The organism is Pseudoalteromonas sp. D15MCD-2, assembly GCF_038562745.1.
In the GTDB taxonomy this organism is placed as follows: domain Bacteria; phylum Pseudomonadota; class Gammaproteobacteria; order Enterobacterales; family Alteromonadaceae; genus Pseudoalteromonas.
The window spans coordinates 519,043-575,364 of the sequence record NZ_JBCFQE010000002.1 but is presented as its reverse complement, the minus strand read 5'-3'; the positions used below and the strand labels follow the sequence as shown (position 1 = coordinate 575,364).

Annotated in this window: 66 protein-coding genes (2 of these 66 cut by a window edge); 50 read left to right on the top strand and 16 right to left on the bottom strand. The window is 39.9% G+C overall.

From position 1 onward, the window contains the following. The 4 genes from AADY36_RS19300 to AADY36_RS19285 form a co-directional block, all read left to right on the top strand. On the top strand, positions 1-278 hold the 3' portion of the coding sequence (locus AADY36_RS19300; RefSeq protein WP_342409525.1) for a hypothetical protein. The gene continues 181 nt to the left of window position 1, outside the view; only the last 278 of its 459 coding nucleotides appear in the window; its start codon lies beyond the left edge, outside the window; the stop codon is at positions 276-278. A 137-nt stretch (positions 279-415) separates the two neighbouring features. Beyond that, positions 416-832 carry a DUF805 domain-containing protein gene (locus tag AADY36_RS19295; protein WP_082401739.1) on the top strand — a complete coding sequence of 139 codons (417 nt, stop codon included), beginning with the start codon at positions 416-418 and terminating at the stop codon, positions 830-832. A gap of 49 nt (positions 833-881) precedes the next feature. Continuing rightward, positions 882-1,271 (top strand): DoxX-like family protein, encoded by a 390-nt coding sequence (locus AADY36_RS19290; RefSeq protein ID WP_342409524.1) that lies wholly within the window; start codon positions 882-884, stop codon positions 1,269-1,271. After that, positions 1,264-1,761, top strand: a complete 498-nt coding sequence (locus AADY36_RS19285; RefSeq protein WP_342409523.1) for a hypothetical protein — start codon at positions 1,264-1,266, stop codon at positions 1,759-1,761. Before AADY36_RS19290 ends, AADY36_RS19285 begins: the two co-directional genes overlap by 8 nt. Here the strand turns inward: AADY36_RS19285 and AADY36_RS19280 are convergent. Beyond that, complete coding sequence (locus AADY36_RS19280) at positions 1,739-2,635, bottom strand: LysR family transcriptional regulator (RefSeq protein WP_342409522.1); 897 nt, start codon at positions 2,633-2,635, stop codon at positions 1,739-1,741. The two genes, AADY36_RS19285 and AADY36_RS19280, sit on opposite strands and share 23 nt — an antisense overlap. Before the next feature lie 120 nt (positions 2,636-2,755). Here AADY36_RS19280 and hutH point away from each other — a divergent pair, with 120 nt between their 5' ends. From hutH to AADY36_RS19245, 7 genes are all read left to right on the top strand, one after another. Continuing rightward, positions 2,756-4,249 (top strand): histidine ammonia-lyase, encoded by a 1,494-nt coding sequence (hutH, locus tag AADY36_RS19275; protein ID WP_342409521.1) that lies wholly within the window; start codon positions 2,756-2,758, stop codon positions 4,247-4,249. 11 nt (positions 4,250-4,260) lie between these two features. Beyond that, on the top strand, positions 4,261-6,261 hold the full coding sequence (locus AADY36_RS19270; protein ID WP_055199125.1) for a urocanate hydratase: 2,001 nt from the start codon (positions 4,261-4,263) through the stop codon (positions 6,259-6,261). Positions 6,262-6,382: 121 nt separating this feature from the next. Beyond that, a complete protein-coding gene (locus tag AADY36_RS19265) occupies positions 6,383-6,793 on the top strand; it encodes a GFA family protein (RefSeq protein ID WP_342409520.1) in 411 nt (136 codons plus the stop codon). A gap of 494 nt (positions 6,794-7,287) precedes the next feature. After that, positions 7,288-7,680, top strand: coding sequence for a hypothetical protein (locus AADY36_RS19260; RefSeq protein WP_342409519.1), 393 nt, complete (start codon positions 7,288-7,290; stop codon positions 7,678-7,680). Between the two features lie 26 nt (positions 7,681-7,706). Continuing rightward, positions 7,707-8,069, top strand: a complete 363-nt coding sequence (locus AADY36_RS19255) for a hypothetical protein (protein ID WP_342409518.1) — start codon at positions 7,707-7,709, stop codon at positions 8,067-8,069. Between the two features lie 350 nt (positions 8,070-8,419). Continuing rightward, positions 8,420-9,232: a helix-turn-helix transcriptional regulator gene (locus tag AADY36_RS19250; RefSeq protein ID WP_342409517.1), complete on the top strand. Its 813-nt coding sequence runs from the start codon at positions 8,420-8,422 to the stop codon at positions 9,230-9,232. Between the two features lie 75 nt (positions 9,233-9,307). Next, positions 9,308-9,865, top strand: coding sequence for a YbhB/YbcL family Raf kinase inhibitor-like protein (locus tag AADY36_RS19245; protein ID WP_342409516.1), 558 nt, complete (start codon positions 9,308-9,310; stop codon positions 9,863-9,865). Between the two features lie 465 nt (positions 9,866-10,330). Here AADY36_RS19245 and AADY36_RS19240 read toward each other — a convergent pair whose 3' ends face one another. Further along, complete coding sequence (locus AADY36_RS19240) at positions 10,331-10,762, bottom strand: hypothetical protein (RefSeq protein ID WP_342409515.1); 432 nt, start codon at positions 10,760-10,762, stop codon at positions 10,331-10,333. Positions 10,763-10,946: 184 nt separating this feature from the next. Between AADY36_RS19240 and AADY36_RS19235 the strand changes: the two genes are divergently transcribed. Then, positions 10,947-11,402 carry a hypothetical protein gene (locus AADY36_RS19235; RefSeq protein ID WP_055199128.1) on the top strand — a complete coding sequence of 152 codons (456 nt, stop codon included), beginning with the start codon at positions 10,947-10,949 and terminating at the stop codon, positions 11,400-11,402. A gap of 105 nt (positions 11,403-11,507) precedes the next feature. On the opposite strand, the gene bfr (AADY36_RS19230) is transcribed toward AADY36_RS19235, so the two are convergent. From bfr (AADY36_RS19230) to AADY36_RS19205, 6 genes are all read right to left on the bottom strand, one after another. After that, positions 11,508-11,972, bottom strand: coding sequence for a bacterioferritin (gene bfr / locus AADY36_RS19230; protein WP_054552095.1), 465 nt, complete (start codon positions 11,970-11,972; stop codon positions 11,508-11,510). A gap of 11 nt (positions 11,973-11,983) precedes the next feature. Next, entirely contained in the window at positions 11,984-12,457 is a 474-nt protein-coding gene (gene bfr / locus AADY36_RS19225) for a bacterioferritin (RefSeq protein ID WP_063530309.1), read from the bottom strand. A 210-nt stretch (positions 12,458-12,667) separates the two neighbouring features. After that, positions 12,668-14,803, bottom strand: coding sequence for a TonB-dependent receptor (locus tag AADY36_RS19220; protein WP_342409514.1), 2,136 nt, complete (start codon positions 14,801-14,803; stop codon positions 12,668-12,670). Positions 14,804-14,993: 190 nt separating this feature from the next. After that, the gene (locus AADY36_RS19215; RefSeq protein WP_239963437.1) at positions 14,994-15,329 is read right to left on the bottom strand and encodes a DUF3703 domain-containing protein; all 336 of its coding nucleotides are present in this window, start codon (positions 15,327-15,329) and stop codon (positions 14,994-14,996) included. A gap of 27 nt (positions 15,330-15,356) precedes the next feature. Continuing rightward, positions 15,357-16,427: a PepSY-associated TM helix domain-containing protein gene (locus AADY36_RS19210; RefSeq protein WP_342409659.1), complete on the bottom strand. Its 1,071-nt coding sequence runs from the start codon at positions 16,425-16,427 to the stop codon at positions 15,357-15,359. A 64-nt stretch (positions 16,428-16,491) separates the two neighbouring features. Next, positions 16,492-17,352 (bottom strand): cation diffusion facilitator family transporter, encoded by an 861-nt coding sequence (locus AADY36_RS19205; protein ID WP_239963436.1) that lies wholly within the window; start codon positions 17,350-17,352, stop codon positions 16,492-16,494. Positions 17,353-17,521: 169 nt separating this feature from the next. On the opposite strand from AADY36_RS19205, the gene AADY36_RS19200 reads away from it, so the two are divergent. The 9 genes from AADY36_RS19200 to AADY36_RS19160 all read left to right on the top strand — a co-directional run bounded on the left by AADY36_RS19200 (position 17,522) and on the right by AADY36_RS19160 (position 26,673). Next, on the top strand, positions 17,522-17,899 hold the full coding sequence (locus tag AADY36_RS19200) for a hypothetical protein (RefSeq protein ID WP_285221224.1): 378 nt from the start codon (positions 17,522-17,524) through the stop codon (positions 17,897-17,899). 106 nt (positions 17,900-18,005) lie between these two features. Beyond that, complete coding sequence (locus AADY36_RS19195; RefSeq protein WP_342409513.1) at positions 18,006-19,085, top strand: efflux RND transporter periplasmic adaptor subunit; 1,080 nt, start codon at positions 18,006-18,008, stop codon at positions 19,083-19,085. Positions 19,086-19,094: 9 nt separating this feature from the next. Next, the gene (locus tag AADY36_RS19190) at positions 19,095-22,205 is read left to right on the top strand and encodes an efflux RND transporter permease subunit (protein ID WP_342409512.1); all 3,111 of its coding nucleotides are present in this window, start codon (positions 19,095-19,097) and stop codon (positions 22,203-22,205) included. 126 nt (positions 22,206-22,331) lie between these two features. Next, positions 22,332-22,817, top strand: a complete 486-nt coding sequence (locus AADY36_RS19185) for a GNAT family N-acetyltransferase (protein ID WP_342409511.1) — start codon at positions 22,332-22,334, stop codon at positions 22,815-22,817. A gap of 122 nt (positions 22,818-22,939) precedes the next feature. Next, a complete protein-coding gene (locus AADY36_RS19180; protein WP_342409510.1) occupies positions 22,940-23,446 on the top strand; it encodes a hypothetical protein in 507 nt (168 codons plus the stop codon). A gap of 15 nt (positions 23,447-23,461) precedes the next feature. Beyond that, positions 23,462-24,073: a superoxide dismutase gene (locus tag AADY36_RS19175; RefSeq protein WP_285221221.1), complete on the top strand. Its 612-nt coding sequence runs from the start codon at positions 23,462-23,464 to the stop codon at positions 24,071-24,073. An 87-nt stretch (positions 24,074-24,160) separates the two neighbouring features. Further along, entirely contained in the window at positions 24,161-25,510 is a 1,350-nt protein-coding gene (locus AADY36_RS19170) for a DNA-3-methyladenine glycosylase 2 family protein (RefSeq protein WP_342409509.1), read from the top strand. 2 nt (positions 25,511-25,512) lie between these two features. Continuing rightward, on the top strand, positions 25,513-25,980 hold the full coding sequence (locus tag AADY36_RS19165) for a methylated-DNA--[protein]-cysteine S-methyltransferase (protein WP_342409658.1): 468 nt from the start codon (positions 25,513-25,515) through the stop codon (positions 25,978-25,980). Positions 25,981-26,088: 108 nt separating this feature from the next. Beyond that, the gene (locus AADY36_RS19160; protein ID WP_054563844.1) at positions 26,089-26,673 is read left to right on the top strand and encodes a thymidine kinase; all 585 of its coding nucleotides are present in this window, start codon (positions 26,089-26,091) and stop codon (positions 26,671-26,673) included. Here the strand turns inward: AADY36_RS19160 and ltaE are convergent. Together ltaE and rlmF are read right to left on the bottom strand one after the other, a co-directional pair. Continuing rightward, on the bottom strand, positions 26,656-27,663 hold the full coding sequence (gene ltaE / locus AADY36_RS19155) for a low-specificity L-threonine aldolase (RefSeq protein WP_342409508.1): 1,008 nt from the start codon (positions 27,661-27,663) through the stop codon (positions 26,656-26,658). The genes AADY36_RS19160 and ltaE overlap by 18 nt on opposite strands. A 10-nt stretch (positions 27,664-27,673) precedes the next feature. Continuing rightward, positions 27,674-28,579, bottom strand: coding sequence for a 23S rRNA (adenine(1618)-N(6))-methyltransferase RlmF (gene rlmF, locus AADY36_RS19150; RefSeq protein WP_342409507.1), 906 nt, complete (start codon positions 28,577-28,579; stop codon positions 27,674-27,676). 327 nt (positions 28,580-28,906) lie between these two features. Between rlmF and AADY36_RS19145 the strand changes: the two genes are divergently transcribed. From AADY36_RS19145 to AADY36_RS19105, 9 genes are all read left to right on the top strand, one after another. Next, positions 28,907-29,365 carry a hypothetical protein gene (locus tag AADY36_RS19145; protein WP_054563847.1) on the top strand — a complete coding sequence of 153 codons (459 nt, stop codon included), beginning with the start codon at positions 28,907-28,909 and terminating at the stop codon, positions 29,363-29,365. An 85-nt stretch (positions 29,366-29,450) separates the two neighbouring features. Next, positions 29,451-29,597, top strand: a complete 147-nt coding sequence (locus AADY36_RS19140; protein WP_285221217.1) for a hypothetical protein — start codon at positions 29,451-29,453, stop codon at positions 29,595-29,597. 29 nt (positions 29,598-29,626) lie between these two features. Then, on the top strand, positions 29,627-30,001 hold the full coding sequence (locus AADY36_RS19135; protein WP_342409506.1) for a hypothetical protein: 375 nt from the start codon (positions 29,627-29,629) through the stop codon (positions 29,999-30,001). Positions 30,002-30,110: 109 nt separating this feature from the next. Beyond that, complete coding sequence (locus AADY36_RS19130; protein WP_342409505.1) at positions 30,111-30,734, top strand: hypothetical protein; 624 nt, start codon at positions 30,111-30,113, stop codon at positions 30,732-30,734. Between the two features lie 1,038 nt (positions 30,735-31,772). Further along, complete coding sequence (locus AADY36_RS19125) at positions 31,773-32,642, top strand: leucine-rich repeat domain-containing protein (protein ID WP_342409504.1); 870 nt, start codon at positions 31,773-31,775, stop codon at positions 32,640-32,642. A gap of 100 nt (positions 32,643-32,742) precedes the next feature. Beyond that, positions 32,743-33,291 carry a hypothetical protein gene (locus tag AADY36_RS19120; protein ID WP_342409503.1) on the top strand — a complete coding sequence of 183 codons (549 nt, stop codon included), beginning with the start codon at positions 32,743-32,745 and terminating at the stop codon, positions 33,289-33,291. 111 nt (positions 33,292-33,402) lie between these two features. Continuing rightward, a complete protein-coding gene (locus AADY36_RS19115; protein WP_342409502.1) occupies positions 33,403-34,065 on the top strand; it encodes a hypothetical protein in 663 nt (220 codons plus the stop codon). 54 nt (positions 34,066-34,119) lie between these two features. Continuing rightward, positions 34,120-34,452 carry a hypothetical protein gene (locus AADY36_RS19110; RefSeq protein WP_342409501.1) on the top strand — a complete coding sequence of 111 codons (333 nt, stop codon included), beginning with the start codon at positions 34,120-34,122 and terminating at the stop codon, positions 34,450-34,452. A 196-nt stretch (positions 34,453-34,648) separates the two neighbouring features. Continuing rightward, entirely contained in the window at positions 34,649-35,023 is a 375-nt protein-coding gene (locus AADY36_RS19105; protein ID WP_342409500.1) for a hypothetical protein, read from the top strand. Positions 35,024-35,345: 322 nt separating this feature from the next. Here the strand turns inward: AADY36_RS19105 and AADY36_RS19100 are convergent, their stop codons facing one another. After that, entirely contained in the window at positions 35,346-36,500 is a 1,155-nt protein-coding gene (locus tag AADY36_RS19100) for an IS110 family transposase (RefSeq protein ID WP_342409499.1), read from the bottom strand. 123 nt (positions 36,501-36,623) lie between these two features. Between AADY36_RS19100 and AADY36_RS19095 the strand changes: the two genes are divergently transcribed. From AADY36_RS19095 to AADY36_RS19015, 17 genes are all read left to right on the top strand, one after another. Next, complete coding sequence (locus tag AADY36_RS19095) at positions 36,624-36,974, top strand: hypothetical protein (RefSeq protein WP_342409498.1); 351 nt, start codon at positions 36,624-36,626, stop codon at positions 36,972-36,974. 96 nt (positions 36,975-37,070) lie between these two features. Next, positions 37,071-37,334 (top strand): cytoplasmic protein, encoded by a 264-nt coding sequence (locus AADY36_RS19090; RefSeq protein WP_342409497.1) that lies wholly within the window; start codon positions 37,071-37,073, stop codon positions 37,332-37,334. 103 nt (positions 37,335-37,437) lie between these two features. Continuing rightward, positions 37,438-37,632, top strand: coding sequence for a hypothetical protein (locus AADY36_RS19085; protein WP_058584875.1), 195 nt, complete (start codon positions 37,438-37,440; stop codon positions 37,630-37,632). Positions 37,633-37,853: 221 nt separating this feature from the next. Beyond that, the gene (locus AADY36_RS19080) at positions 37,854-38,327 is read left to right on the top strand and encodes a hypothetical protein (protein ID WP_342409496.1); all 474 of its coding nucleotides are present in this window, start codon (positions 37,854-37,856) and stop codon (positions 38,325-38,327) included. A 147-nt stretch (positions 38,328-38,474) separates the two neighbouring features. After that, a complete protein-coding gene (locus AADY36_RS19075; RefSeq protein ID WP_342409495.1) occupies positions 38,475-38,861 on the top strand; it encodes a hypothetical protein in 387 nt (128 codons plus the stop codon). Positions 38,862-39,777: 916 nt separating this feature from the next. Continuing rightward, entirely contained in the window at positions 39,778-40,158 is a 381-nt protein-coding gene (locus tag AADY36_RS19070; RefSeq protein WP_342409494.1) for a hypothetical protein, read from the top strand. Positions 40,159-40,272: 114 nt separating this feature from the next. Beyond that, positions 40,273-40,500 (top strand): hypothetical protein, encoded by a 228-nt coding sequence (locus AADY36_RS19065; RefSeq protein WP_285221199.1) that lies wholly within the window; start codon positions 40,273-40,275, stop codon positions 40,498-40,500. Positions 40,501-40,615: 115 nt separating this feature from the next. Next, on the top strand, positions 40,616-40,969 hold the full coding sequence (locus AADY36_RS19060) for a hypothetical protein (protein WP_342409493.1): 354 nt from the start codon (positions 40,616-40,618) through the stop codon (positions 40,967-40,969). A 972-nt stretch (positions 40,970-41,941) separates the two neighbouring features. Continuing rightward, on the top strand, positions 41,942-42,394 hold the full coding sequence (locus tag AADY36_RS19055) for a hypothetical protein (RefSeq protein WP_342409492.1): 453 nt from the start codon (positions 41,942-41,944) through the stop codon (positions 42,392-42,394). Between the two features lie 114 nt (positions 42,395-42,508). After that, a complete protein-coding gene (locus AADY36_RS19050) occupies positions 42,509-42,949 on the top strand; it encodes a hypothetical protein (RefSeq protein WP_342409491.1) in 441 nt (146 codons plus the stop codon). Between the two features lie 179 nt (positions 42,950-43,128). Further along, on the top strand, positions 43,129-43,536 hold the full coding sequence (locus AADY36_RS19045) for a hypothetical protein (RefSeq protein ID WP_342409490.1): 408 nt from the start codon (positions 43,129-43,131) through the stop codon (positions 43,534-43,536). 99 nt (positions 43,537-43,635) lie between these two features. Further along, positions 43,636-44,139: a hypothetical protein gene (locus AADY36_RS19040; protein WP_285221202.1), complete on the top strand. Its 504-nt coding sequence runs from the start codon at positions 43,636-43,638 to the stop codon at positions 44,137-44,139. Between the two features lie 81 nt (positions 44,140-44,220). Next, positions 44,221-44,673, top strand: a complete 453-nt coding sequence (locus tag AADY36_RS19035; protein ID WP_055021985.1) for a hypothetical protein — start codon at positions 44,221-44,223, stop codon at positions 44,671-44,673. An 84-nt stretch (positions 44,674-44,757) separates the two neighbouring features. After that, entirely contained in the window at positions 44,758-45,021 is a 264-nt protein-coding gene (locus AADY36_RS19030; RefSeq protein WP_342409489.1) for a hypothetical protein, read from the top strand. Positions 45,022-45,163: 142 nt separating this feature from the next. Continuing rightward, the gene (locus tag AADY36_RS19025; RefSeq protein WP_054563963.1) at positions 45,164-45,637 is read left to right on the top strand and encodes a hypothetical protein; all 474 of its coding nucleotides are present in this window, start codon (positions 45,164-45,166) and stop codon (positions 45,635-45,637) included. Between the two features lie 73 nt (positions 45,638-45,710). Further along, positions 45,711-45,938: a hypothetical protein gene (locus AADY36_RS19020; RefSeq protein WP_285221199.1), complete on the top strand. Its 228-nt coding sequence runs from the start codon at positions 45,711-45,713 to the stop codon at positions 45,936-45,938. 443 nt (positions 45,939-46,381) lie between these two features. Next, positions 46,382-47,284, top strand: coding sequence for an alpha/beta fold hydrolase (locus tag AADY36_RS19015; RefSeq protein ID WP_058584258.1), 903 nt, complete (start codon positions 46,382-46,384; stop codon positions 47,282-47,284). Here the strand turns inward: AADY36_RS19015 and AADY36_RS19010 are convergent. The 3 genes from AADY36_RS19010 to AADY36_RS19000 all read right to left on the bottom strand — a co-directional run bounded on the left by AADY36_RS19010 (position 47,217) and on the right by AADY36_RS19000 (position 51,882). Then, a complete protein-coding gene (locus tag AADY36_RS19010) occupies positions 47,217-48,701 on the bottom strand; it encodes a tetratricopeptide repeat-containing sulfotransferase family protein (RefSeq protein ID WP_342409488.1) in 1,485 nt (494 codons plus the stop codon). The two genes, AADY36_RS19015 and AADY36_RS19010, sit on opposite strands and share 68 nt — an antisense overlap. 145 nt (positions 48,702-48,846) lie before the next feature. Then, a complete protein-coding gene (locus AADY36_RS19005) occupies positions 48,847-51,432 on the bottom strand; it encodes a TonB-dependent receptor plug domain-containing protein (protein WP_342409487.1) in 2,586 nt (861 codons plus the stop codon). A gap of 297 nt (positions 51,433-51,729) precedes the next feature. After that, the gene (locus AADY36_RS19000; RefSeq protein ID WP_239963937.1) at positions 51,730-51,882 is read right to left on the bottom strand and encodes an oxidoreductase-like domain-containing protein; all 153 of its coding nucleotides are present in this window, start codon (positions 51,880-51,882) and stop codon (positions 51,730-51,732) included. Between the two features lie 106 nt (positions 51,883-51,988). On the opposite strand from AADY36_RS19000, the gene AADY36_RS18995 reads away from it, so the two are divergent. Further along, positions 51,989-52,399, top strand: a complete 411-nt coding sequence (locus tag AADY36_RS18995; RefSeq protein ID WP_054563995.1) for a hypothetical protein — start codon at positions 51,989-51,991, stop codon at positions 52,397-52,399. 88 nt (positions 52,400-52,487) lie between these two features. After that, entirely contained in the window at positions 52,488-53,849 is a 1,362-nt protein-coding gene (locus AADY36_RS18990) for a leucyl aminopeptidase family protein (RefSeq protein WP_342409486.1), read from the top strand. A 1-nt stretch (position 53,850) separates the two neighbouring features. On the opposite strand, the gene gloA2 is transcribed toward AADY36_RS18990, so the two are convergent. Together gloA2 and AADY36_RS18980 are read right to left on the bottom strand one after the other, a co-directional pair. Further along, positions 53,851-54,237 carry an SMU1112c/YaeR family gloxylase I-like metalloprotein gene (gene gloA2 / locus AADY36_RS18985; protein ID WP_342409485.1) on the bottom strand — a complete coding sequence of 129 codons (387 nt, stop codon included), beginning with the start codon at positions 54,235-54,237 and terminating at the stop codon, positions 53,851-53,853. 70 nt (positions 54,238-54,307) lie between these two features. After that, positions 54,308-55,381: a ketoacyl-ACP synthase III gene (locus tag AADY36_RS18980; RefSeq protein WP_054563970.1), complete on the bottom strand. Its 1,074-nt coding sequence runs from the start codon at positions 55,379-55,381 to the stop codon at positions 54,308-54,310. Between the two features lie 151 nt (positions 55,382-55,532). On the opposite strand from AADY36_RS18980, the gene AADY36_RS18975 reads away from it, so the two are divergent. Further along, positions 55,533-56,322, top strand: the 5' portion of a protein-coding gene (locus AADY36_RS18975) for a metal-dependent hydrolase family protein (protein WP_287200722.1). The gene runs 521 nt beyond the window's last position; 790 of the gene's 1,311 nt are visible here — the first part of the coding sequence; the start codon lies at positions 55,533-55,535; its stop codon lies beyond the right edge, outside the window.

The following is a 56,322-nucleotide window of genomic DNA, read 5'->3' as shown; positions in this document are numbered from 1 at the left end:
GCTCTCATCAGGCACTAAACTACTACATCATGCCTGACTACTTTAAACCAGGCGAAGATAGTATCTATGTCACAAATAAAAAACCACAAGGAAACTTGCATCGCCAAGACTTTCATGTTTTCCCAAAAAACTTTGCTTGGTCAATGGCTTTTACACATGAAGATGGTTGGCTCGGCCCAAAGTTTGTAAAATATACAAATTATCAACAGTTAAACAATTTAAATATAAAAGCGGTAAATGAAGTTGCTTCGTTAAAACAAAAATGGAGCGGTGGTTAGTTGCTTGCTTAATTTCTTAGTACCCAAATCCAATCATTTTGTGTTATCTTATTCATGCTTAATTCAGCACTATTAACAACATAAATCAGCAGACTAGATTAATTTGTTTGCTACAACACATATCAAAGGAAATGACAGTGTCAGAAAACGTATATCAAGCCCCAGAATCAAACCTTGCTACAGCATCAACAGAAACAACCACTTTAAGCATGAAAGAAATTTTGTTTTCTTTTAAAGGTCGTATTCCTCGTAAGACCTATTGGTATTCTTTCTTAGGTATTATTGTAGCTTCATTTGTTTTTATGTTCGTAGTTGCATTATTCACAGGTGGTAATGAAACAGCAATCTCTGTGATCACACTAATCTTTTATATCCCACTTATGTGGGTTTCGCTTGCGGTTCAAGTAAAGCGCTGGCATGACCGTAATAAATCAGGTTGGTGGGTATTGATTGGCTTAGTTCCAGTTATTGGTGGTATCTGGGCGTTAATCGAAAATGGCTTTTTAGCAGGTGATGAAGCTGAGAACCGTTTCGGTCAACCTACTAGCTTATAAGCTATACTGTGTGCTCTGAATATCAGAGCACACAAAGTAAATTTACCCAATGAAGCATTTAACTACGATTCAAATCGCTCGATTTATTATCAGCTTTAGTTGGCTTTATCATGGGCTGATGCCAAAACTTGTTCACATAGCCCCCCTTGAACTAAAAATGACAGCCAGTTTTGGTTTTAATGCTGAAATTTCAACACTTATTACCCGAGCAGCTGGCATTGGTGAAATTATATTTGCCGTGCTGTTTTTTATTTTCTATCGTTCAATCTTAATCAATATTCTCAATATAGCTGCTTTAGTTGGGCTAATGCTGTTTGTAGCTGTTTTACAACCTGCACTTTTAATAGAAGCGTTTAATCCTGTGACTACAAACATTGCTTTGATCGCCTTTAGCCTCGTATTAATTAAAGAACTCAAAGAACCACAGCTCAATGCTTAATACGCCGCACCAGTCACCAATAACTCAATTTACAAAAAAAGAAGAAAAAAAATTTTTATCTTCTTATTTATTTTTTATAGGGTTAGTACAGATTATTGCCGCATTCTATTTTTTGGATTTGCCTATAAAAGAACAACTAATAGATGAGCCGGGCGTAGTACAACGCTTTTATGATTCACATAGAAATTGTGGCAAATTTAAATGTAAACTCATGACAGTTGTTGGTACTGAGAAGACGACTACATTCCTTAGACCAACTAACTTACCAATTAGCTTAAATGATAACGTTCATATTTTGGCTTCGTATGATAAAAGTGCCGAAGCGTATAAAGTCCATCAATTAAAACTTAATGGTAAGATGATTCAAAGTTATGAACAGGCGCTATTTAAAAGCAACATAGCTCGTATATTGCTTGGTATTTTTGGTCTGATTTTGATTGCTTTTAGTTTAATCAACAAGTTTAAAGCTAAACCGAATAACAACGCTTAATTTCATCAATCATGGCATTTGCTAAAGGCGAGCTGGCATTTGTTTTTGAGGTGATCAATACCACTGGAATATCGTAGTGATATTTGTTTGGCTGGATAGCTTTAAAAATTCCTTTTTCGACCCAGAACTGTGCGTAGTGATCGGGTAAATAACCAATAAATTCACCCGATAAAATTAAATGTGCGATACCTTCATCGTGATAAGCAACAGCACTGTTTTGATAGTTTAAACCGTCGTTTCGGCTTTCTTTATCGCGCATGTAGTTACTGGTAATGACTTCAGCTTCTTTAATGAGCTCATTGATTTGTTTGTCATCACACTCAAATAATGGGTGACCGATTGCGCAATACAAAAAGTTAGTTTCGTTATGTAGGGCGGTGTAATTTAATCCGCGAATATGATGGCGGCTAACACCAATTCCCACCAACGAGCGGCCATTGGCTACTGAGGTTTCTACCTCTCGTGCCTCGCACACATTAATATCAAACTGAATGTTTTTACCTTTGCCTTTTAATCTTGCTATCGCGCGGGGAATGGCACAGCGTGGGTCGCTGACCATGGTATCTATCATGGCAATACTTAAACGTCCCGATAACTCGTTTTTAGAGCTGGCTACGGTATTAGCAAAGGCTTCGCATTGCTGAAGCAGTTCAATTGATGCCTGATAAGTGATGGCGCCAGCGTCTGTAATTTCAAAACCACTGCGGCCACGTTTACATAATTTAATACCAAGCCTTACTTCTAAATCAGATAAATGCGCACTGATGGTTGAGCGGCCAATATTCAAACGTGACTCTGCGGCTGAAAGCCCGCCACACTCAACAATTGCTACAAAAACGCGCAATAAGCGCAGGTCTACGTCATGAACTTGCATAGCTCTTCTTTTAGTTCGATAAATCTGGAATGAATAACGATAATTATGCATTTGTAAAACAACTAGAGCAAGCTAGACTCCATCTAAATAAAACTTAATCCTGTTCTTTAGGAGTTATAAATGACATTTAAGTATGGTGTTGACCAATTAACGTTAGACAGCGTTAATGCTATTGCAGCCGGTACGTTACAGGCAGAGCTTTGCCAAGAAGCAATTGATAAAATTAATAAAAGCCGCCAAAACGTAGACAAAATGGCTGCCTCAGATAAAGCCATTTATGGTATCAATACGGGCTTTGGTCCATTGTGTGATACACAAATTTCTCCAGAAGAAACTAACCTATTACAAAAGAACTTATTGATCACACACGCTGTTGGTGTGGGTGAGCCAATCGCTAAACCTATTTCAAAGCTGATGCTAATCACCAAAGTACACGCATTAAGCCAAGGTTTTTCAGGTATTCGTTTAACCGTTGTTGAGCGTATGCTTAAGTTTATTGAACTTGATATTATCCCTGTTGTACCAGAGCAAGGCTCAGTTGGCGCATCAGGTGACTTAGCACCGTTATCACACTTATTCTTACCTCTTTTAGGTGAAGGTGAGTTTTGGGTAAACGACACAATCAAGCCAGCAGCAGACGTATTAAAAGAGCACGGTTTAGCGCCTTTAGATTTACATGCTAAAGAAGGCCTAGCATTAATTAACGGTACTCAATTTATTTTATCGCATGCCATTACTGCGCTTACTAAAATGCGTTATTTATTAGACCTTGCAGATATCGCTGGTGCTATGAGCATTGAAGGTATGCAAGGTAGCGAATCGCCGTTCCGTGAAGAGTTACACGCAATTCGTGCTTTTAAAGGTAACGTTGAAGTTGCAGCGCGCATGCGTAGCTTTTTTGCAGGCTCTAAAAACATGGCTTCACACACTGATTGTGACCGTGTTCAAGACCCTTACTCATTGCGTTGTATTCCACAAGTTCATGGTGCATCACGTAACGCGTACTACCACTTAAAAGAGCTTGCTGAAACAGAAATGAACTCTGTAACAGATAACCCAATTGTGATCAGTGAAGAAGAAGCAATTTCGGGTGGTGGTTTCCACGGCCAACCACTTGCTATGGTATTAGATTACGCATCAATCGCAGCGGCAGAGCTTGGTAACATTGCTGATCGTCGTTGTTATTTATTGCTTGAGGGCTTACACGGCTTACCGCGTTTGTTAACGACATCGGGTGGCTTAAACTCTGGCATGATGATCCCGCAGTATGTGACTGCGGCACTGGTAACAGAAAATAAATCATTGTGTTTCCCGCCATCAGCAGACAGCGTACCAACATCAATGGGCCAAGAAGATCACGTATCTATGGGTAGTATCTCTGGTCGTAAGTTAAACCAGATTTTAGGTAACCTTGATAAAATCTTTGCTATTGAGCTGATGTATGCAGCGCAAGCAATCGAATTTAGACGTCCTAACAAGTGTTCAGACATCATTGAAGAAAACTTTGCGCTCATTCGCAGCAAAGTTACCAAACTAGAAGAAGACCGCTTACTTAAGCCAGACATTGATGCCATGGTAGAACTTGTTAAATCGCAAGCGTTTAAAGTTAACTAAGGGAGCAAATAATGACTTTTCAAGAACAAATTAAGCAAGGTATCCCAAGCGTATTACCAGAGCCAAAACCGTATCCAAGTGATGCAAACCGTGCTCCAAAACGTAAAGACATTTTATCGGCTGACGAAAAGCAATTAGCTATTCGCAACGCATTGCGTTATTTCCCTAAAGAATGGCACAAAGAATTAGCTGCTGAATTTGCCGTTGAGCTTAAGCAATTTGGCCGTATTTATATGTATCGCTTTAAGCCTAATTATGAACTTAAAGCGCGCTCAATTAGCGATTACCCGGCTAAATGCGAACAAGCTGCCGCTATCATGTTAATGATCGACAATAACCTTGATCCTGCAGTAGCACAGCATCCTGAAGAGCTAATCACTTACGGTGGTAACGGTGCGGTATTCCAAAACTGGGCGCAGTACTTATTAACTATGAAGTACTTAAGCGAAATGGAAGAAGACCAAACGCTACACATGTACTCGGGTCACCCTATGGGGTTATTTCCATCATCAGTTGAAGCACCGCGTGTGGTTGTAACAAACGGTATGATGATCCCGAACTATTCAAAGCCGGATGACTGGGAAAAATTCAATGCACTGGGTGTAACTCAATACGGTCAAATGACTGCGGGTTCATTTATGTACATTGGCCCACAAGGTATTGTTCACGGTACAACTATTACGGTAATGAATGCATTCCGTAAAGTACTGGAAAAAGGCGAATCACCAAAAGGTAAGATCTTCTTAACTGCTGGTTTAGGCGGTATGAGTGGTGCTCAGCCTAAAGCGGGTAATATTGCTAACTGTATTACCGTATGTGCCGAGGTTAACCCTAAGGCAGCTATTAAGCGTCATCAACAAGGTTGGGTTGATGAGCTAATCGATAACATGCCAGAGCTTGTTGAGCGTGTACGTACGGCTCAGCAAAATGAAGAAGTGGTTTCAATTGCCTTTATCGGTAACGTGGTTGATGTTTGGGAAAGCTTCTTAGCAGAAGATATTTTCATTCACTTAGGTTCAGACCAAACTTCACTTCATAACCCTTGGTCAGGCGGTTACTATCCGGTTGATATCAGCTATGAAGAGTCAAATCGTTTAATTCGTGAAGAGCCAGAAGTATTTAAAGAAAAAGTACAAGCGACACTTAAGCGCCACGCCGATGCTGTTAACAAGCACACGGCAAAAGGTACTTACTTCTTTGATTACGGTAATGCGTTCTTGCTAGAAGCATCACGCGCTGGTGGCGATGTAATGGCTGAAAACGGTATTGATTTTAAATACCCATCGTACGTACAAGATATTCTTGGCCCAATGTGTTTTGACTACGGTTTTGGCCCGTTCCGCTGGGTATGTACGTCAGGTAAACCAGAAGATCTTGATAAAACAGATGCGATTGCTGCAGACGTTTTAAATAAAATCATGGCGGACTCGCCTGAAGAGATCCAACAGCAAATGCAAGACAACATCACGTGGATCAAAGATGCGAAGCAAAACAAACTGGTTGTTGGTTCGCAAGCACGTATTCTTTATGCAGACGCACAAGGCCGCGCTGAAATCGCTAAAGCCTTTAATGATGCCATTAATCGTGGTGAAATTGGTCCGGTTGTACTTGGGCGTGACCACCATGACGTAAGTGGTACGGATTCACCTTTCCGTGAAACATCAAACATTTATGATGGTAGCCGCTTCACCGCAGACATGGCGATTCACAATGTAATTGGTGATGGTTTCCGTGGTGCTACTTGGGTATCTATCCACAACGGTGGCGGTGTTGGCTGGGGTGAAGTGATCAACGGTGGTTTTGGTATGCTACTAGATGGTAGTGAAGCTGCCGAGCGTCGTTTGAAATCTATGCTATTATTTGATGTAAACAACGGTATTGCTCGTCGTAGTTGGGCGCGTAACGAAGAAGCTAATTTTGCGATTAAACGTGAAATGGCTCGTACCCCTAAACTTAAAGTGACCTTGTCTAATAACGTTGATGATGAAGTTTTATCAAACTTAGATTTCTAAGTTGTGTCAATGCAAAAAGGCCATGTTGTAAACGCAACATGGCCTTTTTTATTGCCAAAAATTATTAAATAGCGCATCGTTTAGGGAATAAATTTTTAGCTTAGCGAATAAAGAGATAGATATGACTAAAACACTTACTGGTGGATGCTGCTGCGGCGAAGTGAGTTATAAAGTCGCTGATAACTTTAGGCGTTTTTTCTTCTGCCATTGCGAACAATGCCGCAAATTAACCGGCACTGCTCACGCTGCAAATTTGTTTACCTCGCCTGATGCTATCGAATGGATTAAAGGTCAACATCACATCACGCGGTTTAATTACCCTGGTCGTGCATTATCTAGGGCGTTTTGTAAAACCTGTGGCTCAGCGCTGCCATTTGAATCACAAGACAGTAAATATCTACTTGTACCTGCTGGCAGTTTAAATGAAGAGCCAAGTAAGGAATTAGACGCGCAAATTTTCTGCGAAGAGCAAACCGAATGGCATAAAAAAGGTTTAAATGGCAAAAAGCTGATTGGTTTTGGTCGCGATTAAGCCCGATTATAGGGTAAAGTTTGCGAGGTACGAGAGTAAAGGTAGCGAGATACGAGAGTAAAGTTAGCGAGTTACAAGTTTGTAGGAGGCGTTTTAACGCCGAACAAGTAGCAGCGATTTTACATCGCGTCCCATAGCCTAAACCCTAGTATCAAATGTATCCTAACGTAGGCGTGAAACTTGTTTCGCGCGTTTGTAGGTCGTGCTTTAGCGCGTTAAAAGAGAATTTAGCGAGATACGAGGGTAAAGTTAGCGAGATACAAGTTTGTAGGAGGCGTTTCAACGCCGAACAAGTAGCAGCGATTTTACATCGCGTCCCAGAGCCTGAATCCTAGCGCCTAATGTTTTCTTTCGTAGGCGTGAAACTTGTTTCGCGCGTTTGTAGGTCGTGCTTTAGCGCGTTAAAAGAGAATTTAGAGAGATACTAGAGTAAAGTTTGACCAGTTGGTCTAGTTTGATTAATCTGTAAAACACATTTTAAAAGGAGGTTTAATATGTTTAAAGTTTTAACCTTAGCTGCTTTAGTCTCGTTAGCTGTACCTACAAACGCAAATGAAATTACAGCTGAGTTTCTTAAAAAAGAGCTTGAACTTGCTCATTCTCAGTACATCAAAGGTTCGAGCGATAGTGCGCTTTATGCGTTAAATGCACTAGCAAGAATTCTTGAGCTTGATAGCGCTAAAGCGCTACATACAGAGGTAGGCCCTAACAATCTTGCTTTTACTTATCTTCGCATTGGTCTCATTTATGAGCATGAAGGTGATCAGCAGCAAGCCAACAGCTACTATGCAAAAGCGATTAATGCTCAACAAGGCGAAAAACTTCAGCTTGCAGAGCTCAAAGCGTATATAACTAAATTAGATAAATCAGATGCTCACTTAATTTAAATATAATTGGAAATACAAGGAAGACGATGATCAAATGGCACGAACTAAATAAATATCAAAAAGCCGCATTTTGGTGTTTGATAGCTATTGTTGGTTGGTTCTCACCTGAGATTGCACTGTTATTTCATTTTGGTGGAATAGAAGTTGTATTTGCTTTTTTAGCAATGTACAGCTTGCCTATCATCAGAGTAGTGCGTTCTTATTTTCTAAAAATTAAAGAAAACCTGCTACTTGCCTATGTGTCATTTCAAAAAAGTGCCTCTGGTAAACCCAACGTCTTTTTAATGCAAACGGCATTTTGCTGTCTTGCAGTTGCATTCACCGGATCATTCTCTTTTGCAATGGTGTTTTTAATGCCAGGAATGATGTTAAACAATATGCTTGTTTAATTGGGTAAAGTTAGCGAGGTACGAGAGTAAAGTTAGCGAGGTACGAGAGTAAAGTTAGCGACATGCAAGGGTAAAGTTTGCGAGTTACGAGGGTAAAGCTAGCGAGTTACAAGTTTCTAGGAGGCGTTTCAACGCCGAACAAGTAGCAGCGATTTTATATCACGTCCCAGAGCCTGAATCCTAGTGCCTAATATTTTTTCACGCTTTTGTAGGTCGTGCTTTAGCGCGTTTAAAGTGTAAAGTTAGCCGGTAGCGTTTTAGCGCCGAATAACTAAGAATCACGGTCCAATCCGTTCCTTCGAGTCCAATAAAAAACACTGTAAATTATGAATGAATTGATAGAGATAGGTTTGAGCACAGTAAAGCAATATCCGTCTTTACCGTTTTCGATTTACTGCGCTAATGATGAACAGCACATTGTTAATGTGCCTATCGCAAACCCGTTACTTGTCGTTGTATTATCTGGTAGCAAAACGCTAATAGATACAGAAGAAGTTAACTGCTATGCAGGTGATTTTGTTTTTATGGCAAATACACCACAGGTTGCAATGCGCAATATTCCACAGGTTGCAATGCGCAATATTCCACAAAACTTTGGCTATATTGCGCTATTGATTGAATTTGATTACACCGACTTTGAGTGTTTGAAATATCGAGCCGGCGCAAAGAAAAAGTTTATTAAAGGGCAAGTTGATCCACTGTTTAAAATGACCTTAAAACAATTTATTGAATGGGCTGCAGTAACACCACCACAATTATGGCCAATTAGAAGACAAGAGCTGCTGCAAGTGCTATTTTCTCAGGGCTTCAAAGATTTAGGGGCAATTATTGAGCCGCCAACACTGACTCACAAAGTTCATACTATCATCGCTAGTGATTTAACGCGTGATTGGGATGCAAGCAGTATTGCAGCTACGTTAGCGATGAGCGAATCGACACTCAGAAGAAAGTTAACCGCAGAAGACAGTAGTTTTCAGTTAATTAAAGATAACGCGCGTTTAAGCCATGGACTACACCTGATTCAAAGTAGCTCACAGTCTATTGGCACCATTGCACAGCAATGTGGTTTTTCGTCGCAATCTAGATTCACCGATAAGTTTAAACTTTTGTTTAATACGACTCCAACAGCCCTTCGTAAAACAATAATGAGCGAAGCAGGCTAATAATTGACAGTTTTAGTACTAATTTGATCTGTCTTTGCTAGGTATTATGATTATTCTTATTAGTCGGAGAGTATTATGAAATCATCAACATTGAAAATTGCTACACCGTTATTTCTGCTATGTTTATCTGGCACCACATTCGCTGAGACATTTACTCTAACAAGCAAAGACATTGCCCATGGTGACTTTATGGAGAGTGCGCAAGAGTTTAAAGGGTTTGGTTGCAATGGCGATAACCTTTCTCCACAACTCGCGTGGCAAAATGTACCTAAAGGAACAGAAGCATTCGCATTGACCGTTTATGATCCTGATGCGCCTACAGGCAGTGGCTGGTGGCATTGGCAAGTTGTGAATATCCCTAAGTCGGTATCAAGTTTAGCAAGCGGTGCAGGCAGTGCAGAGAAGAACGCAATGCCAAAAGGCAGTGTGCAGATCACAAATGATTATGGTTTCAAAGGTTTTGGCGGCGCTTGCCCTCCAGAAGGCCATGGCGCTCACAGATATCAATTTACACTACATGCGTTATCACAAAACCTTGAATTACCAGAGAACGCATCAGGCGCGTTGGCAGGCTATATGATTAATGCCTATTCGCTTGATTCAGCAACAATTGAAGCGCTTTATAAGCGTTGAGAGAGTTAACGAGATACGAGAGTAAAGTTAGCGAGATACAAGTTTGTAGGTCGTGCTTTAGCGCGTTAAAAGGGTAAAGTTAGCCAGTTTCGAGGGTAAAGCTTGTAGGAGGCGTTTCAACGCCGAACATCTAAGGTTCACGGCTGAAGCCGTTCCTACGTGAAAATTTTCACGGTTTTTGTCGCCATAAATGGCGACCTACAAGGGCACTCTAAGGCGTGAAGTTTGTTTAGCGCGTTAAAAGGGTAAAGTTAGCGAGTTACAAGCTTGTAGGATACGTTTCAACACCGAACAAGTAGCAGCGATTTTACATCGCGTCCTAGAGCCTAAATCCTAGTGCCTAATGTTTTCTAAAGTAGGCGTGAAACTTGTTTCGCGCGTTTGTTTTTAAATAGTCGCGTCGGAAAGACGCCGCTGCTTGTGAAACTGTATAGGCTCTAACATCTTGACTCGCATCTCGCAACTTTAATCTTCTTTCTTTGCTTTTTTTGCGAGAATTTCAACTTCGGCTTTTTCGGTTACGCCTGCCATACTAAGGGCTGTGCTGCCTACTGATTCATATTCAAGTTTGATTTTATCGAGTTTAGCGTCGTTTTTGTCTGGCAAATTTAAGCTACGTGATGACATTCCTTTGGTTAAAACACCTAGGTTATCAAATACTTTTTCTTCACCGTTGTTCATAACGACTTTAATTTTCTTAAGATTCACAGTGCCATGGGTGCACTTAACTTTAATATGGCTGTAGTGGCTGCTGCTGATAGGGTTAACGGTATCGGTTTCGCTTTTGTAGCTGACCTTTTTCTCTGCGATTGTTTTCCAGTCGTCATCACCCGCTAGGCTTTGAGTACTGGTTAAGGCCAAAAATGTGGTTAAAGCGATGAGTTTGAGTATTTTCATTTGATTCCCTCCAAAAATTATCATCATTAAAATTTATAGCATATAAACTGGCTGGTTGCCTATGCAAAGTTCATAAAATAGAACCAAAAGCATTTTTTAATCGTATTAACTAATACGTTATAAATTCACCAACCTTAATCAGCATGCTATGCTAGTAAAGTGTCTATAAGTTTATGGATTTTCAATGAGATATTACTTTTGTTTAGTGGCTTTTTTACTATCAACCTCGTCAATTGCCAGCGCTCTGCTGGATGTAAAGCCGAGCAATAAAACACAGTTTTTGGCTCTGATAAAAGACAAACAAGGTGATTACAAAACAAAAGAAGGCAGTGATGCGGTTTGTCAAAACGCATCTTTTTCATTGATAAAAGAACCAACGCAAGGCTTTACCTTAGGGACGTTAATCGATTTTAGTGACTTACACAACGGCACGCAGGTAAAGAAGATACCTAACTTTTGCGTTGTCAGTTCGAAGTTAAAATACTTTGTAGATGGCATTGTTAGAACCAAGCGATATTTTCGCTGTGATAATGAAGACGACAACGGTTCAACAACTGAAGATCTGCGTTTTAAAGAGAACGGCAGTATTACTTACACGCTGAATAAACCTGAAGTCTCATGTGTGTTCGAGAAGCAATGAAATTCCATCTAACTAATGAATTTTAAAAGCCAAATTCGAAGGCAACTTGTCATATCCGTAGACATAAAAAAAGCAGCCTAGGCTGCTTTTTTAAGTTTTAGCAAATTACATTTGAGATTGCAGGTAATTCTCAAGCCCTGCGGTTTTGATTAACTGCTGCTGTGTTTCAAGCCAATCAATCTGTTCTTCTTGCTCATTTAAGATGTTATCTAGCGCTTCACGGCTGATGTAATCTTTTTTCTCTTCAGCAAGTTTAATTGCCGCTTTAAGATCAGGTAGAGAATCAAGTTCAAAGCTCATGTTAGCCTCGATCATTTCTTCAGAGTTTTCACCAATACGTAGGCGACCTAAATCTTGTAGGTTTGGTAAACCTTCTAAAAACAAAATACGCTCAATTAAACGGTCGGCGTTTTTCATTTTTTGAATAGATACTTTGTAATCAGCTTTGTCTAGTTTTGAAAAGCCAAAATCTTTAAACATACGAGCGTGTAAAAAGTATTGGTTAATACCTACTAATTCATTCGCTAATACTTTATTAAGTGCAGCAATGACGCTTTTATCGCCTTTCATACAATTAGCCTCTATTCGCCCATTTGAGATTGATGGTAGTTTTGGCTACCAATTTTGTCGATTAGACCAAGCTGTTGTTCTAACCAGTAAACATGATCTTCTTCTGTATCAAACAATAGCTTTTCAAGCACTTCGCGTGATTGATAGTCTTTTTCTTCTTCACAGATGGCAATTGCTTCTTTAACACAATCAACCACTTCTAGTTCAAGTGTTAAATCGTTTTGCATCATGCTTTTCACGTCTGAGCCAATTAATAGATCACGACGCTTAGTCATGTTTGGTACGCCTTCTAAAAACAGAATACGTTTGATCAACCAATCAGCGTGATCTTTTTCTTCTTCCATTTCGTGGTTAAGACGCTCATACAGCTTATTTAGGCCCCAATCATCATACATACGAGAATGAATAAAGTATTGATCTATAGCGGCTAATTCGTTTGCGAGTAGTTTGTTAAAACTATCGATGACTTTTTGGTTACCTTTCATAATGCTGTCCTCGAATTCCAAGTTGCGGTAATTGTAGTATATAAAAACAAGATTGCAAACTTTTTCCTTTGTAAATCAGTTGTTTACTATTGAGTGTGATTCTCGTTTAAGTTTGCGTTAATGGTTGATAAATGAACAATTTATCGTTTCTATTCTTAAATAAAAAAAGCCCTTACTAAGAAGGGCTTGTTGTTCTAAACAAAATTTAACTTAGAAACTATAGGTTGCACCAAGTGTAACAGTGGTACCTAAACCTTTAATGTTATAGCCACCGTAGGTGTATGACTGGGCACGGGCAGGGTAGTAATCATTGTTAAATAGGTTTTCTACCCCCATAAACGCTTGCCAGTTCTCGCTAAAGTTATAACGACCGCTTAGGTTAAATAGGTTGTAACTGCTAATTGGCCCTTGGTCGCCAACATAGTCGCCGTCTGCATTTGGTTCAAAGCGTTTGCGTGAACCCACATATAAATAACTCACCGTAAGTGATAACTCATCATTAGGCTGCCAGTTTAAGTTAGCAGTGCCTTTTGGTGGGCTTATTTGGCGCGAACCTAAGTAAATGTCGTCTTCGGTGTTTTTACCTTCAACATAGCTGTAAGTTGCAACCAGTTTTAGAGTTGGGTTAATTTTATAATCAACTAATGTTTCGTAACCCCAAATCTCTTGCGGTGCACGTACCGGCTCATAAACACCGGTTACTTCATTAAAGCTATTCGTGGTGCCAAACTCTGATGTACTGCGGTAAGCTGCAAATTCAAAACGTAAGTTATCAAACTGTGAGGTAAAACCAATTTCATAGTTATCGATGATTGATGCTTCTGTTTGAATTAGACCAATATCATTCACCGTTGCTGAACGTAGTAGGCGGCCAATATCTGAGATATCAGACCCTTGTGAATAATTGGCAAATGGGCTGAAAGCCTCAAGTAAATTGTATTTAACACCTACATTATAGGTGGTTGCATCGTAATCAATGGTGTCGCCTTTTACGCTAAGTGGCACAGAGCACTGGGTTTCTGAACGGCAAAGCTTTAAGGTATTGTAATCATCAACGGTTAAATCAATGCTCTCTTGGCGCACACCCGCTTTAATGACTAAATCATTATCGATTACCCATTTTGTTTGTAAAAAGCCAGCAAGGCTTTCCATATCCATTTCTGGTACCCAAACACGACCATCAACAAGTGGCTGAGACGTCACATCATTCAGTGCATCTAGGCCATAAATGAAGGTCGCTTCAACATTGTCAAAATCAACAAGGGTATTGAAGGTAGCGCGTGCCCCTTTCTTTTCAGAACGAATAATTGATTGGCCACCTTCGTAGCCTTCGTCTGGGTTAGCTAGGTTTGTAGAAAAGAAAAACACATTCTCGATATCTTGCATGTAAAGGTCGAGCGTCATTTGTGTATTAGTAAACAGGGCGTAGTCTGTGTATTTTAAGGTAATGTTTTCGTTACCATCTGGGCCTTGTGGTTTGCCTTGTTTTTGTAGCTCTTTAGGTACATGAATAGCATACGTTTTTTCGCCATCGTTTAGGTTACCAACAACGTCACCTAAATCGGTTTTTTGTTGAGAGCTAAAGTAGTTATAGCTAAATTGCAGTCGCTTTTCATCGTCAAAGTCATAACCAAGTTTGGTGAAGTAGTTTTCTGTTACTGCATCAGATAAACCATACTGTAAGCCAAGAATATCGCCTTCGGCGTCACGTTGAACGCCATTTTCTTCGTAACTTGCAGTAAATAAATAGCTGAGTTTATCTGCTCGGCCATTAACCGCAGCAGAGACTCGCGCACCAGCGCTTTCTTCTAACTTAACTGCACTAAAGCGGGAAGATAGGCTGATCTCACCTTCTGGCTGACCATCACTTGTAGCCTGCTTTGTGATGTAGTTAATAATACCGCCCGATGCACCATTACCATAAACAGAGGTAGCACCTTTGATCACTTCGATACGCGCAATGGCACTTGGGTCGAGTGTTTTAACTCCTAATGAGCCGTTTCTGAGTGGTGTAGATTGTGGCACACCATCAATCATCACAAGTGGTGCACGGCCACGTAAACTCTGGCCTGTATTACTCGAACTACCTGTATCTGGTGCAAGGCCTGGTACCATTTGCGCAAGTAAGCTTTGTAGTTCTGGATTAACTTTTAAATGCTCTTCAATTTGCTTTTGGCTAATAATCGTGACAGAAGCGGGTACTTCATCAATGCTTTCAAATACACGGCTGCCTGACACAACAACGTGTTCCATTTCTTCTGCGGTAAGTTTTTTATTGATGGCATCATCAGCAAATGCCTGGCTGCTAATTGCAATAGCGACCAGAGTCAGTGAAGTTTTTAACATGTTTATCCTTGTTAAATCGGTATTTATTATGTGATTGAGCGGCAGTCTAAATGTAAAGAAGTGTAAAGGCAAGGCTAATGATAATTATTTGCAATAAATTGTTGTGTTGTTTTGTACCTACTTATTTGAATTAGTTATTAAGCAAATAGCGATTAGGATTAGCAGGACAGTAGCTGTGTTTTAGCTGGCGCTAGTTTAAAAAACGTTTTAAGTCGTCTGGAATAGGCATTGGTTTGAAAGGGCTAACATTAGTGCCGCCGGTATTACCGAGTGGGACCCAAATACGCGAAAATACAATTGAAGCTGCCATGCGAGCAAACTGACCAATTATTTCCTTGGCATTATGGGTTTTAAAGCCAATTTTACACATCCACCAATGTGAGTAAGTATGCGCAATGATATAGCTTTGACCCAGTATATGAGCCCGCTCTAAGTGATAAAAAGCGGTTGTGTAGTCTGCTTTCTTATAACTAGTTTTAGCCAATATCATTTCGGTGTTAAAGGCATTTTTGAGCTCAATATTCATGGCGAATGGTATTTTCGATAAAATTGTTTATTTGTAATGCCGTTTGTACCAAAAGTAAACACCTGAAATCGTGAAAAATAACGGTGACAAAGCAAATAGTAACCACAGTAGTTGCACAATAGGGCCTGCAAAATCACCAATATGAAACTTATATTTAAAGTTCCATGTTTGCGTGGTCCAAGAACTTTGGCTGGCATCATAGTTTGCAACAATATCTGCTGAATATGGGTTTGCCCATACCCAACTATAGGCATGGCTTTCACCTGGGTTCTCTATTCTAAAACCAATGTTATCAGTTGGCTTTTTCGGTAAATAAATTCTAAATAACTTACCTTCAGGAAATACAGTTTGTGCGTTATCAAACGCTTTTTGCACTTGAAAAGGCGTATCCGTTAAAGGGGGAACAACTGCTGGCGGTTTTGGTCTATCTTCAACTGTGCCTTGCATCACAAATTCTAATATGGCTTTGGTTTGTGGTTTCCAGTTAAACGCCATACCTGTGTAAGCAATTAAAATAAGTGGAATTAAAAAATACACACCCAGAACGGTATGTAACTGATACATCAGCACTCTAAATTTTGCTTTACGTTTAATAGCCAAGCGTTTGATACGATTTTTTGGTTTAACCCAAATATAAAAGCCGAGCAGAATTTCAATAATAAGAATAAGCGCACACACCGATACCCAGTTTCTTAGCGGGCGGTTTTTATCGCCATCTTCATAAAGCAGCCAGCGGTGCAAAGCCATGGTAAAGCCATAAATCGTAGTGTAGTAATCGTACTCATGTAACACTTGACCGTTGTATGGATTAACACTGACATAGCGGTTGTTTGCCAACTGTAATTGCCAGGCAAGATCACTTCGCTGTTCAGGCATTAACAGGGTAACGGGTTGTTTGGTGGAAGCTGAAACATGTTTTATGAGGCTATCAAAATCAAGTGCTGAAGCCGCTGGCGTTACAGTCCATTTATCGCTTTGAGTAAGGTATTGAATATCTTTTGCGTAAATAAGCAACGCACCGGTCAAACTTAAACAAATTAAAAATAAACCGCTTACTAAGGCAAGCAATAAATGCGTACGACGTAACCACAACTTCAACAAGGTTAGTTCCTTCAGTTTACTGTTAAAACAAAACTGAATGGTAAATGATAACGCGTAACATTTACACTAAAACTTGTTCTATGGTGCAGCTTTCAATTGCAAAGTTATCATGCAAAAAGTGACGTATTTCGTCGTTATTGATGTTGTGCTTGGCACTAAACTTGAGCTCGCAATGAACGTGATGATCATCTATTTGCCATGTTTTAAGGTAATCAATATTAGTGATGGCAAATTGGGCTTTAAGCTCATTAATAGCTTCTGTTAAAGCAAAATTATCAGGGGCTGCCTGCATCAAAATTTTACTGCTCGCTATTAACAACAAAACACCATGGTAAATGACATACACAGAAATCAGCATAGTGGCAATTAAATCAACAATATACCATTGATAAAGAATGATTAAGGTACCTGCTATAATCACCACCACAGAAGCTAATGCATCAGACACATTATGTATAAACGCAGCACGAATATTCATACTGTCTTTTGCGCCTGCTTTGTAAGTTAAAAGGGCGGTGACTAGGTCAACAACCAGTGCAAACCCTGCAACCCAAATGATGATCCAACCATCAATAGGCTCTGGGTTTAAATAGTTGGAGATGGCTTCAACAATTAGGTAACCACCAATCACAATTAAACTTAAGCTGTTAAATAAGGTTGCTAAAATTTCAGCGCGTTTGTAGCCGTATTGATAACGATCGTTGGCAGGTTTGGCACCAATTTTTCGGGCAATTAGGGCAATGAATAACGACGAGGCATCACTTAAATTATGCAGTGCGTCAGCAATTAACGATAAACTGCCAGAAACGAGGCCGCCAATCACCTGAGCGACAGTTAATAACACATTGATTGCAACTGCCAGCATGAGTTGGCGGGTGCTTTGGTTATTTGTATCGTGATGATGGTGGTGTCCGTGTCCCATAAAAATACCGAGTTATTGATTTGCTTTATTTTTATACCATGCGTGCCGTGGTATTGAAATGTTTGTAATGATTTGTTCGTGTGCGGATTATAATTTACTGTTCAAATGCCGGTGGATTTGTTAATTTAGCGCCATTGTACCATTTTTAGTTCTAATTTTTAGGCTCAATGTGAAAGCTGCATTTATTATTTTGATTAGCGTATTATTGCTCCAGCCATTGCTGGATAGCTTTGATGTGGCCGATCATAATGCTGCGTTTAATCACACCTCGGTACTGCTATCAGAAGAAATTGACCTTGAAGCCCATTGCGCAGCCAATGGCGATCACCTGTTACATCAATCAGAGCATGCCGAGCTTAGCAAACAGTTGTCTGACTCAGCCGAAAAAGGCCATTGCCATGTTTGTCACAGCCCAGCGTTTGTCGATTCGCTGCAATTGTCTGAACCTACAGATGTCTACTTCACTAAAATTGAATCACTTGTTTTCAACTTCAAATCGGCTGACTTAGCACCGCTTCATCGCCCACCTATTTTAGCTCTTACTTAATCCAAAACCCTTTTTAGATTTTATTTGGGCTGAGCCCATTTTAAGTAAGAGACACTATATGTATTTAAGAAATTTTATGCGTTACGCATTGCTGTGCGTATGCTATATGATTGTGACAAATATTTATGCGACAGAACAAGCGCATAACCACCAAGAAAATGAGCAAGCTGAACATGCTAATGAAGTCAGTTTAACTGAGCAGCAACAGCAACTCGCTAATATCAAGGTTGAGCGCCTTGTACTGAAAAAACACAAGCAAACCTTGTATGCACCGGGCGAAATTAAAGCTAATGGCTATGCCAGTTATGTGGTGTCACCGCGTGTTGATTCTATCGTTGTAAAACGCCATGCCTTATTAGGGCAGCATGTAAATAAAGGAGACTCTTTAGTTACTTTATTTAGTGGCGAAGTGGCCAGCCAGCAAACTGAATTTAGATTAGCAGAAGCCGAGTGGCAACGCGTTACTAAAATGACCCCGGGCACAGTCAGCGAAAAGCAAATCTTAACTGCCAAAGCCGAGTATGAAGTGGCTTATAGCCGTTTAGTTGCCTTTGGTTTATCAAAACAAGCTATTGCACAAACACTCACCATAAGCCCAGAAAAACTCGGTGAATATACCTTGTTTGCACAAACATCGGGAGCTGTTTTAACCGATAACTTTGCTCAAGGTCAGCGAGTTGATTCGGGGATCGAGCTAATGCTAATAGCCGATGAATCTTCACTTTGGGTTGCTGCTCAGCTTTCAGCTAATCAAGACCGTACTATCAGTAATGGCTCTACGGCGCTGTTAGAAGTTAACGGTAATCGCTATCAAGCAAGGGTTATTCAAGAAGCACATACCATTGATGAACAAACACGCTCACGAACCGTTAGGCTCGAGGTAAAAAACACGCAGCATAGTTTGCACCCAGGCATGTTTGCGGATGTGTATTTTCATTTTGAAACCGATCAAGTGGTACTCGCCGTACCAGAAAATGCATTAACACGCAGTACAGATGGTGACTGGCAATTGTTTGTTGTTGATGACGATGGCGGCTTTGCTGCCCAAGAAGTAACCCTTGGCAGAAGTTTTGGTGATTATCGCGAAGTGTTAGGTATTAAAGCCGGGCTTGAAGTTGTCACCCAAGGTGCTTTTTTTATTGCATCGCAGCTAGCTAAAGGCGGATTTGATCCGCATAACCACTAGAGGTGACGCATGTTTAATTTATTAATTGAGGCGGTGATAAAGAACCGTCTACTGGTGGTATTGGCCTTACTTGCAGCGATTGCAGTGAGTGCATTTATGATCCCAAAACTTAATTTAGATGCTTTTCCTGATGTGACGAATGTGCAAGTGGCGGTGAATACCGAAGCACCAGGGCTTGCGGCTGAAGAAGTAGAGCAACTGATCACATACCCGATAGAAGCAGTTATGTATGCGCTGCCCGATGTAGAGCAGGTACGCTCTATTTCTAAAACAGGGTTATCGGGCGTCACTGTGGTGTTTAAAGAAGGCGTCGATATTTACTTTGCTAGGCAACTGGTTTTTGAACGTTTGCAGTCTGCTAAAGAGTTGATCCCAGCTGGTGTTGGTATGCCAACCATGGGCCCTAATACATCAGGGCTTGGACAAGTCTATCAGTATTTACTTGAAGCAAAACCTGATGCCAACATAGATAGCATGGCACTGCGTAGCTTAAATGATTGGGTGGTTAAATTACTTATATTACCTATTGATGGTGTTACCGATATTCTGTCATTTGGCGGTGAGGTAAAGCAGTATCAAGTGAACATAAACCCCAATAAGTTACTTGCTTATGACTTAACACAGCAAGATGTTAGTAACGCACTAGATGCTAACAACAGTAATGTGGGTGGCTGGTACATGAACCGTGGTCAAGAGCAGCTTGTTATTCGTGGTACAGGTTGGTTTACCCCAGGCGAAAAAGGGCTTGCTGAGATTGCGCAAACACCTATCAAAACCATTGATGGTACAGTCGTTAAAGTGGCTGATGTTGCAACTGTTGAGCTTGGTAGTGAAATTCGCCAAGGTGCTGTCACTTTATCTAAACGCAATGATCAAGGCGAAATAGTCAATCGTGGTGAAGTTGTAACAGGTATCGTGCTGAAAAGAATGGGCGCTAATACCAAGCAAACGATTGATGGCATTAACGCGCGTATCGAGATGATAAATCAAGCACTGCCAAAAGGGGTTGAATTTAAAGCCATTTACGACCAAGCAGAGCTTATTAGCCAAGCGGTGCAAACGGTTATTGATGCACTGCTTCTAGCTTTTGTATTTATTATCATTGTATTAGCGCTATTTTTGTTGGATTTAAGAGCAACATTTTTGGTGTTGTTGTCGATCCCTATTTCGATTGGCTTAGCACTGAGTGTAATGGCATGGCTTGGCTTGTCGGCAAACTTAATGTCGTTGGGTGGGATTGCTGTTGCCATTGGTATGCTGGTAGATGGCTCAGTTGTGATGGTTGAGAATGTATTTAGGCACTTAGGGCTTAAGCATAATCAACATAAGCCTTCTGCGCAGCTGGTGGCTATTGCTGCAAAAGAAGTGGCACGGCCTATCTTTTTTGCCTCTTTGATCATTCTAACGGTATTTTTACCGTTGTTTAGCTTTGAAGGCGTTGAGGCTAAGTTATTTCAGCCAATGGCAGTGAGCATCATGTTGGCAATTATTAGTGCTGTGATCGTTGCCTTGGTTGTAGTGCCAGCTCTGTGTGTGTACTTATTTGCTAAGGGCGTGACAGTAAAACAAAGTATTTTATTAAAACCTATCGATATGCTTTATCAACGAGCTTTACAAAAAGCATTGCAGGCTAAGCGTAGCGTTTTAGCTATAGCAGGGTTATTACTGATTGTAGCGGCCGTTATGCTACCTAGGCTGGGTACGGAATTTGTGCCAGAGCTTGAAGAAGGCACTATTAACCTACGTGTGACACTTGCTCCATCAGCAAGTCTCGATACGGCAATCTCAGTGGCGCCTAAGCTTGAAGCCATGTTGCTTGAATTTAGTGAGGTAGAATATGCGCTGAGCCGAATCGGTAGGGCTGAAGTCGGGGGAGATCCTGAACCAGTTAACAACATTGAGATCTATTTAGGCCTAAAGCCACACGAGCAATGGGTAAACGCGAAAACGCGGGTCGAATTACAGCAGCTAATGGAAGCTAAGGTTGAGCAATTTCCGGGGCTTTTGTTTAACTTTTCACAACCTATAGCAACCCGAGTAGATGAGCTTTTATCCGGTGTTAAAGCGCAATTGGCCATTAAGTTATTCGGTAGTGACTTAGCCGTTTTAACTGAAAAAGGCCAACAAATTGAGCAGTTAGTTCAGCAAATACCTGGCGCTAAAGATGTCGCGATGGAGCAAATAGGCGGCGAAGCACAGCTGATAGTTAAACCTAACCGTTTGGCGCTGTCGCGTTTTGGTTTATCGGTGGCTGATTTAATGGATATAGTTCAGAACGGTATTGGCGGGCAATCTGCAGGGCAAATCATCGATGCTAATGAGCGCTATGATATTTATGTGCGTATAGCAAAAAGCTTTCGGCAAAACCCAAATGTGATTGCTGATCTTAGATTGCAAACTCCCACGGGTGCCATTGTAAGGGTGGGGGATGTAGCTGATGTACAAATTGGGTCTGGCGCGCCGCAAGTTCGTCGCGATGATGTTCAAAGGCGTGTAGTTATTCAAGCGAATGTGCAGGGGCGAGATATGGGCTCTGTAGTTGCCGATATTCGCGCTACCATTGCCGATAAAATGCAGCTACCTAGTGGTTACAGTGTGGCGATTGGCGGGCAGTTCGAAAACCAACAACGGGCACAGCAGCGGCTGATGATAGTAGTGCCTGTAGCCTTGTTACTGATTGCGTTATTACTTTATTTTGCTTTTAGTAACCTATCGCAAGTGGTGCTGATTCTTGTCAATGTTCCTTTGGCAGTGATTGGTGGGGTGATTGCATTGTATGTGTCAGGACAATACTTATCTGTACCCAGTTCAGTAGGGTTTATCACACTATTTGGGGTTGCGGTATTGAATGGTGTGGTGATGGTCGAAAGCATTAATCAAAGGATTAGTGCAGGAGATAGCAAAGATAAAGCAGTATTTGAAGGCGCTGTTTCACGGCTAAGACCCGTACTGATGACCGCGCTTACTTCAATGCTTGGACTAATTCCAATGCTCCTAAGCACAGGAATAGGCGCCGAAATACAAAAGCCCCTTGCAACGGTTATTGTTGGCGGCTTGGTCAGTGCAACCTTCTTAACTTTATTTGTACTTCCGGTACTTTATAAGTCGATGAGTAAATAAAGCATAATGGGGCTAACTTTTAGTAGCCCCTTCTTAATGCCGTGTATTTCTGTAAAGGGCGTTTACACCATGCTTAAGCCCTTATAAACTGGGCGTTACAATAATGATGTAAAAAAGGAATACAGAGTGAGTAACGCAATTACAATTCGTCAGGCAGTCGCGAGTGATGCTGCAACAATCCTACATTTTATTACCGAACTTGCTATCTACGAAAAAGAACCCGACGCAGTTAAAACAGACGAGCAAGCTATTTTAAAAACGTTGTTCAGTGAAGGTGCAACGGCGCATAGTGTTATTTGTTTAGAGGGCGACACACCAATTGGTTTTGCTGTGTATTTTTATAATTACTCAACCTGGCTTGGTAAAAATGGTTTGTATTTAGAAGATCTTTACGTCAGTGCTGACAGCCGTGGTAAAGGCGCTGGTAAGCAAATTATGCAATATCTTGCTAAGCAAGCACTCGAAAAAGACTGTGGTCGTTTTGAGTGGGTGGTACTTGATTGGAATAAACCAGCCATTGATTTTTACGACAGCATTGGTGCTAAACCGCAAAACGAATGGATTATTTACCGCCTAATAGGCCAAGAGCTTATCGACTTTGCGCATCAATAAGTAATGTTGCTATGGCTCAAAGTTAGTAAATAGTAATATAAATAAAAATCATTTGCATTTGGTCTTTTCTGTGTGTAGTTTAAATACACATAGAATGATTGGTATAAGTGCAGGTGATTTTTATGACTCAAACAACACGCCACACACCGTTAACATCGAACAGCATTGATGACGCGCTGGCCCCTTGGCAAAGTGCAATTTATCAAGGCAACTTAGCATTTGAATCTGGCGAGCTTATAACTGCGCGTGATCATTACACGGTTGCGAGTAGCTGTGCCGAAACACTTCTAGCGCAATTTTCTAGTATCCCAATCAACCAGTCGGTAACTCGCTCGTTAGAGCATTGTATTGCAGCATTTGTTGTTGCCACTTTGAATCTTGCCGACACTTTTAAAGTCATGCAAAAACCCGATAAAGCCTGCACCTGGCTTTGCCATGCTCATCAACGATTAAGCGTGCTTTTAAATCATCCAGAGCAGCAAGTTCGCACCTTGGTGCTGCACCACCATCATAAAACCTATTATGAGCTGGTTAAGCTTGCCAGCATGGCATCGGCATTTCCGACACTCATTAACCGTATTAATCAGCTATTAGCTGACCATCCCCACAAAACGCAGTTATTACATTAACGATAAGGAATCAGTATGCCTTTTACATTACCCGATTTAGCTTATGACTATGATGCACTTGAACCGCACATTGATGCGAAAACCATGGAAATACATCACACCTTGCATCATCAAACCTATATCAATAAAGCGAATGCTGCACTAGAGGGCAGTCATTACTCTGAACAAGATGCGGAAACACTACTACGCACTATTTCATCAATGCCTGAGTCTTTACAAAAAGCAGTGCAAGAGCATGTGGGTGGCCATCATAATCACTCATTATTTTGGCAAGTTATGTCTCCTAATGGCGGTGGTACGCCTAGTGCAGAGTTAAACACTGCAATAGTTGATACATTTGGTAGCTTTGACGCATTTAAAGAGCAATTTACTAATGCCGCGGTAAGCCGCTTTGGCAGTGGCTGGGCTTGGTTATGTGTTGATGAAAATAATCAATTGGTCGTTGAAAGTAGCCTCAATCAAGATAGCCCACTGATGCAAAATCACACGCCTATTTTAGGGCTTGATGTGTGGGAGCATGCGTATTACTTGAAGTATCAAAATCGTCGCCCTGAATATATTGCTGCATTTTACGAAGTGATCAATTGGCCGGAAGTTGAGAGCCGATATTTAGCCGCAGTTAAATAGCTGTTTAAATAGTTAAGGTCCGAAACTGGCTAGTCAAAAAATAATATTCAGTTAAGCTAACGGTATTAGCGTGTAACGAGAATAATTATGACTAGCCAACAATGGCAAACAGCAAGGCAAAGCCGCGACCCACGCTTTGACGGGGTGTTCTTTGTGGCGGTGAAAAGTACTGGCATTTATTGCAGACCCATTTGCCCTGCACCAACGGCACAAGAAAAGAACGTTGAATATTACCAATATGCGCACTTAGCTGCGCAAGATGGTTTTCGGCCATGTATTCGCTGCCGCCCAGATAGTGCACCGAATAGCCCAGCATGGCTAGGTACTAAAACCACTGCATTACGCGCCAAACAACTTATTGATAAAGGTGAGGCCTACGACTGTGAGGTTTTAGCAGACAGGCTAGGGTTGTCGAGCCGCTATTTACGCCGTTTGTTTAACCAACATTTTGGACTCTCGATCACCCAATATCGATTATTTAACCAATGCAATTTTGCCAAGCAGCTATTACAACAAACAGATTTATCAGTGGCAGATATCGCATTTGCTTCTGGTTTTAATAGTATTCGCCGTTTTAACGATGCTTTTTTAAAGCAGTTAAATATTGCCCCTTCAAAGTTACGTAAGTCTGATAAAAAACCAGCCTCAACATTAACTCTAACACTGGCATTTAGGCCGCCTTATAACTGGCAAGCACTCCATGACTTTTTTCAGCGCCGTTTAATTAGTGGCCTAGAATGGTTGAGCGCAACGAGCTATGGTCGCACTTTTAAAGACAAATATTGCCAAGGGCAATTCACAGCGCATTTTGTTGAGCATAAAAATCATTTTAAAGTGGTTATTGATATTGATAACACTCGTTATTTACAGCAAGTGATCCACAACATTCGTCGTGTGCTTGATTTAGACGCCGACACGCACACTATTGAACAACATTTACATGCAGAGCTTAAAGGCGCGATGCCGCTTTGTGTTGGGCTGCGTTTGCCGGGAATTTGGTCAGACTATGAAGCGGGCATACGTGCGGTACTTGGTCAGCAAGTGAGTGTTACAGCGGCTCACAACCTCGTTACACAGCTTGTAAGTGAGTTTAATCAGCAAAGTAATAACCACTATTTTCCAAGCCCTGAATGGGTTGCCAATTCTGAACTCGATTTTTTTAAAATGCCACAATCACGCAAAGATGCGCTAAGGCGTTTAAGTGCTTATTGTCAGCAAAACCCAGATAATCAAGAGCTTGATAATTGGCTTGAGCTCAAAGGTATTGGCCCGTGGACAGTTAATTACGCCAAGCTACGTGGTCAAAGCCACCCTGATATTTTATTGGCGGGCGACTTAGGGGTTAAAAAAGCCCTCGCTGGAATCAGCGAATTTAATAGCGAGCACTGCGCGCCATTTCGCTCTTATTTAACTTTTCAACTATGGCAACAATTATGAGTATGCAACAAGTTATTATGCCAAGCCCCATTGGCGATATTACCATTCAAAGTACATCAATAGGCATCAGTTACGTTGGCTTTTACCCGGTGGTTGCAATGCAAACAGAGGTTGTTGATGAGCACACCCTTACACCTATTTTAATTTGTATAAGTGAGCTTAATGAATATTTTAACGGTGAGCGTACACGTTTTACTGTTCCCCTTGATACCCAAGGTACTCACTTTCAAAAGCAAGTTTGGCGTGCACTGATGGATGTTGAGTTTGGTCAAAGCAAAAGCTACCAAGATATAGCAATTGCCATTAATAACCCAAAAGCGGTGCGTGCAGTGGGCGCTGCAAATAGTAAAAACCCGATTAGCATTATTGTGCCGTGCCATCGAATTATTGGTGCAAACGGTAAACTCACAGGCTATGCAGGTGGCCTTGAAAGAAAAGAGTGGTTACTGAAACACGAAGGCTTGTTATAAAACAGCACTTTTACTGGGACAACGATTGAGGTAATAAGAGTAAGGTAATAGATGATGTTGTCGCGCGATTAGGGTAGCATATTGCGACTTTAAAATTTGGGCAACATCATGGCACAGCTGTACTTTTATTATTCTGCAATGAATGCAGGCAAATCTACCACACTTTTACAATCTGCATTTAACTACCGCGAACGTGGTATGGAACCGGTTATTTTAACAGCGGCTATTGATGATAGAGCAGGTGTTGGCAAGGTGTCTTCACGTATTGGTTTACAGGCTGATGCGCATATTTTTGATGCAGATAAAGATGTATTTGAGCTAATCAAATCATTAAATGCAGAGCAAAAGCGCCATTGTATTTTAGTTGATGAGTGTCAGTTTTTATCAAAAGACCAAGTAATGCAATTGACAGATGTGGTTGATGAGCTTGGTATTCCGGTGCTGTGTTATGGCTTACGTAACGATTTTAGAGGTGAGCTATTTAGTGGTTCACAATACCTACTTGCCTGGGCAGACAAACTAATTGAGTTAAAAACAGTATGTCATTGTGGTCGTAAAGCTAACCATGTACTGCGTACTGATGAGCATGGCAATGCGATTGCAGACGGTGATCAGGTAGAAATTGGCGGCAACGACCGATATGTATCGGTGTGCCGCAAACATTATAAAGAAGCGTTAAATCTCGGCCGCTAATGCCGAGATAAAGCTATCAATATCTTGCTTAGTGACGCCTAAATGGGTCACTAATCGCAGTGGTTTACCCGGTGAAAACAGCATGTTTTGCTCTTTTAACGCATGTGCCACTGCTTTTAAATCGATATGTTCGGCAACATTTGCGTAAACAATATTGGTATCGATTTGAAAAGTTGACGTATCAAAACCAGCTAACGTGTTTAACTGTTCAGCTAAATACGCCGCGTTATCGTGATCCTCAGCAAGCCTTGCTACGTGATGCTCAAGTGCATACTGGCCAGCGGCTGCAAGCATACCCGCTTGGCGCATACCACCACCAAGTACTTTACGCCAGCGGCGCGCTTTATCAATCAGTGCTTTGCTACCTAGTAATAGTGAGCCAACAGGCGCACCGAGTCCTTTTGATAAGCAAATAGACACTGAATCAAAATACTGAGTGATCTCAGTGATATCAACACCTAACTTAACCGCCGCGTTATACACGCGGGCACCGTCTAAGTGCAGAGCAAGGTTATGTTTATCAACACACTCTCTGGCTTCTTTTAGATAACTTAGCGGGAGAACTTTGCCACCAATGGTGTTTTCTAAGCTAAGTAGTTTGGTTTTAGCAAAGTGAAAGTCATCAGCTTTAATTGCAGCCACAACTTTGTTTAAATCTAAGCTGCCATCGGCATTATTTTCAATTGGTTGAGGCTGAATAGAACCCAATACAGCAGCACCGCCACCCTCAAATTTGTAGTTATGTGCTTGTTGCCCACAAATGTATTCGTCGCCACGTTCACAATGTGCCATCAATGCAAGTAAGTTTGCTTGCGTGCCTGAGCTACAATAAAGGGCGCTCTCAAAGCCATGGCGCTCAACAGCATATTGTTCAAGCTGATTAACGCTTGGATCGTCGCCATATACATCGTCGCCTACTGGGGCGTCATTCATGACCGCGCGCATGGCTGCTGTTGGTTTTGTAACTGTGTCTGAACGAAAGTCGATCATCTTATTATCCTTATACTAGTTCGTTAAGAATGGCTTCGCGGTCGGCTTGGTCAAAATAGCTCCAAGCAATAAAGCGACTAATTTTTTGGCCTTGTGCCATTTTTATAACTCTTACTTCTTTCACATCAAGTGTACTAAGCAACTTTTTTATATGCGGCAAAGTGTCAGACTTTGAAACAAGCGATGTAAACCAAATACATTGCTCTGCAAACTCTTGGCTCTCAATACACATTTTACTGATAAATTCGCGCTCACCGCCTTCACACCAAAGCTCGTTTTGACGGCCACCAAAATTAAGCGCTTTTTGTGGCGCTTTGTTTAGGTTTTTCCATTTACGCTCAGTACCTGCTTTGGCCTGTTGCTCGCTGGCATGAAACGGTGGGTTGCATAAAGTTAGATGAAAAACATCTTTATTCGATATCACGCCTGTAAACATTTTATCGGCGTTGTTTTGCTGCTTAACATTAATTTTGAGGCGGTTGAATTGCACGATTTGTTTGGCAATTTTAACAGACAAGGCATCAATATCGGAGCCCGTGAAGTGCCAGCCATATTCGTGATTTCCAGTAAGCGGGTAAATCACATTTGCACCCGTGCCTACATCAAGCACTTTTACTTGCTTACCCGTCGGAATATGACCTTGGTTATCGTTTGCTAATAAATCGGCCAAGTGATGAATGTAATCCACTCTGCCAGGAACCGGTGGGCAAAGGGTGTTGTCGGGCAAATCCCAAAAATCGATTTTATAATGGCTTTTTAATAACGCTTGGTTGAGGGTTTTAACCGCTAGTGCATTGGTGAAATCAATGGTATCAGTGCCCGCTGGCGTTTGCTTCATATAAGGTGTTAGGGCAGGAGTAACTTTGCATAGCAAAGTAAAGTCGTAGCCATTCAAGTGGCGATTTCGCGGATGCATTGAGGAAAACCTATCTGTTAGCCATATCAAAGACTGATTGTACCAAATAAATCTTAGCTCTGAGTTAGTTTGCGGTGGATATATTTTTGCTTAGTAGCATTAATACATGGTGAGCAAAAATAAGTTGAAAACTGATTGAGTGGATTTACTCAAAGTATGGGCTAGTTGAGGTTAAGAGCGATAGAGCGTGCATTTTGGCGATGATACAAGCAACTAAAATTTGTGTTTAAAAAATTTTGACACAAATTGGGTCACATTGGTACTACCATAAGACATTTAAAGCTGATAAATTCTAAGTGATTCAATCAAGGAAAAATAATAAAAATCATGGTTAAAAAGATACTTAAAGGAATTGGTATAACATTTTTAGTGTTAATTAGCTTATTTGTACTTTTAGCAATTTGGACTGCGAATAAATCCTCTGCTTACAAAGAAACTGCTATTCCTTACCTAAATTCAGCAATTACAGATATCTCTCAATGGGACCCTCAGACTCTCAAAAACTATATGACCCCATCATCAATTGAAAATGCCACAGATGAAGATATTTCTAAAATCATGCGTGCATTCTCAAAGTTGGGCGAATTAAAAGAACTAGGTGAATTTGAATTTATAAATGTTAGCTCTAAAGCTGTCACTGGAGGTGGTTCTGGTACTTATGTTACTTATTTAATTCCAGCTTCATACACTAATGGAGACGCAAAAATAACCGTCACGTTAAAAGAAGAAGGTGAGTCATTTTCTATTTATAACTTCAATTTAAATTCGATGGCACTGATAGATTAAGTTTTATCAAAAATAGCAAGCGCAACTGTTTGTATTTAAATAGTTTATTTTCAAGGGAATGTTAATGTCTAAAATTTAAAAAATAGTGATAGCTGTAGTAATTGTGCTAAGCCTAGGCGCAATTGCTAAACAATACAATGAGCACAATCACACAGAGATGGCAATTAAAGAGTGTGGCAATAAAGACAACGTCGCCAAAGTCGACTCTAAAGGTTTTGAGTGTAAAGACTAATTGACAAATACGCTGTTAGGTGAGTAAAGGTGAAGCTGTCATCGCTATCCAAATTATTAAATGAGTACATATCTCCAGAAGTGTTTCTAGGAGAGTTTATAACTGAATTTTCAGATTATGAAAATAAATTGGATATCAAAGGTTCTTCTATTACTCTCGATGTCATTGAAGATGAAGAGATTGTTATATCTTTTGCTGATATTAAGAAACTATGTGAATTGTTCATTCAAGATAAACTAAATAAAAATCACTTATGCTTTATTGCTGATGCTCTTCAACTATGTGATTTAGTTGATTTTGAAGAGGAAGGAATTTTTGACTACGTAGCTGAATTAACAGATCCAGAAATTAATGGTGTTTTTACAAAACAACGAGCTATTGAAATAGTCGAAAAGTTCACCTAACAAGGCAATTATAGGTGGGACGTCTAAAGCTTGGCTGACGCTCCTTCGTCACTAATTTTAGCCAAGCTTAATACGCCCATATTGCGGCTTTATAATCCACAAGGAAAGTATGAAGGTTGTTTTTAAGTTTATTGGATTGATTGGAACTGTTTCTTTCTTTTTGGTTTTTGTTCTATTCATCTACGTTGGAAGTGGAGGTGAAATACCTCCTACAGCTCAAGAGTATGTGATCTACTTTCAGACGGTATTAGCGTCTTTTCTCACTTCAAACTGGTTTTTTGTTGTTTTTGTAGCTGGTTGGTTTGGAGTTTGTTATGGGCTAGGAAAAGAAAGTGGTTGGCAAAACTTAGCTAAGAGATACAGAAAAAATAATGACAGAGAGCTAGAAGAAAACTTTCGAATTGGAAGTGGGTATATTGGCAAAATACGACACAACGGAATCTTAAAGGTTGCAGCAAATAACAGGGGACTTTATTTAAGAGTGCTTTTTCCCTTTAAGTTTGGTCATAACAACCTGTTTATTCCGTGGCAAGAAATCTCGGCTGTTACATTAGAAAGTGGTTTATTTTCAGAGAATACTCCGCGCTTTCTGAAGAGTATGACTAAACCATTTTCAAAAACTGAGTATTTAAATATCCAACTAAATGAGTTCCCAAAGCAGCGTTTAACTATTCGAAGTACTGAACAATTACTTAGCTGTATTCCAAAAAACTTGAGAGATAGAGCTGAGTAAGTGGCTTATAACAGAGTAATGTAGTCACTCGCTGGCGCTCGTTGGGAGACAAACACGCAGGCTCCCTTCGCTTCTTTCCGCATTATAGCCTGCGTATTTGTTCCCTTAAGTAGAGTGTTAGCTTGCAAATGAGACCAATTTACAAATTCTTGATCATTGTTGAAGCCATAATTGGGTCCGGCCCTTTAGTCATACTACTAGGGCTAGGATTAATCACAATTACCATTTCAATTATGGGTATATTAGATGGTTATTATGGTGCACTTCTTATGCTACTTATTGAGATCGGAGGCTTTCTAGGCATGTTCGCGTTTATCTCAGTTTTAATGCATATTCTTGAGCCAAGCAGATATTTTTTGTCGTTTACTAAATTACGTTTCTTTATAAACTGCGGCTTTTGCTCAATTCTTGGGTTTGCATTTATGTCAGGTATAAATATCGAATTAATTTGGCTTCTTATACCTATAGCTGTTTCAGTACACTTTATTTATTTAGGTCGCAAATATGTGTTTGCTGATAGCTAACATACGCTTTAACGAAGCCCTTTCTCTAATACAGAGCCTTAGTTTGGCTCAAACTCATTTTTCTCCAGAGGCGAGTTATTTATATAACTCTTCTTTGTCCATTAACGAGTGAGCAAAGTGCAAAACTTGCACATTGCTTCTGCCCCCAAATAATTCAGAGCAGATGCTCTAGAGTCGAGTTTGAACGAACTACGAAAGTTACCCAAAACAGAACGACTGAGCAGTTAGATAGCAGCCTCTATATGCGTAAAAATATAATTGCTTATTAAGGCAAATTTAGGTGTAATGAATACATAAAAAGCGCTGAGAATGCAGGGAAAGCTTACATAACACTAGCTAAGCTGATTAAATTGGCTAGGCAAGTGAGAGCCACCAAAGAGCAAATTCCCATAGCATAAACAACACCAACTCTGACACACCGAGCAGGTAGCGGCTCAGTCCAACAAGCGATTATGCAACACAAACTGCGTGTCGCATAAATACTAAAATGTTAGGAATACGATTGAACACTTACGTGGATTTAAGCATTGAGCAGTTTTTGTCCTGGGAACATCGTAAAGAATGCCCAAAAACGATTAATTTCCCTTCAGAATATGAAGGGCAAACAGATCTCCGTATTGCTTGTACAAAATTAAATTTATCACAATCAAAACAGAATAATTTAATCGATGAATGGACTCAGGTTATACCGACTCTAATTGATGTAGAGCATATTTGGTTTTACAGTCGCGTACCTCAAAAACTAATTAATTCTGTAGCAGACTTACCCAAACTAAGGTCTTTATTTATAAAATGGAGCGGTAATGGAATTACTGATTTGTCGAAAATTGGTGGCTTAAAATCACTGGAAAGACTATACATCGGGAGTTGCACTCAGTTGGAAACATTGGACAGTTTAAAAAAACTGTCTAAGTTGAAGTGGCTGGAGTTACATGAGCTAAAGAAAATCAATGATATTAATGCAATAAAAAATCTAAATAACTTAGTCGGTTTAACATTTACTGGTGGTATGTTTGGAAAGCAATATCTTACAAATATCGATGCCATCTCTCATTTAACTAATCTTGAATTTCTAGATTTGCATAGGCTGAAGGTAGAAAGCGAAGATATATCTGCAATTGCTAAACTGAAAAAACTAAAGTATTTAGATCTTCCAATTTATTATCCATTATCCGAGTATGCCCGTATCTATGCAGCTTTGCCAAATTGTGACCACGATATTTATGCTTTCCGGAAAACAAAAGAAATTTGTGTAAAATGCATGAAAGGTGAAATGGTGTTGCCTATGGCTAAAAATAAAAGGAAGATTTGCACAGTTTGTAGTGCACAAAAAGTCAAGAAGCTAGAAGATGAATTTTTAAGTCTGGTGGAGTCGTATTCCTAACAAGTCACTGAACAGAGACAACCAGTTCATGTCATGCCACTTGCATTCGCAACCGTCACGCCATAATCTGGTCGCTCGTTAGTGAAGCGTTAGAAAGCCTATGAAGAATTTGAGTTACCTTTTAGCTTTGTTGTTTTTATTTGGTTGTGGGAAGAAGGAGCCGGATCCTGTTTGGGATTGGGGGTATTTACCTTCGTCAGAAATATCGAACTCTAAACGGGAGCAATGTGCTCACGAGTATTACCAGTCTTTTCCAATTTCGACAGATAGTGGAGAAAGCCTTAGGATTGGACAAAGCTCAATTTCTGGCCGTTCTCATAAACACTATATTGGTTCTGGCTGTATGGTTGCTAAGGTAAGCACAAAAGTCTATTTGGATGCTGATAAACAAGCTAATAACTTTTACTCGGTTTCTGTTTCAATGCCAACTTTAGATGATAGATGCAGGAGTAATTCTGACATACCAGCATGTAAGGAAAGCTCAGTTAGTCACACAGTCTTATTTTCTAGAGATATTTTAGCTAGTGAGATTGGTGACTATTTTAAAAGTAAGACTATGAATCAAATCGTAAGTTATGACGAATATAGCCGTGTAGTAACTTTTCAACTTAGAAATAAAAGTCTTGAGTATAGAATCCAGACTTTCTAACAAAGCAAATTAAAAGTGCGGACAAAAAACAGTTGGCTTTGTTCGTACCTCACAAATTTTGCCAACTGTTTTTAGCCGTTAATTTGCGGCGTTAGGGCTACAAGGAAAGTCATGTATAAAAATTTAAGTATTGTTGTGTTGTCCACTCTTATTACAGCATGTGCTGGTGGAACAATTGGCGGCTTACTGCCAGCACCGAAAATATTGGATGGCAAAATGGAAGGGTTAACATATACATCGCCGCTAGGTGAGTTAACCATAAAGGCACCAGCTACGGAAGAAGGCGGAGAGTGGACATACACTCAGGTGAAAGAACACTCGGAAAACCATGCGGATCAAAAATCAACTTTTGTTGGGTTTAAAACGCCTTATGATAGCCACTTCTACACAGCTGAAGTTGTGAGCTATAAAAACAATGAAACACTGAATCATGACCAATTTTTACTCGTTATAAGTGATAATTTGAAACGTGTTATAAAGTCAACTGAGGAGCGGTGGAAAAGTAAAGTTCAACAACTAAATGAAACTAATATTATTTGTGAAAATAATAAAACTTTCACATACTCAATATTTAAGCAAACGGTCACCTCTTACGATCCAAACTTTGAAAAATTCTATCTAATTTCTCAGTCATTTGAGAGCAATAGTATTGCTATTGTTACCAGCGAGCTTAATTATGACTTAAGGCAAACAATTATACCTGAAGAAAATATTAAAAATGCTAAGTATGTAAAACACCAAGAGTTTGTTTGTTCACTAAAGTATGGCGTGTAAGTAGCCCTAACAAGCGCCTAAACAAAGGGCGTTAGCTTTCTATAAGGTTTCGAGTTGAGAACAATATTAAGTTTCATTTTGGCTTCGTTGGTTGTGGCTTTCCTAGCGCCAATGGCTATTGAAATGAAATTTACAACAGTGCCTATTGGTATATTCGTTTGGTCATTAATAATTGTCCTCTTTTTGGTGCCATTTACTGCATTTCCAATATACAAATTTATTACGAAAAGATGCGGTTACTCATTAAATACAGTGCTTAAATCTGCTGTCGCTTCTGCCTGTTTAGTTTCCTTCTTTTTTGTTTTTCCTTTTGGTTTAGAGCGCTCGGTTGTAAATGGAAATGTATTGGTTGAAAATGGTTCCATTACGCTAATCGGTTATGGATAGCTTTTTACAGTGGTTCTTGTTTTCAATTGTTGGGCTTATTGCGGGGGTTGTCTTTTATATCTCAAAAATAGAGTTCCGCAAAAGCTAACAAGTCATTAAAGAAAGACTCGTCACGGCTTGCTCGAGTTCCTTCGTCACTTAGTTTAGCAAGCCTAAACTCGCTTCTTAATGAAGCGTTAGCTGTACAAGGAGTTCAATGGAAGTTTTGTGTAAATGGCATGTTATTGTCAAATACATTCTAGGTCATGAGTCAGAGGAAAAATTTTTCCCTGTAATGACTTGTGCGTTTTGGTTAAACGTCGTTCTTCAAAGCTTATTTTTTATAATTTACATTGAACCTAACAACGTTAGTTTTTATTCAGAGCTTCCTAAAATACTCATTATCATCTGTTTCTTTTCTAGTATCGGTTTGCTTTATTTTGCTGTTAATAATAATCGCAGATATCAAGTGGCTGAGAAGTGGTTTACTAGTTTAAATGCAACCTATGCAATTCAAATTAAAATTATTGTTGGCGTTGTTATGCTCTTGAGTTTTTTCACATTAATGGTGTGGGCGATTTATTTAATGTAAAGTACAGCTAACAAGCTAATTAATAAGGACAAAAAACAGTTGGCTGTTTTCGTTCCTCAACATTTTAGCCATAATTTCTTAACTCGAATTAGAGCCATTTAATATATAGGATGAAGCAAGTAATTTCGTCGGTTTTCATGCTGGTATTCGTTGGTTACTCATTTTCATGAGCAGAGCAGACCTTACTTAACTCGACGTGGCACCTGTCTACAGTCTATATTCGTGGTTCAATGTTGCGGTAGCAACATTGCCATCCTAACGCCGTCGGTGGTTGTGCCACAACCGATGCTTGACCCAATGCATTAACTCTAATTCGTTCATATTAAGCAGGTACTCTAGATAATCTTAATTTAGGATTTATCGGAGAGAGTACAATTTGTTTTGCAATTGCCCAGATATACGCAATCATTTCACGGGCAATGGCGGTGACAACAAGGTTGTAATGCTTACCTTTATTAATGAGCTTTTTATAACGTTTACAGAGCCTTAATTGTGCTTTCCATGCGATATCAACAATCTGTTTTGGTAAACCTTCTTGTCGTTTTTGTAACTCGGTCGATATGTTGGCAGCATGACGGTAACTATGAGCACCTTCGACTAATAAGCGCCTTGCTCGGCCATTGCCGCATTTAGTAATTGCGCCAATGTGCTTTTTACCCCCGCTCGAGTGTTCACTTGGTACAAGGCCAAGGTAGCTCATCAGTTTACGCGGATGGTCGAAGCGCGTTAAATCACCAAGCTCAGCAACAACGCCAGCGGCCACGAGTAAGCGAACACCACGCATAGCCTGAATGGCTTTAACAAGGGGATAGTATCGCCATTGATAAACATGGTGAGACAGTTCGTTGTCGAGTCGCTCTAATCGTGCAATTCGCTCATTTATAGTTTGAATAAACTCTTGTAAAACGATTTGCTGTGCTGGATGCGGCAGTACTAGTTCAGTAAGCCATCGTAAGTGTTTGAGAGACCAGTTTACAGTGCCTGCATAGTTGATATTGTTGCGAAGAAGCAGTGCTTTCAGCTGGTATTTGGTATCTTTTAAGTCTTTCATTGCAACCTCTCGAGCACGAGATAAATCACGAATATCTTCGTCTTCCGGCTCAGGTACATAAATAGGAGTTAAGTCTTCAGACTTAAGTAATTTAGCCAGTTTAAGGGCATCACGCTTGTCAGTTTTTACGCGCTCGCCAGGCTTTTTAGGGATAAGCGAAGGGGCAACCACGTAGCAACAATGTCCGAAAGAAGGAATTAAGCGATAAATCCAGTATCCACAGGGGCCAGCTTCATAAACGAAATGCAGAGTTGCATTAGGGTATTTAGATTCAAATTGCCTGATAAGTTTTTTAATAGCGACTTTAGCAGAAGAAATGCTGCCGAAATGAATGGGTTGTGCGCCACGATTGTCTTCAATATAGGCAACTTCAATGAACTCTTTATGAGTATCTAAGCCAATGAAAAGTATGTTATGTTTAGTCATGCTAGCCTCTGCTATTTAGTTATTTGACAAACTAATTATGGCTCTGGCTTTAAGCTAACCCACGAAAATGCGAAGGCTAGCACCGTGTGGGAGTCATTATGTCTAGTTATATGGTGTAATCGAATGAGAGTTTTAGTCTATTTTTTATTGGTTGGTTTAATAGCTTGTAGTAATAATTATCAAGTTTCTACAATCAATTATAAGAAATTAACAAAATCTCAAACTTTTACATTAACGAGTACATGTGGAGATAAAGTTATAGCTATTAAGATAGAAGGCTATGGAAACTCTACCGGTTCTTCCGTTATACATTTGATGCTAAACGGTGAAGCGTATGAATCTGAAACTATAGATGGTGAGTTCAAATTTAAATGGTCTGGTGACTGGTACAGCGAAAAGGCTATTATTCGTTACATTGCAAACTCAGATAGCATAACTAATTTAACTTTGAGCTACAGAATGGAATGTGTATAGCTAACAAATCAATCAATGGACGAAAAACAGTTGGATTTACTCACTGCTTTCGTTTTTTAGCCAATAATTACCTCCTAAACGAGGCATTATAAAAATATGGATATTGAACTACTATATGCTGCTAAAGCGGCTCACAAAAAATCGATATATCATCGAGATTCTTTGCGAAATAGCAATAAATGTGGTTGTTTCTATTGCCTCGATATATTCGATTACAAAAATATCGTATATTGGACAGATGATGGGGATACAGCTCTTTGTCCAACTTGTGACATAGATTCAGTCATTGGCGATGATTCTGGTTATCCTGTTACAGAAGAGTTCTTATCAGCTATGCAACAAATCTGGTTCAGTCCGTAATGAGTATGGGCAAAAAACGCATGGCTTGTACTCCATCGTCGCTAATTTTAACCAAGCTTTATACGCCCCATATTGCGATGTATTTGTGTTTAGGAGTGATGCAATGAACGAGCTGAAAGGAATGACTGTAAATGAGCGGCTTTTTACACTCAATAAATTTGAAGCATTCGATGAAGCAATTAAATCTAAAAGTACTCATCAGGCAGTGAACATTCTTATTCAATGTGAGCTGGCCAGAGAAGAAGCTTTAAAAATCGTAAAAACGATTTTCCAAACCCCGGACAAATATGGATACTAATATATCGGTTTGGTTCAGTTTTTAAGCACATATAGCAAGGCACTTAAAATTGACCGGACGCGTAACATTTGGCTCGCGCTTGTTCCTTGCAAATTATAGCCAAGTTTTAGTTGCCGCTTAGTGTGGCGTTAGCTTTTTGAGAGAATTGTTTGCACCCTGTCGAGTTAACTTTCTATAGATTAGTATCCAAAGAAATCGAATTAAATGACTTCGAGAATTGGGTGTACACGGAAACTACACTCGAACAAACCTTAGACTCTGATGATTATCTCGAAATCATTTCAATAAACTACAAAAAGGCTGCTGGTTTATATGAAGCCCAAAAAGTGCTCTCAAAGTATTTTTCTATGGGTAAATATTATGAATGGAGTATTCGCAACATCCTCCATAAAATAATTGCTAAGCCGCACGATGTGGATAAATATATCGAGCAATGCTATGACCTATATTGCGAAGGATTTGGTTTCATGGATAACCTTGGGTTAGGTTACGGTCTTGGTTTAACTTGTCCAGATGGTTTTAATGATAAAGTTGATGAATTCTACCCTAACATTGCTGAAGAAGCTGAACGAGTAATATTGTGGCTAGATACAAGAAAAATAGTAATAACGGGGCATAGTGGTGAGTATCGGGGTATCGAATACGATGATAATCGAAGCCCAAATGAAAAAGAGCCAACAGGTTATAAAATATAAAAATCAAAAAAGTGATGGCAGTTTTGGTTCTAAGTACAGCTAACAAACACACCAAGTGATGGGACTGTTAAAGCTTGGCTCGGTTTCGCTACTATTCATAATTTTAGACAAACATTATCACCCCCTTTACAGGGCAAAGGTTTATTAATGAGATGGTATCTCACACTATTCATCATTGCAGCGCTTGCGGGTTGTGAAAAAAACACTTTACCTTCTGGGCTAAAGATGGAGAAGTCTAAGGTTTTAACTTCTTCGCTTGGGCATAAGGCATATATTGTTGAAACAAGTTCTGTAAGTGGTGATGTTACTCAAGTATTTCTTGATTTTGCTAACGGCACTTGTGGTACGGGAGTCTTAGCTTCTTATCAATTGAGTGCTGAGTTCAAGCTGACTTGGTTGACTGGGAGTGAATTACAGATTAAGAAAACTAAGCCTCTTGAAGTTCAATTTAATGCTTCGTGGCCATTATTACGCTGTTCTGATCACGTGGTTAAAGTTAGGGTCGTAGAGTTCGAAGCTAACAATAAAATTTAAAATGAAAAAATACTGGCTGGCGTTTATTCTTCACGCACTGTAGCAAACAAGTAGTTGCCCTTTTATTTAGTAGTTAGATAAGCGGTTTATATCTATTCTGAGAGTTTAATTGTTAGGTTTAAACATCAATTGAGAGACAGCAACTAGCAAATTCACCATCCGAAGTGCCAGCTTTCCCGAAGTTCCGCGAAGAGCCAATTACTGACCATCAAGCATGACTCGTTACTGTCCCAAGACGTTTTTAGGCGAATTACTAAAAAGAGCGAACTTCGGCCATTCAAAATTGCTTTTCTATTTCGTCAAAGTATATTGCTTGCATAGTCAGGAAAGCGAACCAATCACTCGTTTTTATCCTGAGGTAAAAGCGAGAACTCCTAAATTTTAATAACACTGGTAATTAGTTAACAAGTTTGTTAGAAATAATCTAATAAGAAAAACGAGCTACGCTGTGGTAGAAAAACGCGCGATTAGCTCGCTATAAACATGTTAGGCATACAAAGGTAGGCATTTGGCAAATTTCAAAACCCTTACGAAATGGCATGTTTTCCTCGGAATTCTGAGTCTTATTCTGTTTGGAATTCCCAATTTTTTAGCTGGTGATAATATTACTGAAGCTGGGAGGTTTTACTTGCCATTAATGAATGTGTTTTTTCCGTTACTGCACTTTTCAATTGCTTACGGGTGTAATATTCAATCTGAATTTGGAAGGCTAGCGTCAAGAACATGCGGCTTTTTGCTAATGCCTTTCTTTCCGTTCGGCACAATTATTGGATTTATTCTTTTTGAAAATACAAAGAAAAAGTTCCAGCTACAAGATGCCTAACAAGGCGCGTCACTCAGAAAACCACTCGCTGGCCTTCGGCCAAAATACTCGTGTTTTCTGGTGCGCTTGGCGTTAGTAGTCTCGGAGGCTTTGGTGGAATTTGACGACTTAAAGTCAATCATTGATGTCAGCAGGGATCTGGAACTGACTCTTAAATCACCTAATTGGGAAGTGATAAAATACCCAATCTCTGACAGTGGGAGCTGGATGTCAAAAGAGCTCTTTCTGAAAGTATTTTCAGAGACATCTGAGTATAAGAATAGTGATGAAGTATTTGCTTTTGAGTCTTTTGAGCGCATGTATAAAGCAACTGGGAAAACTAACAGGCTAAATGCCGAGTTCAATTTAAACTGGGCAGACTTTAATAATTTTCAGGAGTCTACTGAAATTCTTTATTTTTATTTAGTCCCTCAAAATTTAAGTTGGGTGCTTTACGGTAACCGCGACTTTTGGCAGTTTGCAAAAGGCTACTAACAAGTTACTCAAAAGGACACAAAACGCTTGGCTTGTGCTCCTTCGTCGCTGATTTTAGCCAAGCATTTATGCGCCCATTAGTAAGGCGTTATATAACACTCGGGAATCGGAGAAATGAGTAAAATCTTACTAATAATCGGTATAGCTCTAGCAGTTGCAGGTGCACTGATGTTTATTGCTGACTTCTTACCAGTTGATTTCCTAAAACAGAGCTCAGAAGAAAGCTATCTAAAAATTGAAGCTAGTAAATCATTTTCTCTAATAAGTTACAGGTTACATTTTCTAGTTGTTGGTATTATCTGTTTGTTGGCTTATAAATTTAAAAATGTAATTGGCTTTTAATGTGTTATATAACAAAGCAAATTAAAAAGGGCGGACAAAAATCAGTTGGCTTTGTTCGTACCTCACAAATTTTAGCCAACTAATTTTTGCCGTTTATTTGCGGCGTTATATGCCTATGAATAAACTACTAACATTTGCGGCACTGTTTATCTCTTTTAGTGCTGTCGCTGAAGTATCAGACAAGATGGCAACAATTTCTCAGTTGTGGCTTCAAGGCTTTTTATTTGGCGCTCCTGTTTATTTTTTAACAGTATGGCGTAAAGGTTTTCTAGTTCTTGGTATTTTACTTACCGTGTTTTTTGCTTACGCTGCATATGCAACTCTTAGTGATCCATATGTTGGCGTAGGAATAATTCAAGAACAAGGAACGCCTTATATAATTGCATCATATAGTGCAGCCGTAATCATTGCTTTATGTTCAGCTTTCGGTTTATTTAAAAACAAAGCCAAATTTAAAGCCGGCATATAACAAGGCCATAAAGCCGAGGGACATAAAACAGTTGGTTTGTCGCTCGTGCCTCGCTACATAAAACAGTTGGTTTGTCGCTCGTGCCTCGCTAAAGTATAACCAACTGATTTTATCGCCCCTTATGGCGGCGTTAGGTGCTCCGGTGAAAGAGAGGTTAAATTGAAGCGTAGTGTTCAGTTTAAAATATATTTGGTTTTGTTAATCTTATGCATCATAGGCTACCAATTCCAACATACAACCGTTGATGACTTCTTTGTTAACCCGTTTTATATCGGTAGTATGGTTCTTGGTGTTCTATTAGTAATTAAAGCTTTGGGTTATACCTGCCAAAAGTGTAATAGAAATCAAGTAATGCAAGGTTTTTACAAATATCACTTACCATCTTCAAATTGTTATAACTGTGGTAACGATATTGACCAAAATCGCACCTAACAAGCAATTAAACAGGGATAAAAACTTGCGGGCTATTCGCTTCGCTCAATTTTAGCCCACAATTTTTTACCCGTTAATCGGGCGTTACTGATTAAATACTCTAACGTGTTTTGTCCAGTGATGAGTTATAAATATAACTCGCCTTTGCCCCTTTTCGAGTTAGCAAATTGCATATTTTGCAAATTGGTCTTGCCCCAAAATAATTCAGAGCAGATACTCTAGAGTCGAATTTGAACGAACTACGGAAGTTACCTAAAATAGAACAACTGAGTAGTTAGATAGTAGCCTCTGCATGTGTAAAAAATAAAAATTGCTTCTTAAGGCTAATTTAGGTGTAATGAGTACATAATAAGCACCGAGCAATGCAGGGAAAGCTTACATAATACTAGCTAAGCTGATTAAATTAGCTCAGGAAGTGAGAACCACCAAAAAGCAACTTCCCATTGTATAAACAACACCAACTCTGACACACCGAGGAGTTAGCAGCTCAGTCCAACAAGCGATTATGCAACACAGACTTCGTGTCGCATAAATACTAAAATGTTATACGAAGAGCAGGCATCAAGGATGATTTATAAGAAGTTCATGAGAGTATTCAAAGAAACGAAAGGGATGCCAAAGTTGTTCCGGTTTCAGCATTTGCTCAACTCAATTACATACTCACTGATTGTGCTTTTTGCTTTCTGGCCTTGGCCAAACGGAGAATATTCGTTAAATGGGCGCAGCCTTACTTACCAAGAATTTTGGTTAACAGGTATGGCGCCCAGCTTTCTGTTATTTAGCATACTAATCATAGCAATTTGCTTTGCTTCAGTGAATAAACACTGGGCTGGCCGCGTTGGAACTTTCCTATACTGGGCATCTATTATTGCCTTCATGACTTTTTATTCTTTAACTGGGGTTTTAATAGGTGGGGTGATAATAGCTGTTTGGGCGTACTATGTGTTCTATAGCGCTGGCATGAGGCAGTTTTTTGTTCAGTCAAACGTATAACAACCCAATTAACCCTCTCACTTCGTACGCTGGGACGCATACACGCGGGGCGGCTTCGCCATTATACCCCACATGTCTGCGCCCATTATTGGAAAGTTGGTAGCTAGGTAGAGTATGAGAGTATTTTTAACTTTCTTTGGATTGTTTATTTCAAGTTATGCCTATTCAAATGCTTCATCAGATGCTGAAAATGAAGGCGAAGCGATTGGAATAGTTTATGGGCACATTAAAGAAATTGATGTTTTTAAATTTATGTGCAATAGAAAGGCTTCTGAAGCTGGGGCTATAGTTACTGAAGCTATTGATGCATGGATGTCTAGGAATAACGCGGTTGTTACAAACCTAATGACTGGCTTAGATAGAATTTCGACAAAAGAACGAGAGCAATTGTTCGATCTTGGAAAGAAAGTTTCAAATAACTTAATAATTTTGTTTAACAAACAGAGCCAACCTGAAAAAGAAGAGTTGTGTCTGGCACTAGCAATGAAATTGAGTTCTGATTTGTATAAAAAAGAGTACCCAATAGCCTATAAGATAATGGGTAAAGGTACATAACAAGGGCTTCAAAAAGTGAGTAAATAAAGCTTGGCTTTGTTCGCTTCGCTCAGTATTTTAGCCAAGCTTAATCCGCCCATTATACGGGCGTTAGCTTTTAAAGTAAGGATTGACTATTGAGGAATGTTTTAGCTGTTATAATTGTCACTTATATTTTTTATGGGTGGATTGGTTATTTTTTGGATAATTCAGAAGGATCAAATAAATTAGCTAAATTTAGTAGTCTTACTCTTGAAGATATTGTCTCAATTGAAGCGATAAATTCTGAGTATATTAATGTGACAAATTCAGCATTAAATTCCACCCAATCAAAAGAACTATTAATTAATGCTATTACTAGTGCGGAGCAAGCATCAATCGCTAAGAGACCACCCAAAAACACCAAACTATATATTAGAATTAAAACAAAGAACGACACCATAGGTTTGAATCTGATGGTTCCACTTACCAAAAGATGTGAAATGTATTTTGTTGTTGTAGATCGGGTTTATGATGGTGAAAGTTACACTCAGGATAGTTATGGCCGCTTTATCGCTACTGGGCTTTATGAATTTTTAGTTGAGGCAAAGTTAGTAAACGAGAGCTAACAAGCAATTAAACAGGGATAAATAACTTGCGGGCTATTCGCTTCGCTCAATTTTAGCCCACAATTTTTTAACCGTTAATATAGCGTTAGGCAATCAGGCATGTCCAAGTTTACATATTATAGAAATCTTATATTAGCTGCTGTTTGTGTTGCTCTTGGTATATCTATTAGCTATGTTCAACTAACTCAAAAAAACGGTGGCTTCCCTTATAAAGAAGAGCTGGTTAGTCGTGATGGGTATATCGATTGGGTGCAGGAGTATGATTACGGAATTCGCTTTGCATTTGTAGATGATAATTATAATTTCAATTACCCTTCTAAATCTAACGGCCAGAGCATAGTTTATGACTCATTATTCAACTCTAAAGGGAAAAGAGTTGAGGTTCTATTTGAACCTAGCGAAAGTACGAAGCCAATATATACAACTAAAGAGTTTCACGATGTATTTGAAGTCAAGATAGAGCAAAATGTAATCCGTTCCTATGCCGAATCAGAAAAGGCGTGGAAATCAGATAACCTACTTATGCCGTTTATATTGGTACTATTTTTAATTGGTGGGCCTTATATATGGTGGAAAACCAAGAAAGAGTACAAGAATGCCTAACAAGCGCATATTGTCGGACTGCTTTTCTGCTGCGCTCCAAATCAGCCGAAAATGTGGGCGTTAAGTATATTGCAGGGAAGTATGATTAGACTTTTAGCTTTATTATTTTTTATTCTACCGTGGTGCTCAGTTGCTACTACTGATGTGGTATTTATTTCCGAGAAAATAATTACGCCTGAGCAAGCGAGTGAATTCGGTATTCACAGGCTAACCGCTGGCAATGACCAGAGCTGGAACGTATTAGTTTATCCTTCTAAAAACGCTAATAATGAGCCAGTCACAGAAGCATCAATGACATTCACTATTAAAGAAAAAGAAGTGGCATTGGTACTTCCTAAAATCAGTAATTTTGAACAGACTAGTTTCAAACGTTCAGATGTCGTTTTAGATACCAACTCTGATGTAGCTGTAAGTTTCGCAGTTACATATGGCTCTCAACGCTTGGTACTAGTTAATATTACCCACTTAAAATCGAGAGATTATGAAACGTTTGCAATGCAATATAACAAACGCCTTATCTCTGAAAATGATTAGTTGTCATGGTTTTGGAAAACAACACAAAAAGCCATGCCAACACATTGCTTGTTAAGCAGGCGTTATACATATAAAGGATTCAACTTGGTAAATATTGAAAGTACGGCAGGAATTGTTGCAACGGTAACATTATTAATACTGTTTATGTTCTTTGCTGCCAATATAGGAATGATCATTCTAGAGCAGAAAATATCCACAGGCAGCCTACAAGCATTTGGCTCAGGTTTGGTGAAGATGCTCAATAAAAGTGACAATCCTAATAGTTACAAGCAAGCGAGGGTTTACTTGGTTGGAAGTGCTCTATCATTTTTTGCATTCATGGCTCTTTTGGAGTTTGGCTATGCATAACAAACACCTCTATAGGTCACTTTTGAGCTATCAGATATAGTGATTCGCCTAATGATATTGGCTCTGCTCCATAATTTGATATTGCACTAACTTTTATGTTGGTGATGACATAAATACTAAAATGTTATAAATAGGAGGAGTAATGATCGAAGAAATTGAGGAATGGATACATCAGGTGAATTCCTCACATAGGGAAGTGCGTCGGTCTTGCTCCGTCTTTGAAGAGCATTTCAACGGTTTCTACTCGCCTGAATTTCTGAAGACAGCGTTTTTCGTTGTTACCGACGAAATCCCAAAGCCTGATTTTCCAGGACTCCGGGAAGCAGGTTTAGGAGACTTCATCGACATGGATGTGGGAGGTATTACCTACAATGATACCTATTACGTAAAGAAAGAAGCTGCAAACGAGCTTCGGCTTCACTTCCATGAATTGGTTCATGTGCTGCAATGGCGTGAGCTCGGGCCTCAAGGTTTCATAGAGCGTTACATTCGAGAGATTCAAGATTTTCGGTATGACAACGCTCCACTAGAAAAGATGGCCTACGCCTTAGATGGGCACTACCAAAGCAAGGGGCGGCATCTCGGTGTTGAGCAGTTTGTCCGAGAAAATTTATAACAATTCGCGTCACTCGGGCGCACTAAAGTGCGCCGGTGCGCTCCGCGTTATATAACACTCGGGAATCGGAGAAATGAGTAAAATCTTACTAATAATCGGTATAGCTCTAGCAGTTGCAGGTGCACTGATGTTTATTGCTGACTTCTTACCAGTTGATTTCCTAAAACAGAGCTCAGAAGAAAGCTATCTAAAAATTGAAGCTAGTAAATCATTTTCTCTAATAAGTTACAGGTTACATTTTCTAGTTGTTGGTATTATCTGTTTGTTGGCTTATAAATTTAAAAATGTAATTGGCTTTTAATGTGTTATATAACAAAGCAAATTAAAAAGGGCGGACAAAAATCAGTTGGCTTTGTTCGTACCTCACAAATTTTAGCCAACTAATTTTTGCCGTTTATTTGCGGCGTTACGAATAAATGCTCTAACATTTTTTCCAAATATGGTCATGCTCAACATCTGTTCACACTGAATGATGGCCTTTAGAACGCTCATGGCAAAAGGCCATCTCCTCCGCATATGTTAATTACGTAACATAGAAATCATCAAACAATTAGCCAAAGGCTCGTGCAAGTCTAACTTCAATGAATAATGGCTCTGCATTGGTGTTACTATTTAATCAAAATCTCATCGTGCCTGAGATTCTCATTTTAAGTGGCAATCGCCACACCAAAAACTTGCTTTGCTAAATAGACTGGCGTAACTTAGCACTGGTACGACGAGTCTATAAGAATAAAAAGGTCAAACGTGACGATTAAACAAGAATCGGTGTTTATTAAACTCGCCGAAAGCCAAACCTTACATTTACGCCGTATTAGTAAGACTGATGCGAAAGGCCCTGCGGTGTTTTTTATGCATGGTGCCGTTGAAAATGGCAAAATCTTTTACACCCACAGCAATAAAGGTTTAGCACCATTTTTAGCTGAGCATGGCTATGTTTGCTATGTGGCTGATTTACGCGGTCGTGGTGAAAGTAAACCTGCGATTTCAAAGCATGCAAAGTATGGTCAAACCGAGGCTATTTTAGAAGATATCCCCGCATTTTTAGATAAAATTAAGCAGCTTGAAGGCGAGCCTGCGCGTTATTGGGTGGCACACTCATGGGGCGGGGTGTTAATGAACAGTGTGTTTGCCCGTTTTCCTGAGTTGATTGATGATGTGAAAGCCTGCGGTTATTTTGGTTCTAAACGGTCTTTGTATAACCATCACCCAAGCAAGTATATTCAAGGTAATTTGATTTGGTATGGTTTGGCGCCATTAGTTGCCCGTAAGCATGGTTTTGTGCCGGCTAAAAAACTGAAATGGGGCAGTGATGATGAAACCCGTAAGTCACATTATCAAAGTATGCAGTGGGCTAAGCGTAAACCTTGGGTCGATACTGACGATGGCTTTGATTACGCCAACGCATTAGCTGATAAGGCACTACCGCCCATTATGCATGTGGCAGGTGTTAAAGATAAAGCCCTATGTCAGCCGATTGATATTGAAAAGTTTATGGAAGAGTCGGGCATCGGCAAGCAAACGATGACCATTTATGGCCGTAAATTTGGCCATAAGGTCGATTATGATCACATTAATATGCTTACTCACCCACAGGCGCGTTTTGATCAGTTTGTTGATTTGTTGAACTGGTTTGAGACTCACGCATAAGCGTGTGCATTGCGCTCTCGTAGCGTTTGTATTTCTCTAATGCTTTATCAGTTAACGGCTGTCTTACAGCCGTTTTGCTGAGCGTTGCCACCGGTTTTTTTGACTTATAAAAATCTAAAAACTGTGTGCTGTACTCAATGTTTAAGAACTTACACAGGGCTGTTAGTGTTTGTTCGCTGTCACTGATAAGTGCTTCATAGCTTAAATCAAAAACCGCCTCTGGCATCACGTTTTGCCAATGCTCCATTAACTGCTGATACAAATCAAAATACTGTTTAAACTCTGGGAGTGAACAAAAATAAGGTTCGTTTTCAGCAAAATAGTTGCTAAAAACTGACCAAGCAATTGCATTATACTCGCGCTGCATATTAATAAACTTGGCGTTAGGAAAGAGTAAGTAAATCAATCCAAGTGACTGATAGTTAGCAGGTAGCTTATTGATCATAAAGGGGCGCACAACTGGCGCTTGCTTTATTCGTTCAATATAAATATTACGGGCATTGTTAATTAGCCCTTGGTTTAGCTCTGCTAAGCAATCTGGGTAAGGGAGCTGTGTTTGTTGTTCAAGGTATGCAACAACCTGATTGCTGATACTGGCATCTTCGCCAAGACTGGCAAAATTATCATGGCTTGCCAGCATTTGCTCCACCAGTGTTGAGCCACTTCTTGGCATACCAATAATAAAAATGGGTGTAATTGTGCCGGTGAATGTTTTGTCTCTGGCATCAATTAGTTCAGCTGTATTTTGCTCTATGATGCGCTGATAAAAAGGCACTAAGTCACGGGTTTTAAACTGCGTGAGTTTTGTTTGTAGCTTATTAGCTAGGCTAAAGTAGTTAAAAGCTTGTTCTGTATCATTTAACTGATCGTAGCTTTTACCAAGGGCATAATAACACACCATTTTTAAGCGCAGGTTATTGGTCAAAGTTAAAAATTGGTGTAGCTCATTTATGTAATTTTGTTCATTGTTAAAACGCCCAAACTGCACTAACTCAAATAAAATGTACGCCTTTACAGGGTAATTTCCCATACCAAGGGCATGCTTTAAAATACCGTAGGCTTTGTCTAACTCGCCATAGGTTAAATAATGTTGGGCAAGATAGTAGTGTGGCTCAGGGTTGTGGCTGGCAATTGATTTTGCATATTCGAGTACGGTTAAGGCATCTTGTGGTGAATGCACGCCATTAAAAGCATCGGCAAGAGCATGGAGCGGTTCAAGCATATGAGGTAATCGTTCACAAGCTCTTTGTAGAAGGTAAACAGCAGCATCATAACGTTCTAAACGCAGTGCAATACGGCCCAATCCAAATAACGCTTCGCCGTTTTCAGGATCTGAATCGAGAATGGTTTTAAAATGAAACTCGGCCTCTTTAAGCTTGTTTTCATTCAGTAGTTGATTCGCTTTTTCTAACAGCATAGGAATGGCGGGTTATTTGTTATTTTTATTTACTATAAAACGAAAAAGGCGAAATGTCTTTCGCCTTGGTTAACTATAAATATCCAGAATAAATCCGGGGTATCGACTTTCTAGGTTGATTGTTCAACCTAGAAAGCTGTTCTATTTAGAAAGTATACGTAGCTTTCACGTAATAGAAGCCGCCGTTGATACCATATGGCGACGTTTCGTAGTATTTACCACCCCAGTTATTGTTAGGGATGCCAGTACTATCTACAAAATCAAGTTTCTCTGCTTCTTGGTCGAATAAGTTGGTCGCACCTACAGAGAAGCTAAGCTCTTCAGTTAGGAAGTAAGTTACTTCTGCATCAATCGTTACTGCAGCATCAGCTGTTTTCGCTGTTGCATCGTAATCTACGTGTACGCCTTGGTATTCGCCATAGTAGTTAACACGTGTAAATGCAGAGAAATTCTCCCACTGTTGTGCCCAGCTAAGCGTTGCACGGTGATTTGGTAAGTCATTTTCTAAACGGCTTACTTTAAACTCACCAGTAATGTCTGTTGACTTAGTTACTTCAGTGTCGTTCCAGTTGTACGCTAAGCTGAATGTTGAGCTACCGCCTAACAAATCAGTTGAGTAGTTAGCTACAGCATCAACACCTTGCGTTGTTGTATCGAAGTCATTCGTGAAGAAGCTTACTTGCGCTAAGTTTTGTACGTTTGGTACGCCTGCTGCTTCAAGTGTGTCTTTATCAGCTTGGCTTAACTCAATTTTATCTGATTGACTGATACGGTCATCAACTTGGATGTTGTAGTAGTCAACTGTGAAGAATAAGTCACCAAGTGTCCAAACTGCACCAAATGTATAGCTTTGTGATTCTTCAGGTTCAAGCTCTGTACCACCTAATTGCACAGCAATTGGGTTTGTTGGTGGTAAAAGTGCTGAGTCAACAAGTACACCGCTGCTTAGGTTTGTTTGAACGTTACTTACATTTGCTTGACCAACAGTTGGTGCACGGAAACCTGTACTGATTGAACCACGAATGTTTAAGTCTTCAGTTAAGTGGTATTGACCAGTTAACTTGTAGTTAGTTGTTGAACCAAATGAATCATAATCTTCATAACGTAGTGCTAAGCCCATTAAGAAGTCTTCTGTGAATGGTGCTTCAACATCAACGTATGCAGCATAGTTACGACGTGTATACTCGCCCGCATCAGATGGTTTGAAACCAGGGAAACCATTTGAACCGATACCAAAACCTTGTTCTGTTAGTGGGCCAGCTGTGAAAGACGCTTCGTCACCAGAAACAACTGTGAATGTTTCTTCGTGCCATTCTAGACCACCGGCAACGTTTACATCGTAAGCTAAGCCAAAGTCAAAACCTTTTGATAAATCTGCATTAAAGTTTTTCTCTAACTGTGAGTATTTACCTGGGCTGAAATCGCGCGGGCTTTCTGGGCCTAATGATGCATTGATTGTGTCGTAGATGAAGTAACGAGATTCGTTGTAACCAACTGTACCGCTTAAGTCATAGTAAGCACCTTCAAGGAAACCAGAAGTGATTTCACCTTTAGTACCAATTGTTAATGCAGTATCTGTGATGTTACCACCGAAGTTAGGTGTAAAACCGCCCGGAAGCATTTCGTTAAATGCAAAACAGTCTGGGTTGTTAGCAACTAGATCGATGTATCTTTGGTTATCTAAAACGTTATCATCAATCATGATATCGGTAGGACAGTTACCGCTCATATCGCCAGTTAAATCACCAACAAGCAGTGTTTCACCGCCGTCATTTGAGTAAACACCTGGGCGTGTGTGTGGGTTACGATAGTAGAAACCACCACGTACGTCACGCTCAGAGTAGTTACCAAACATGTAGAATTCAGATGAGTTACTTAACTCAAGACCAATGTTACCAAAGATTGTAATATCATCATCAACTTCAGGTGCACCCCAAATTTGTGCTAAAGAAGATACTTCAGGTACACCTGCTGCGTTAAGTGCCGCCGCATCAGGGCGTTGTACTGAACGGCTAGTTGCATCAGCTGTTTTGTATTGGAAGCTTAAGTTAGCAAAACCACTATCGGTAAATGGTAGACCCACGTTACCTGAAATTTGTGTTGTATCGCCATCACCTTCGTAGTATTCGCCTTGACGAATTTCGAATGAACCACCTTCAGAGGCATCTTTTAATACAAAGTTCATTACACCAGCGATTGCATCAGAACCGTATTGTGCCGCAGCACCGTCACGAAGTACTTCTACTTGCTTTAGGGCAATACTTGGAATAACTGAGATATCAGCACCTTGAGCACCATCATTGATACCACCACCTAAGAAGGCAATAACTGATGCGCGATGACGACGTTTACCATTAACAAGTATTAATGTGCTGTCAGAAGGAAGACCACGTAAGTTAGCAGGGCGTACAAGTGACGCTGCATCACTAATTGGGTTTTGGTGAACGTTAAAAGAAGGAACCGAGCCTTTTAAAAGCTCTAGCATATCGGTGTTGCCGCCTTTATCTAGCTCTTCACCACCAATAATATCAATTGGTACTGGTGAATCGCCGATTGAACGTGGTGCTGAACGAGTACCTACCACGGCAATTTTTTCTACGTTTTTGTTAACTTTCGTTTCTTCTGCTGCTTGCTCTGCAGCAACAACTGAACCCGACACAAACAGGCCAGCTGTTGTTGTCGCTAAAGCAAATTTAATTGCTTGTTGTAGCGCATTATTTTTGAATTTCATTCCGACTTCCCCAGTTAGAATATTTATGATTATGTCACCGAAGTTAAATAATAAACTTGGTGTAAATCTCTTATACAGCCTGTAAATTTATTTTGCAAATTGTTAATGTGATGTTGTTTTTGGCGTTTTTATTTGGGCGTTATTATTGTTTTTTTAATTATGTGCATGAAATTAAAGGGGATAATTTATTCTTATTTTTTCTTTTAAGCGTAAGAAAGTATATAAAATATCTAAAAATATTTTAAAAAAGGAATTTTTTGATTGGTTTTTAAGCGAAATTGGATTTGGAACGGTCTATTAGGCTTGTTGCGGAATGTTGTTTAATTGCCATTGCTTTAATTTTTCTCGGTATTCATCCCATACACATGGGCAACAACTACCACCACCACAACATTCATCTGGGGCCGGCTTTTGGGGTTTTGGCTCACCCTGTTGTATAGGTGTGTTCATGTTTAATACTGAAAAATAATTACGAATAGAGTATTAAGAATAAAACAAAAACTAATATAAGTAAATTATGCTTTGTGAACTTAACATGCTGTGTGAAAATAGCCAAATGCGATTATACAAAGTTATTCATCGAGCCCCATTCAGAGTGGCCAAAATTACCAAAAAGCGTCAGACACTACGCTTCAAGCGCGCTATGGTAGCACTTAAAATCGCACTAGCCCAAGAAAAGCAAGAAACAAAAGAGATGCTTCATATCTATAGGCGATACACCCAAGGCCAAGCTACTAAAGAAGAATTGCATACTGCCAATGAGCAATTTTTAGATATATTAAAAGGGCTCGGTTTGGGCGTATTTGCTGTATTACCCTTTGCACCCGTGACAATTCCTTTGGTTGTAAAACTGGGTCAATGGGTTGGTGTTGATGTGCTACCTAGCTCATTCAATATCAATAAGTCGATTAAAGAGATTGATCAACAAGTAGAAAAAGAAGAAAAAGAGAAGCAAAACAAAGACTGATTAGGTTTTGCTTATCTGATTTTGCCTATACCTTTTGTATCAAGATATTGGTATGCTTAAATACCTTTTCTTTATATCGAGTCGTTTAATGAGTTCATTAATTCGCCATTCTTCTACGGGAATTCCCCTGTCATTTATTGCTAAAGCTGACCTATCAACGTGGTTAACCGAGCAGCCGCAAGCCTTACAAAATTGGCTAACAAATTGTGATTTTAAAAACAAAGGCATGGCCTTAATTGCTGATAGTGAAACCGGTTCTCTTGAGCATGTGTATTGTTTAGTTAATGATTTACAAGACTTTTGGTTAGCGGGTGACTTATCAACAAAACTGCCAGCAGGTTGTTATCAAATTCAAGGTGATGACAAGTTTGTAGAACAAGTAGCGCTGGGTTTTGTGTTAGGTGGTTACGAGTTTAGTGAATATAAAGAAAAACCATCGCCACGTGCCACACTAGCCATTAAAGATGAAAGCTTAGTTAAACGTTTATCGCAGCATGCAAGTGCCATTAATTTAGTGCGTGATTTAGTTAATACGCCTGCTGCAGATATGATGCCGCAACACCTATCACAAGTAATGGCTGATTTAGCCGACACCTTTGATGGTGAGTTTAGCGAGTGGGTTGGTGATGAATTATTAGAGCAAAACTACCCTACAATTCATATGGTTGGTCGTGCGTCTGAGAATAAGCCTCGCTTACTTGATTTACGTTGGGGCGCAAAAGATGCTCCACAAATTACATTAGTTGGTAAGGGTGTTTGTTTTGATTCTGGTGGTTTAGATTTAAAACCAAGCTCAGGCATGCGAAATATGAAAAAAGACATGGGCGGTGCCGCGCATGTTATTGGTCTTGCGCAGTTAATTATGGCTGCCAACCTACCAATTCGTTTACGCGTATTGGTACCTGCAGTTGAAAATGCGGTTTCTCGAAATGCATTTAGACCGGGTGATGTGATCAAAACTCGCAAAGGGATCACAGTAGAAATTGATAACACGGACGCTGAAGGTCGTTTAGTGCTGTGTGATGCACTTGCTGAAGCACAAAACGATAATCCTGATCTTATCGTTGACTTTGCTACCCTTACTGGTGCTTGTCGTGTAGCCCTAGGTACTGAATTACCGGGTTTTTTTGCAAATAACCGTGATGTTGCTAACAAATTGATGGATGCAGGCGAAAGCTGCCATGATCCTGTATGGCAACTTCCGTTATTTGATCAATATAAAGCATTATTAAAAAGTGACGTAGCTGATATTGCTAACTGTGCTTCCACTCCTTTTGGTGGTGCGATCACTGCAGCTCTTTACTTAAAAGAGTTTATTGAGCCAAGCACTCCTTGGGTTCACTTTGATGTCATGGCTTGGAACCTACGTGCATTACCGGGTCGCCCTACAGGTGGTGAAGCATTGGGTATTCGCGCTGTGTTTAATTACCTACAAGAACGCTTCCAATAATCTAGAGTTGGTAAAGCTCTAAAGGTAAATCATCGGGATCGGCAAAAAATGTAAATTGCTTCCCGGTGATTTCATCCACTCTTATTTCTTCAACCGAAATGCCTTGTTGTTCTAAGTACTGCTTAGATTTTGCAATATCGGCAACTTTAAACGCCAAATGGCGTAGCCCTTGTGCCTCGGGATAGCTTGGTCTTTGTGGTGCTCCAGGAAACGAAAATAATTCTAATTGGCTACCATCAGGAAGTGCTAAATCTAATTTATACGAGTCACGTTCAGCACGGTATAGTTCGTGGACAATCGGCAGTTTTAATACTTCATTATAAAAATGCTTTGATTTTTCATAGTTGCTACAAATGATTGCAGCGTGATGTATGCCTAATAATTCCATTATATAGTCCATTTTTTGCTCATAAAAAACGCGGACTAAGCCGCGCTTTTCTACTAAAGAGTGTCGAGGATTACTCTGCCGCTTTACATGCTGCAACAGCTGGTGCAACAAGTTCAAGGCCTGTTTTATCACATTCAGGTAAAGCTGCATCAGACACTGCAATAGGTGTCACGCGCTCGCCCCATTTAATGTAACTCGCCGCCCAAGTTAAACCAGCGCCAAAGGCTGCTGACATAATGTTTGAGTTTGGCTTGATAAGGCCTTGCTCAACAGCTTCACAAATTGCAATCGCAATTGTTGCAGCAGACGTATTACCATAGTCGGCAATGTTTACCATTACTTTTTCATCAGCTACTTTCAAGCGTTGCTGAATCGCTTGGATAATACGTAAATTTGCTTGGTGAGGAACTAATACGTCAATGTCATCAAGCTCTAACTGTGCTTGGTTCAGTACGTCGTCACAAGCTTCACTCATACCTTTAACAGCACGTTTGAAGATCTCGCGACCTTCGAATAATAAGTTAGACGGGCCAATTGGCTCGTACTTATTTAAATCGCTACCAAAGTTTTCGATGTGTAAGATATCGCGATCTTCACTATCACACCCGGTTTTAGTTGCAAGTAAACCAGATGGTGTATCTGAGGCTTCTAATACAACGGCACCAGCACCATCACCAAATAATACAGCACTGTCGCGACGCGCCCAGTTGATGTACCAAGTCATGCGCTCAGCAGCAATAACGACCGCTTTTTTGATCATGCCTGCACGAATTTGTGCCGTTGCTGCTTGTAATGCGTATAAAAAGCCTGAACATGCAGCGTTAGTATCCATTGCTGCTGCGCCAACCGCACCAATATTTTTCTGCACTAAAGAGGCCGTATTTGCCACCATAGTTGATGGTGTACAAGTCGCAAGAAGCACAAGATCAATGTCTTTACCATCAACACCAGCACAAGCAAGCGCTTGCTTTGCGGCAACGGTAGCTAAATCGGCAGTAGAAACATGGCTGACACGGCGAGATTTGATGCCTGTACGTGTTGTGATCCATTCATCATTGGTATCAACAATATTGCTAATTTCATCATTGCTGATGCTTGCTGGTGGTATACATTTACCCCAGCCAGTAATTTGGGCATAAGACATAATGTGTTCTCTTTATGTGGTCAGACTTGTTAAATTTTTCCGAAGTTATATCAAAATTCACTTGTTAACACTAGTTCATTGCTGCGCTATGTCGTAAATAATGGCATTTACTCAGTATTTAAGTTAAACCTAGTATAAAAAAGAGGCGATTATGAAAAAAATAAACCTAAAAATAAGTACATTATCGGTACTGTCTTTATTATCTTCGTTTGCTGTTAATGCACAAACCACCATTATTCATGCTGGAAAGATGCTGGTAGGCACTGATCAAGATGTCAAAGAGCAGCAAACGCTGGTTATTGAAGACAATAAAATTGCCGCAATAAAAGCTGGTTTTCTATCAAAGCAGCAATTAAACCTCAGTGATGCAGATGTTATTGATTTAAAAAATCAGATGGTATTGCCGGGTCTGATTGATATGCATGTTCATGTAACCTTTGAGCGAGATGCAAAACGTAACCCTCACCAATGGGCAACTGAATACGAAGCCGATTACGCTCTTCGCTCTCTAAAGTACTTACAACGTACGGTTGATGCAGGTTTTACCTCTGTGCGTGACCTAGGTAGCAGCTATCAAGTTATCTTTCCATTAAAGCGTGCGGTTGAACGTGGCGATATTGTTGGCCCGCGCATTTTTGCTGCGGGAGATATGATCACACCGACCGGTGGTCACGGTGATATGCATGGCTATCGCCGTGATATTACCAAAGCGACAGAAGGGGGTGGCTTGGGTGTGTGTGATGGCGCAGCCGATTGTACTCGTGCAGTGCGCGATGTAATTAAAAGCGGTGCCGATGTGATTAAAATAACCGCGACAGGTGGTGTTTTAAGTAATACAGCGGCAGGGGTTAATCAGCAATTTACTGATGAAGAACTCAGTGCCATTGTAAACACAGCCCATCATTTAGGCCGCAAAGTGACCGCTCATGCTCATGGCACAG

What these genes read in the sequence shown, in the direction of transcription:
- AADY36_RS19290 (WP_342409524.1), top strand. Translation starts at nt 882, where the DNA reads ATGAAGCATTTAACTACGATTCAAATCGCTCGATTTATTATCAGCTTT.
- AADY36_RS19285 (WP_342409523.1), top strand. Translation starts at nt 1,264, where the DNA reads ATGCTTAATACGCCGCACCAGTCACCAATAACTCAATTTACAAAAAAA.
- AADY36_RS19280 (WP_342409522.1), bottom strand. Translation starts at nt 2,635, where the DNA reads ATGCAAGTTCATGACGTAGACCTGCGCTTATTGCGCGTTTTTGTAGCA.
- hutH (WP_342409521.1), top strand. Translation starts at nt 2,756, where the DNA reads ATGACATTTAAGTATGGTGTTGACCAATTAACGTTAGACAGCGTTAAT.
- AADY36_RS19270 (WP_055199125.1), top strand. Translation starts at nt 4,261, where the DNA reads ATGACTTTTCAAGAACAAATTAAGCAAGGTATCCCAAGCGTATTACCA.
- AADY36_RS19265 (WP_342409520.1), top strand. Translation starts at nt 6,383, where the DNA reads ATGACTAAAACACTTACTGGTGGATGCTGCTGCGGCGAAGTGAGTTAT.
- AADY36_RS19260 (WP_342409519.1), top strand. Translation starts at nt 7,288, where the DNA reads ATGTTTAAAGTTTTAACCTTAGCTGCTTTAGTCTCGTTAGCTGTACCT.
- AADY36_RS19255 (WP_342409518.1), top strand. Translation starts at nt 7,707, where the DNA reads ATGATCAAATGGCACGAACTAAATAAATATCAAAAAGCCGCATTTTGG.
- AADY36_RS19245 (WP_342409516.1), top strand. Translation starts at nt 9,308, where the DNA reads ATGAAATCATCAACATTGAAAATTGCTACACCGTTATTTCTGCTATGT.
- AADY36_RS19240 (WP_342409515.1), bottom strand. Translation starts at nt 10,762, where the DNA reads ATGAAAATACTCAAACTCATCGCTTTAACCACATTTTTGGCCTTAACC.
- AADY36_RS19235 (WP_055199128.1), top strand. Translation starts at nt 10,947, where the DNA reads ATGAGATATTACTTTTGTTTAGTGGCTTTTTTACTATCAACCTCGTCA.
- bfr (WP_054552095.1), bottom strand. Translation starts at nt 11,972, where the DNA reads ATGAAAGGCGATAAAAGCGTCATTGCTGCACTTAATAAAGTATTAGCG.
- bfr (WP_063530309.1), bottom strand. Translation starts at nt 12,457, where the DNA reads ATGAAAGGTAACCAAAAAGTCATCGATAGTTTTAACAAACTACTCGCA.
- AADY36_RS19220 (WP_342409514.1), bottom strand. Translation starts at nt 14,803, where the DNA reads ATGTTAAAAACTTCACTGACTCTGGTCGCTATTGCAATTAGCAGCCAG.
- AADY36_RS19215 (WP_239963437.1), bottom strand. Translation starts at nt 15,329, where the DNA reads ATGAATATTGAGCTCAAAAATGCCTTTAACACCGAAATGATATTGGCT.
- AADY36_RS19205 (WP_239963436.1), bottom strand. Translation starts at nt 17,352, where the DNA reads ATGGGACACGGACACCACCATCATCACGATACAAATAACCAAAGCACC.
- AADY36_RS19195 (WP_342409513.1), top strand. Translation starts at nt 18,006, where the DNA reads ATGATTGTGACAAATATTTATGCGACAGAACAAGCGCATAACCACCAA.
- AADY36_RS19190 (WP_342409512.1), top strand. Translation starts at nt 19,095, where the DNA reads ATGTTTAATTTATTAATTGAGGCGGTGATAAAGAACCGTCTACTGGTG.
- AADY36_RS19180 (WP_342409510.1), top strand. Translation starts at nt 22,940, where the DNA reads ATGACTCAAACAACACGCCACACACCGTTAACATCGAACAGCATTGAT.
- AADY36_RS19175 (WP_285221221.1), top strand. Translation starts at nt 23,462, where the DNA reads ATGCCTTTTACATTACCCGATTTAGCTTATGACTATGATGCACTTGAA.
- AADY36_RS19170 (WP_342409509.1), top strand. Translation starts at nt 24,161, where the DNA reads ATGACTAGCCAACAATGGCAAACAGCAAGGCAAAGCCGCGACCCACGC.
- AADY36_RS19165 (WP_342409658.1), top strand. Translation starts at nt 25,513, where the DNA reads ATGCAACAAGTTATTATGCCAAGCCCCATTGGCGATATTACCATTCAA.
- AADY36_RS19160 (WP_054563844.1), top strand. Translation starts at nt 26,089, where the DNA reads ATGGCACAGCTGTACTTTTATTATTCTGCAATGAATGCAGGCAAATCT.
- ltaE (WP_342409508.1), bottom strand. Translation starts at nt 27,663, where the DNA reads ATGATCGACTTTCGTTCAGACACAGTTACAAAACCAACAGCAGCCATG.
- rlmF (WP_342409507.1), bottom strand. Translation starts at nt 28,579, where the DNA reads ATGCATCCGCGAAATCGCCACTTGAATGGCTACGACTTTACTTTGCTA.
- AADY36_RS19145 (WP_054563847.1), top strand. Translation starts at nt 28,907, where the DNA reads ATGGTTAAAAAGATACTTAAAGGAATTGGTATAACATTTTTAGTGTTA.
- AADY36_RS19130 (WP_342409505.1), top strand. Translation starts at nt 30,111, where the DNA reads ATGAAGGTTGTTTTTAAGTTTATTGGATTGATTGGAACTGTTTCTTTC.
- AADY36_RS19120 (WP_342409503.1), top strand. Translation starts at nt 32,743, where the DNA reads ATGAAGAATTTGAGTTACCTTTTAGCTTTGTTGTTTTTATTTGGTTGT.
- AADY36_RS19115 (WP_342409502.1), top strand. Translation starts at nt 33,403, where the DNA reads ATGTATAAAAATTTAAGTATTGTTGTGTTGTCCACTCTTATTACAGCA.
- AADY36_RS19105 (WP_342409500.1), top strand. Translation starts at nt 34,649, where the DNA reads ATGGAAGTTTTGTGTAAATGGCATGTTATTGTCAAATACATTCTAGGT.
- AADY36_RS19100 (WP_342409499.1), bottom strand. Translation starts at nt 36,500, where the DNA reads ATGACTAAACATAACATACTTTTCATTGGCTTAGATACTCATAAAGAG.
- AADY36_RS19095 (WP_342409498.1), top strand. Translation starts at nt 36,624, where the DNA reads ATGAGAGTTTTAGTCTATTTTTTATTGGTTGGTTTAATAGCTTGTAGT.
- AADY36_RS19090 (WP_342409497.1), top strand. Translation starts at nt 37,071, where the DNA reads ATGGATATTGAACTACTATATGCTGCTAAAGCGGCTCACAAAAAATCG.
- AADY36_RS19085 (WP_058584875.1), top strand. Translation starts at nt 37,438, where the DNA reads ATGAACGAGCTGAAAGGAATGACTGTAAATGAGCGGCTTTTTACACTC.
- AADY36_RS19075 (WP_342409495.1), top strand. Translation starts at nt 38,475, where the DNA reads ATGAGATGGTATCTCACACTATTCATCATTGCAGCGCTTGCGGGTTGT.
- AADY36_RS19065 (WP_285221199.1), top strand. Translation starts at nt 40,273, where the DNA reads ATGAGTAAAATCTTACTAATAATCGGTATAGCTCTAGCAGTTGCAGGT.
- AADY36_RS19060 (WP_342409493.1), top strand. Translation starts at nt 40,616, where the DNA reads ATGAATAAACTACTAACATTTGCGGCACTGTTTATCTCTTTTAGTGCT.
- AADY36_RS19055 (WP_342409492.1), top strand. Translation starts at nt 41,942, where the DNA reads ATGTTATACGAAGAGCAGGCATCAAGGATGATTTATAAGAAGTTCATG.
- AADY36_RS19050 (WP_342409491.1), top strand. Translation starts at nt 42,509, where the DNA reads ATGAGAGTATTTTTAACTTTCTTTGGATTGTTTATTTCAAGTTATGCC.
- AADY36_RS19040 (WP_285221202.1), top strand. Translation starts at nt 43,636, where the DNA reads ATGTCCAAGTTTACATATTATAGAAATCTTATATTAGCTGCTGTTTGT.
- AADY36_RS19035 (WP_055021985.1), top strand. Translation starts at nt 44,221, where the DNA reads ATGATTAGACTTTTAGCTTTATTATTTTTTATTCTACCGTGGTGCTCA.
- AADY36_RS19025 (WP_054563963.1), top strand. Translation starts at nt 45,164, where the DNA reads ATGATCGAAGAAATTGAGGAATGGATACATCAGGTGAATTCCTCACAT.
- AADY36_RS19020 (WP_285221199.1), top strand. Translation starts at nt 45,711, where the DNA reads ATGAGTAAAATCTTACTAATAATCGGTATAGCTCTAGCAGTTGCAGGT.
- AADY36_RS19010 (WP_342409488.1), bottom strand. Translation starts at nt 48,701, where the DNA reads ATGCTGTTAGAAAAAGCGAATCAACTACTGAATGAAAACAAGCTTAAA.
- AADY36_RS19005 (WP_342409487.1), bottom strand. Translation starts at nt 51,432, where the DNA reads ATGAAATTCAAAAATAATGCGCTACAACAAGCAATTAAATTTGCTTTA.
- AADY36_RS19000 (WP_239963937.1), bottom strand. Translation starts at nt 51,882, where the DNA reads ATGAACACACCTATACAACAGGGTGAGCCAAAACCCCAAAAGCCGGCC.
- AADY36_RS18995 (WP_054563995.1), top strand. Translation starts at nt 51,989, where the DNA reads ATGCGATTATACAAAGTTATTCATCGAGCCCCATTCAGAGTGGCCAAA.
- AADY36_RS18990 (WP_342409486.1), top strand. Translation starts at nt 52,488, where the DNA reads ATGAGTTCATTAATTCGCCATTCTTCTACGGGAATTCCCCTGTCATTT.
- gloA2 (WP_342409485.1), bottom strand. Translation starts at nt 54,237, where the DNA reads ATGGAATTATTAGGCATACATCACGCTGCAATCATTTGTAGCAACTAT.
- AADY36_RS18980 (WP_054563970.1), bottom strand. Translation starts at nt 55,381, where the DNA reads ATGTCTTATGCCCAAATTACTGGCTGGGGTAAATGTATACCACCAGCA.